This is a genomic window from Allocoprococcus similis (assembly GCF_054660775.1).
Genome location: NZ_BAAHSG010000011.1, coordinates 1 through 57671 on the forward strand (window position 1 = coordinate 1; position 57671 = coordinate 57671).

Genomic DNA, 57671 nt, shown 5'->3' on the forward strand with positions numbered 1-57671 from the left:
TCAAAAACTTTGATTACCCGTTTTGTTTTCACACGGTTTTTTAGAAGATGCGAGTTAGTTACTGCTAACGATAGCGCTACAGGACTATTTGCAAATGAAAAAGAGGGCAGATTTCTATGAGAATATTGATTTATGGTGCAGGTGTGATCGGATCCTTGTATGCGGCTTTATTCGCAGAAGCGGGTTATGATACAAGTATTTATGCCAGAGGTAAAAGACTTGAGTTTTTAAAGAAAAATGGATTGCTTTATAAGAAAAAACAGAACATAAAACGGGCAGAAATCACGATTCTTGGAGAATTGCCAGACAATGATATTTATGATTTTATCTTGCTGACTGTCCGGGAAAACCAGCTGTATGAAGCACTTTCTGAATTAAAAAATAATAAAAGCGATACAATTGTTACAATGGTAAATTCACTGGACAGTTATAAAAAATGGGAAGACATTGTTGGAACAGGAAGAATATTACCGGCTTTTCCGGGAGCAGGCGGAAGTATAAATGATGATGGCATCCTTGATGCATCCCTTACTCCGAGAATTATCCAACCGACAACATTTGCAGAAATATCAGGAAATAAATCCGAAAGAACAAAGCAATTTTCAAAGATATTGAAGTGTGCTCATGTCCCATATCAGGAAGTAAGGGATATGCATATATGGCAGTTGTGTCATCTTGCCATGGTGGTGCCGATTGCAGATGCATATTATGAAGCTGATTGTCCGGAAAGAGCAGGAATGGACTGGAAGATCATGAAGAAAACAGCAAAAAGATTGAAAAGAAATTTTAACTTTTTGCGGAAACAGTCAGGTAGGTTGTCGCCTGGCAAAATGAATATTTTTTGTTTTCTACCATTGTCAATTCTTGCGATTATGCTTGCTATTACATTCGAAAGTAGCTTTGGAGATAAATTTATGTATCAACATGCTATGAAAGCACCAGATGAGATGAGAGAACTGCATAAGCAATTTTATGATTATGTGAAAAGGCGGAAGGCATGAGGATGCATTGTGTTGTAAGAAAACAATAGTGGAAGGCGACAGATAATGAAAGAAAAAGTGAATGTGACAGGCGTACCGGAAACGATGGTACAGACTTTGTATGCAAGAGCAAAAGAAACAAAAAAGCAAAATGCAAAGATCAAAGATGAGATTGCAGTAAAACTAGTGGAAAAGCTTGATTATGACTTTTCCAAGGCGGATAAGGATAATGCCATGACTTATGGTGTGATTGCAAGAACAATTGTATTAGACCGGATGGTTGAGCAATATTTGAAGAAGCATGAAAATACAGTTGTCGTAAATCTTGCATGCGGACTGGATACCAGATGTTATCGGATGGTGGGAAAATATATGCGCTGGTACAATGTGGATTTGCCGGAGACTATGAAGATAAGGCGGCAGTTTCTTACTGAAACAGGTCCGGTGTATCAGATCGCGAAGTCTGCAATGGATGATTCCTACGTGGACGATATCGATTATCATGGTGAAAATGTTCTGGTGATAATTGAAGGACTTACTATGTATTTGTGTGAAAAGGACATCAGAAAGATGTTTTCTATTATTGAAAGATCATTTCAGAAAGTAACTGTAATGGTCGAAACCATGTCACCATTTGTTGTAAGACATGTGAAAGAAAAATCTATAGAGGGCAGCAATGCCAAATTCACATGGGGAGTTAAGAATGGAACAGAACTACAAAAGATTGTACCGAATTTTTCTATCCTGCAAGAAGTCAGTCTGGTTGAAGGAATGAAGGAACTGATGTCGATTTATCTTGTAATTGGGAAGATTCCAGCTGTTCGGAATATCTCGAACAAAATAGTTGTTTTAAAGAAACGCAGCTGATATTAAGGAGATGATACAGATGCAGAAAAGGCATTTTGAAATAAAAACAGACGGATTTTATGGTGCATATTGGAAATGTAAAACCGATGCAGACTGTGCAATGATTGCAATGATAGGAGATGATTCAGAAGATTATCTGGCGCGTACATCCGTGAAATGGTTACATAAACTCGGTGTGAATGTGATGACGATGTCACCGGCAAAAAAGGATTATGGACATCATAATTATCCGCTGGAACGTATAGAGAAAGCAATCAATTGGTTAAAAGTGCATGGTAATCAGAAGATAGGAATTGTCGGGGCATCTACTACAGGAACACTTGCTTTAACTGCCGCTTCTTATTTTAAAAATCTTACATTGACGATCGGTCTGACACCGAGTGACTTTGTCTGGCAGGGATTTATGCAGGGCAAAAAAGATGGCTGTAAGGAATGGCCGATTGAGGGAGAATCTCTTTTTTCTTACAAAGGAGAACCGCTTCCGTATATGCCGTTTTGTTATAAACATCCAGACTACTGGCATGTGATTGATGAAGAAACAAAGCGTACCGGTGATATGCTTAATTCGAGAAAACTGTTTGATGATTCAGAAGCAACTCATCCAATTACAGAAGAAGAAATGATCAAGATTGAAAAAATTCATGGAACATTATTGATAATTGGCGCTGAAGATGATGTGTTGTGGGATACTGCAAAATATATACGCCGTATGGAGCAGCGTATGAAAGAACATCCACATACGTGCAGGTTAGAGTCTGTTATTTACGAGCATGGAACCCATTTCGTTTTTCCGGAGAGTATGTTAAAGACGATGTTGCCAATTGGTTCCGGAATCTTTATGAAACTGGCATTTCAGGCGGCAAGAAAATATCCGAAAGAATGTCAGAGAGCACGTCTGGATATTGACCAGCGGGTGAGAAATGCTGTTGCTGAATGGAAGAGTGCAGAAAGATAGATTAAAATAGAAGGTATAAGTATGGTATTTAAAACAATAGGAAATAAATCAAATCCAGTCATTTTGTTTTTTCATGCAATGGGAGTAATTGGGGAAAGTAGTATGCCGGTTGCAGGGAAAATGGCGGAAAAATATTATTGTATTATGCCTACATCAACCGTGTATTGCACTGGACAGAGATATCACAGCAAAAGAGATGAGATACAGCAAATTGTACGATTTCTGGAAAATCATGGAATCAAAAAGATAGAACTTGTAGTTGCATCTTCGATTGGTGCAGATCTTGCCATGGCATTCCTGACAGAGGTAAAAATACCAGTAAAGCATGTTTTTTTTGATGGCGGGCAGTTTGCACAGATTGGAAAGACAACACGCAGAATCATGGTCCCGTTCTTATATATAGCAATGAAAAGTTTATATTGGTCAAAAGGAAAGACGCTAAAGAAAATCATGTGGTGTGACGATAATAAAATCAAGCCCTATTTTATAGAGGCAGGGAAGAACTTGACATATGGGAATCTGAGAAGACAGATGGCAGATAGCCTGGAAGATAAAATATTTCCAGAACTGTCAGAAGAATTGCAGAAACATACATTCTGGGAATTTGGAAGTAAAGAAGAACATTTTAAATATAGGAATGCATTGATGCAGACCTATATACACGGTAACTTTCCCGTTTTTGAGGGATTTAATCATATGCAATATCAAATCCAAAATCCGGAAGGGTTTGCCAGAATGTTGGAAATGATTATTGAGACTGACCGATTACCGGAATTGGCATTTGCGATGTGATATAAAGGAAAATAGCATTACAAATTGACTATCCGAATCCGAACAAATTTACATCTGCATTTCGTGCAGAGTATGGTGTGCCGCCAATGATATACCTAAAGAAAAAGACATAGGAAAGTCTGAATGAATAAAAACGTTCACAAAATCTTCACAAAAGAATTAGCACTCACCTCTTGACAGTGCTAACAATAAGTGTTATATTACAACTAGAACAAAGGAAGGGGAACAAAAAGAGATGATAAAGATTCCACCGACCGGAGGTTCGGATGACAACAACACTTCAGAGTAAATCCGAATGTGCTAAATAAATTAATAAATGTCTTTTGAAAGGAGATATGATTTATGTTAATGCCTAGTATTTTTGGAGAGAACTTATTGGATGATTTCTTTGGAGAACCATTTGGAGGATATGATTACAGCGAGTCCGGACTTATGACAACCGATGTAAAGGATAGCGATAAAGGCTATGAAGTAACGATGAATATGCCTGGAGTTAAAAAGGAAGATGTAAAAGCAGAACTGAAAGATGGTTATCTGACAGTCAGTGCTGAGACGAACACGAGGAAAGATGAAAAAGATGAAGATGGCAAGTACATCCGCCGTGAACGTTACAGTGGATCCTGCAGCAGAAGCTTTTATGTAGGCGATGGTGTCAAACAGGAAGATATCAAAGCCAAATTTGAAGATGGTACGTTGAAACTGTTCGTACCAAAAGAAGCAGCAAAACCTGCTGTAGAGCAAAAAAAATACATTTCCATTGAGGGATAATGAAGAATGCGGATCATAGATGTCCGCGAACATGGCTGCCAGCCAAGGCAGCCACTTAAAAAGAAAATTCGTAAAGTTCAGATAGATTTTTAAGGAGGAACGACGTATGTTAATGCCTAGTATTTTTAATGATAACTTATTTGATGATTTCTTTGATTTACCATTTTATGATGATAAAACAGATCGTAAGATCCAGAGAAAACTGTATGGACATCATGCAGGCAATCTGATGAAGACAGATATCAAAGAGAAAAAAGATGGATATGAACTGGAGATCGATCTTCCGGGATTTAAGAAAGATGAAGTTACAGCAGAACTGAATGACGGATATCTGACCGTGAGCGCAGCCAAAGGACTTGATCAGGATGAACAGGAGAAAGAAACTGGTAAGTATATCCGCCGTGAACGTTACGCAGGAGCCTGCCAGCGAAGCTACTATGTAGGTGAAGATATCACGGAAGAAGATATCAAGGCTGAGTTCAAGCATGGTATCCTGAAACTCTTTGTCCCGAAGAAAGAAGTAAAACCGGCAGTAGAAGAGAAGAAATATATCAGTATCGAAGGATAATGACAACACGCTAAAAACTTTCAAATACACCATATAACGAGGGCAGCATACAGGAGCAAAATTCTGTATGCTGCCCTTTTTCTACTATAAATGGGATTTTGAGGAAGTCTGGATAGCATAATGAGTTAGAATTTGATTTGAAAGTGTGAAATTCAAAAACAAGTCAACGCTTTTTGTCATATGCATATATCATGTAGTATGCTTCTTCATGTAGGAAAGAAAGAGGAGGCAGTTACGAGTGGAAAAAAGATATGGATACATCAGGGTATCGTCAAGAGATCAGAATCCGGACAGGCAGTATCTTGCACTTGAAAATGCTGAGGTCAACCGGAAAAATATTTTTATCGATAAGATCTCGGGGCATGATTTTTCAAGACCATCTTACAGGAAAATGATCCGAAAACTAAAAAAAGGAGATGTACTGGTCGTGAAAAGCATCGACCGTCTCGGGAGAAATTACGGTGAGATTCTGGAACAATGGAGATACCTGACAAAGGAAATAGGAGTGGATATTGAGGTTCTCGATATGCCACTCCTTAATACTGACCTGCACAGAGAAAACCTGATTGGAGTGTTTATCTCAGATCTGGTGCTTCAGATCCTTGCATATGTTGCTGAGACCGAGCGGGATTTTATCAGACAGAGGCAGGCAGAAGGAATCGCGATCGCAAAGGCAAATGGGATTCGGTTTGGACGCAGGAAGAACGAACTTCCTGAAGAATTTAATCTGTATTTTGAGATGTGGAAAAAGGGAGAAATCTCCATCAGAAAAGCAGCAAAGATTTTGGAAATCAGTCCGGCTACTTTTTATCGCAGATGTAAGGAGTTAGATGAAACAAAGCGTAACAAATAGTATACATAAAGAAACATTTGCGGTATATTAGAATTAGTAGTTTTTACCAAGTTTTTCAGGAGAAAATAGTCGTATTCGTCATGTCGCAAAAAGTCTAAAATGGAATACGATGAAAATGGAAATAACATTAAGTCAACGCTTTGTGATGGAACGGGGAAGGTAGAAAGTTATCGTATTTCAGAATATGACTCCGACAATAATCAGGTTAAAAATACGGTGTATGATGAAAAAGGAAATGTTTTGGAATATAGTATTTATGAAAAAGCTGAAGATGGTAAATTTCCTGATTATACAATATATGATGCACAAGGAAATGTTAAAGAATATGGGAAATATGAAGAGGTAGAAACGGAAAGTGGTGCAACAGGACAACAACTTAGAGTATATGATGCGAATGGAAAGTTAATTGAAAGATAAAGATTTCCAATGAAACAGGAGAAACTAAAACGATGAATAATTATGAAAACCAGATTCCATGGAAAGACTGGAAGATCGTGCGCAGGTTAGGCGGAGGCGGTTTTGGAACCGTCTATGAGATTGAGCGGGATTTCTTTGGAGAAGAAGAACTTGCCGCAATGAAGGTTATCCGGATTCCGAAAGAGGAGTCTGATCTGGATGATGATTACAACAGTGGCATGACGGAAGAAGAGGTTCGGGAAAAATATACCTATATCCAGAACTATTTTTCAAAGGAATATCAGCTGATGCTGGAATTTAAGGGGCACAGCAATATTGTAAATTGTCACGATTTTTCGGTTGTACCAAATCCGGACGGGCCGGGATGTGCACTTTATATCCGGATGGAGCTTCTGAAACCACTGAAAGAAGTCCTGAAAACGGAAACATTTTCAGAGGCAAGAATCGTGCAGCTCGGAATCGATATCTGCCGTGCGTTGGAAATCTGTGAGCGGAGAGATGTTATCCACCGTGATATCAAGCCGGACAACATTATGATGTCGGATTTCGGGAATTTCAAGCTGGGGGATTTTGGAATCGCGCGGACGATGGAGAAGACCATGAGTGCGTCCATGGCTGGAACGGACTGGTATATGGCGCCGGAAGTGGCGAAGAAGATGAAATACGGGAAAAGTGTGGATACCTATTCCCTTGGTCTGGTGCTTTACTGGCTGCTGAACGACGGACGCCTGCCATTTGTGCCGGAAAAGGACCGGATTTCAGCAAAGGATATGCAGGCGGCATACAGACTTAGAATGCAGGGTAAAGAGATTCCGGAGCCGAAGAGAGGAAGCAGGCAGCTCAAAGCGGTTGTGTTAAAGGCACTTTCATTTGAACGGGAGAAGCGTTATCATTCCGGAAAAGAAATGCTAGAGGCACTTTTAGAAATCGAAAAGTTGACAAAGGCGGAAAATGCGCGGGCGCAGAAAGTGCAGACACAGAAAAGACAGACTCAGAATGTACAAGTTCAGAATGGACAGGATCAGAAGACGCAGGGGCAGGAGAGTCTGGCAGGAAGAGCGGCAGCGCAAGGACAGAAGACGCAGGGGCAGGAGAGCCTGGCAGGAAGAGCGGCAGCGCAAGGACAGAAGAAAGCACAGGCGCAGAACATTTCGCAAGAACAGGAAATGCAAAGAGGACCGCAGCCGGAGAATCAGATTACGGCAGAGGAAAATGCATGGAGAATTGCATATGCGGAGAATCTTCTGCGACAGTCGGAATGGTACAGACGTTCAGAATTTTCCATACCGCCTGACAGTGTTCTTGGCATTTACCTGGATACGGATATGATTCATGTGCGGATCTGGCTGGATGGAAAGAGCAGACCGGTTCTTTCCATGCCGGCATATTATATCCTGGATGATCTGGGAGAGGTTCTGGTTGGAAGTCGTGCACTTGTCCATGCGAAAATGAATCAGGCGAAAAATCTGCATTCGGTACTTGCGTTTATGCAGGAGGCGGACAGGCTTGTTGATTCGACATTGGAGCCTTGTGGAATACGATACTGCATTGATCTGATGAAGGAACTGAGAAAAGAGCTTGAAAAAACTGCATTTGCACAGATAAAAGACTGTGTGGTGACAATTTCTGTACCGGAAATCGTGACGCAGAAGAATGTAAGAACTGCGATGGAAAAGGCAGGTTTTCAGGTGATGCGGTGCATGAGTATCGTGGAAGCATGTGCATTTTCAAAAGCGCAATTGATGAACTATGACCAGCAATTTCTGGTGCGGGTGATCGCAAATCATGAGAGGCAGAATCTGAAGATTGAATATTCGGACCATTCGGATAAAATCAAGATGCTTGAAGGGTTGGAATATACTTTGGGAGAGAAGTACCCAAAGATGACTGATAAGGCATGTTATGATCTGAGTGATGAGAAATCCAGGAGAGAGCTTGGGCAGGAATCGTCCGGGTATGAAGAACTTTCTGTTGTGGCAGCGGACGGAGCAGCGGCGCAGGGAGCAACTTTCAGGGGAAAGGCATCAAAGCATATCACGTTACTTGCAATTTCGCCGTGGAAGCTTGGGATTGAAATTGAAACGATCAGAGGCGGACGGGAATGTTTTCCTCTGACTTGGTTTAGCGAGGAGCAGGAGCTGATTCCGATTAAAACGGATGAGATAAATATTTCGCTGGATTCTGGAATCGAGGGAAAAAGACTGAATCTGTATCTGGAAAGTGCCGGTTCCAGAAGAAGAGTCCGGACCTGGAAAATGGAAGAGGCATGTCCTGAACTTCCGAAAGACGTAAGCTGGCTGGTGGCATGGATTGATGTGGGACTGGAAGGCGGAGCAGTCACAATTGTATTGCAGGCAGGAGAGAAGACTGCAGAAATTAATCTGAATCGATATCATGAAGAGAAACTGAATCGTTTCTCTAATATGCCGACTTTTGTGCCGGAATCGATTGTGGAAAATGTGCTTCGTGCCGGAAATGAATTTTGCCGGGGCGCAGAACATCTGGATGATGCAAAGACCGATTTGGCACTCGGAAAGGGAATCCGGATGATCGCCGGACAGACGGAAGAAGTATTTGCGGACTGCCAGAGAGGAAATACGTCGATCCGGGTCAGTACATTGATCGAAAAGATGCTGACTGTGAAGGATAACATAGAGTATGGAATTGCCAGTGCAGAAAGAACGACGAAGCGCATGGAGTATATGAAAGAGAAGTTGCTTTTGATTGATTTTCGGAATGCACTGGAGCGGAGTTTGTATCAGCTGAATGTTGTGCCGGTTGAAGCGAATGGGGCGGTATTTGATCCATATATTCATGAGGCGGTACATATAGAGGAGACTGATCTGGTAGAAGAAAACCGGGTTGTCAGTGTAGTGCAGAAAGGGTATTTCTTTGGAGAAAAGCTGTACCGGCCGGCGAGAGTTGTGGTTTCAAAAGAGCCTGTCTTAAGAGAGGTCTGTGAGGACGAGGGATGGGATAGTTATGATGGGGAGACGATTGGCGGTAGGTGATAAAAAATAAAAGAGTTTCGGACTGATGTATAAGTAATGCAATCAGCAGAAAAATCGGCAGAAAGATTGTTAGAATCGGCAGAAAAGTTAGCTGAGCATTATAAACAAATTTTATCTTTCATAGATGAATAGTTGAAGTACATTGCGGAACTCTTTTTTACATAAAGAAATAGTATATATGTTAAATTTCGATATTTTTCGAGATTGTAGATTCAGTGGAATTGTGCTACCGTATTCTCACGCAACAAAAATCTATTTGTTTGCAACCAAGTATCTATTTTAGCCAAATCTCATTTTCGGAGCCAGTTTCAGGCATGAACCCGATGATGAAGCAGAAACGGAAGATAAGTCGGAAAGAGATTTTCTCTTTTACATGATCGGATGGTATGATAATATAATCATAGGTAATCTCTTTTCGGAATATTTTCAAAGTACGAAAGGAGAATTATATGGGAAGAAAACAATTAGCAGAACTGAATCTATTAGACCGATTTCTATTTAATGAGGCAATGGAAGATCCGGAGAATATGAAGGCGGTGCTGGATATTATTTTTGAGCAGGATATATCTTTAAAATCGGCACCTCAATCGGAAAAAGAGGTACGGACGCTTCCGGATAACCGCCAGATTAGGCTGGATGTGTATGCATGGGATGAAGAGAAAAATGTATATGACACAGAGGCACAGAAAGAGGACACGAAAAATCTTTCGAAACGCAGCCGTTTTTATCAGGCATTGTTGGACTGTAATCTGATGGAGCCGGGAAGCATTGATTTTAATGCGTTAAATAATGTGTTTATTATTACAATTGCACCGTTTGATATATTCGGGAAGGGATTGTATAAGTATACGTTTCGGATGAAATGCGAGGAAGATGAAAGTATCAGATTAGAAGATGGAGCGACGCGTATATTTTTAAATTGTCATGGAACACATCCGGAAAGTGTAAATCCAGAACTGATTGAATTGCTCAAATATATGGAGCATTCGACAAATGAAACTGCCAGAAGGTGTCACAGTGAGAAGATTCAGTTACTTCATCAAAAGGTCTGTCAGATCAGGTCAAGTGAAAGAGTGGAGGCAAAATTCATGAAGGCATGGGAAGAAAAGGAAATGGAGCGGCAGAAGGGGATAAAGCTTGGAGAAGAAAAATTGTCGAAATTGATTGTCAAGCTGACAGAAGCCGGGCGAGAGTCGGATGTGATTAAAGCAGCATCTGATGAGAAGTATAGAGAGCAGTTGTTTGAGGAGTTTGAAATTGAGTAACCAGTAAAAATATGGAGAAAGCGAAAGGAGGATTCCTCATGCCGAAGCGATTTTGTGTTACAGGAACCTGTATTCCGGAAAAAAATTATATGGTAGATATCAGCGAAAGGCTTGAACGGATCGTAAAAGATTATATTGAGCAGGGAAACTATTTTACGATGAATCGTGCACGGCAGTACGGGAAGACGACAACGCTTTATTTACTGGAGCGCTGTTTGCAGAAAGACTATCTGGTGTTAAGTCTTAGCTTTGAGGCGGCGGATGAATATTTTCAGTCTCTTGAAAGTCTGGCAGAAGGACTGGTAATGGATATTGGAGAATGTCTGAGAGCACAGAATGTATCGGAAGAAATCATTGCAATGTGGAACAGTCCATTGTCAGAAAAGTTTCCGATGCGCTCATTTGGAGCGAAGATTACGGCTTTATGTAGCGCATGTCAGAAGAAAGTGATTCTGATGATTGATGAGGTGGATAAGAGCTCAGATAATCAGATTTTCCTGTCTTTCTTAGGACTTTTAAGAGAAAAATATTTAAAATGGCAGCAGGGAAAAGATCAGACATTCCAGTCGGTTATTCTTGCCGGAGTTTATGATATTAAGACGCTGAAATTAAAATTACATCCACAGGAAGAGTCAAAATATAACAGCCCATGGAATATAGCGGTTGATTTTCTGGTAGATATGAGTTTCAGTGCAGAGCAGATAGCAGCGATGTTGGATGAATACGAAGAAGATTATCATACAGGGATGAATGTAAATGATGTTGCAGAATTGCTGTACGATTATACATCTGGATATCCATATCTTGTTTCAAGAATCTGTCAGCTGGTAGATGAAAGAGTGGCAGGAACAGAAGAATATCCGACCGGAGCAGAAGCATGGACAAAAGAAGGAGTTCTGTCAGCTGTTAAATTGCTTTTGAAAGAACCAAATACTTTATTCGATGATATGACAAAGAAACTTTTGGATTACCCGCAGTTAAAGGAGATGCTTCAAAATATTCTTTTCAGTGGGATTGATTTTCCATTTAAAAGAGAAACGCCGATGGTTGATCTGGGGGTGACATTTGGATTTCTGAAGGATAAGAATGGGATTGTTGCAGTAGCAAACCGGATTTTTGAGACACAGTTTTATGATATGTTTTTGGCAGAAATGGCTGTGAATAATAAGCTGTATATGGAGACAGCATCAAATCGTAATCAGTTTATTGTGTCGGGAATGCTTCAGATGGATCTGGTGATGAAGAAATTTTATGAATATTATGAAGAGATATATTCAGATAATGATCAGAAATTTATAGAGGAAAATGGAAGAAAATTATTTCTTTTATATTTAAAACCGATCATCAATGGAACCGGAAATTATTATATTGAAGCAAGAACGAGAGACAGCAGACGTACAGATATTATCATTGACTATAAAGGAAAGCAGTTTATTATTGAGCTTAAAATTTGGCGTGGAAACGAATACCATATGCGAGGGGAAGAGCAGCTGTTTGAATATCTGGAATACTATAAGCAGGACAGAGGATATTTGTTAAGCTTCAATTTTAATAAAAATAAGAAGAGCGGAATCCAGGACTTGGAGTATCATGGGAAAAGGATTTTGGAAGTAATTGTGTAAGATATAAGGATAATAAGAGGAACAGCTTGCTGGCATCGGCAAGACGTATTATAGAAAAAGCCTTGCTTTATGCAAGGCTTTTGAAGTATGAGAAAGATTTTCATTTACCAGATTCCCAGCACATGCTGCAAGGAAAGACTGGCGATCGTAATGCCGATCCAACAGCAGAAACCAAGAGCGAGTGGTTTGCCGCCGGTTTTGATCAGCTTGATGATATTTGTATTCAGACCGACTGCACTCATGGCGAGGACGATGAAGAACTTGCTGAGTGTCTTCAGCGGAGTAAATACATCTGCGGATACGCCGGCTGAAGTTGCGATCGTTGTGATCACGGAAGCGAGAACAAAGTAGAGGATGAACATTGGGAAAATCTTCTTAAATTCCACTTTCTTGCCTTCGGCTTTGGAGCTGCGTGTCCGGATAAATGCGAGAACCAGTGTGATCGGGATGATCGCGAGCGTTCTGGTAAGTTTGACCGTAACTGCCTTATCCAGTGTGGCAGAACCGAGCGCGTAGAGCGAATCCCAGGTGGAAGCCGCTGCGGTTACGGAAGAGGTATCGTTGATCGCAGTTCCGGCAAAGATCCCGAAGGCTTCTCCGCTTTTGGTTGAGAATCCAAGCAGTGCACCAAGTGACGGGAAGAACAGTGCGGCGAGCATGTTGAAAAAGAAGATAACAGAGATTGCCTGTGCAACTTCTTCATCATCCGCATCAATGACCGGTGCTGTTGCGGCAATTGCAGAGCCTCCGCAGATGGAAGATCCGACACCGACCAGTGTGGAAATATTTCCCGGTACATGCATAACTTTATGTAACAGATATGCAATGATCAGGGATGTTGAAATCGTCGTTATGATAATTGGCAGTGACTGTTTTCCGGTTTCCAGAATCACGGAGAGATTCAGTCCGAAACCGAGAAGGATTACTGCGTACTGAAGAACCTTCTTTGACACAAAAGTAATACCGTCCTGAAACATGGATTTGTCTTTTAATAATAAAGTGATGATCATTCCGGCAAGGATACCGAATACCGGTCCGCCGATGATCGGAAATGTCTGTCCGAGAAACCAGCATGGAACGGCGATGACCAGACAAAGTAAGATGCCTTTCCAGCTTTTTGTTACAAAATTCATAGAAATACCCCTTTCAAGTAAAATAAATAAGTTACTCTCATAACAATCCGTCCTATCATAGCATAAAAACAGCAGAATAAAAAGATGAAGGAAAGGAAATTCCAAAAGTAATTTGAGAATAAGGTGGAAATAACGAAAGATTCCAGATATAATAACAATATATGATTTTGGGGACAAGGAGGTAAAGTGTGATAAAACGGGGAATCCGGACATTGCACAAAAGAAAGTGATGCATACACTGAAAAAATTTGTAAAATATTATGCGCCGTACAGGACAGTATTCTTTCTGGATCTGATCTGTGCGGCGATCATCAGTCTGGTGGATCTTGCATTTCCACAGATTTTACGATCACTGACAAAGACTTTATTTATAGAGGATCCGTCACAGATTCTTGGAGCACTTTTGCCGATCGGACTGGCTTTGCTTGTGATGTATATCATACAGACGTTTTGTAAATATTATGTCAGTTATCAGGGCCATATGATGGGGGCACATATGGAACGGGATATGCGCCAGAAGTTATTTGATCATTATGAGAGACTTTCTTTTTCTTATTATGACCAGAATAATTCAGGACAGATGATGAGTAAGCTGGTATCGGATCTGTTTGACATTTCCGAGTTTGCACACCATGGACCGGAGAATTTATTTATATCTGTGATCAAAATTGTCGGATCGTTCATATTTTTGTTTCTTATCAACTGGAGGCTGGCGGTTCCGCTGCTTGTGATGGTTGTATTTATGCTGATCTTTTCTTATAAGCAGAACCGTCAGATGCAGGAGACTTTTATGGACAACCGGAGAAAGATCGGGGATGTCAATTCCAGTCTGCAGGATACGCTTGCGGGAATCCGTGTGGTGCAGTCTTTTGCAAATGAAAAGATTGAACGGGAGAAATTCAAGAAAAGCAATGAAGGATTTCTGGTATCCAAAGATGCAAACTATCATTGTATGGGAAGCTTTATGAGCGGCAATCTTTTCTTCCAGGGAATGATGTATCTGATCACATTAGTGTTCGGTGGATGGCTGATCGCACATGGGAAAATGGAAGCTGCAGATCTTGCCATGTATGCGCTTTACATCGGAATTTTTATCAGCCCGATCCAGATTCTTGTGGAGCTTACCGAGATGATGCAGAAAGGTCTTTCCGGTTTCCGGCGCTTTCTGGATGTTGTGGAGACGGAGCCGGAGATTGTAAATGCACCGGATGCGAAGCCGCTTGAAAATGTAAAGGGTGAAGTGGAATATAAAGATGTTTCTTTCCATTACAGCGACGATGATACGCCGGTACTGGATCGGGTATCCTTTAAGATCCCGGCTGGCAGATCCATTGCCCTTGTGGGACCGTCTGGAAGTGGAAAGACGACGATCTGTTCCCTGCTTCCGAGATTTTATGATGTGACCGGAGGTGTGATCACGATCGACGGGCAGGATGTAAGAAAGCTGACACTGGAAAGTCTGAGAAGCCAGATCGGGCTGGTACAGCAGGATGTCTATCTGTTCTGTGGATCGATCAGGGAAAATATTGCTTATGGAAAACCGGGGGCATCGATGGAAGAAATTATCGATGCGGCGAAGAAGGCAAATATCCATGAATTTATCATGTCCCTGCCGGATGGATATGACAGCTTTGTAGGAGAACGAGGAACCCGTCTGTCGGGTGGACAGAAGCAGAGGATTTCGATTGCAAGAGTATTTCTTAAGAACCCACCGATCCTCATTCTGGACGAGGCGACCAGTGCGCTTGACAATGAGAGTGAGCGCTGGATCCAGCAGAGCCTGGAAGAGCTTGCGAAGAACCGGACCACGATCACGATCGCTCACCGGCTTTCTACGATCCGCAATGCAGATGAGATTCTTGTGGTTGCAAATAATGGAATCGCTGAACGGGGAAATCATGATGAATTGCTTGAGCAGGGTGGAATTTATGCACATTATTATGAGATGTCATGATAGTAAGTGAGAAAATCAAAATAAGTAAACAAAAAAGCTTCTTTTCAGAAAAACAGGAGGGCCGTTTCTGAAAAAGAAGCTTTTCATTTATAAAAAGCCAAAGCTTTTTATATCGTAAAATTGCAAGCAGTGTGTGTTGGTCTATATTTGCAAAACATTACACAGCTTAATCACACATATGGCAGGCTGCGCATGCAGAAGGTGTCGTTGCGCATCCGCCGAGGGCTGTCTCGCGAAGCTCTGCCGGAAGACGCTTTCCTACAGTGTACACAGCTTCCAGCATTTCATCGAATGGAATCAGCTGGCGTACTCCGGAAAGGGCGATCTCTGCAGCGATCGTTGCATTTGCCACACCGGCAGCATTACGGTTCTGACAAGGATATTCGACCAGTCCGCCGACCGGGTCGCAGACCAGACCGAGCATGTTCATAAGAACAGTGGATGCTGCGGCAAGGGACTGTTCCGGGGATCCGCCCATCAGTTCAACGGTTGCGGATGCCGCCATTGCAGATGCGATTCCGACTTCTGCCTGACATCCGCCGACTGCTCCGGCGACAGTTGCATTGCGCATAGCAAGATAGCCGATCGCGCTGGCATTATAAAGTCCCTGCTTGATCTGTTCATCGGAAAGATCATAGGTTTCCTGGAGGGCAAGCAGAAGTCCCGGAACGATACCGGCAGATCCGGCAGTCGGGGAGGCTACGATCACACCCATGGAAGCATTGGTTTCCAGAGTTGCCATCGCGTAAATGACAGCTCTTTCCAGAAGATCCCCGCAAAGACTTTTTCCGGCATCTTTGTGATCTGAGATTTTTTTTGCTTCGCCACCGATCAGTCCACCCATGGATTTGACCGGGGTATGGATCGGAGTAGAAGCGGCTGATTTCATGATCTCAAGAACACGGTCCATTTTGCGGTCTGTCTCTTCCGGATCCTGTTCTCCTTCTGTGAGCTCTCTCTGAAGCATTACAGCAGAAATTGAAAGGTTCTGTTCCTGACAGACTTTTAATAATTCTTTTGCATTTCTAAAATCCATAATCTGTATTCTCCTTCCAATTACATCTGAACAACCATAACGTTGTATACATTTTTGTTTCTTCTAATTGTATCTGCGATATCTTCCGGTACCAGATCATCGGATTCTACGATGGTATAAGCGGTATTTCCTTTGGATTCGCGAAACAGACGCATGAATGCGATATTGATTCCAAGTTCGCTGAGGCATTTGGTAATGTAAGCAACAACGCCCGGTGCATCTTTCTGGACAACGACGATCGAGCTGTATTCTCCGGTAAAATCAACCTCTACACCGTTGATCCGGCACAGGCGGGCTTTTCCGCCGCCGAGAGATTCTCCGCGGATCGTCATCTCCTGCCCTTTTTCATTTACCATCAGGATATCAACGGTATTCGGGTGCACGTCGGTTTCTACGTTGTTCGGAATGAAAGAATATTCGATTCCGTTGTCTGTTGCGATCTGGAAGGAATCGCGGATGCGCACGTCATCGGTGGCAAACCCCATAATACCGCCGAGAAGAGCACGGTCCGTACCATGACCATGATAGGTTTTGGCAAAAGATCCATAAAGGGTAAATTCTACTTTTTTAAGAGAACCGGTGAGAAGCTTTCTTGCAAGCAGAGCGATTCTGGCAGCTCCTGCAGTATGGGAGCTGGATGGTCCGATCATATTCGGTCCCATGACATCAAAAACACTGATAAAGGACATAGTAAACCTCCTGTAAAATAATAGTTTCACGTACGTAAAAAGGATTGACGTCTTATTAGTTATATTGTACCATCAACTTATGAGTGAAACAAATTCATAGATTTTATGAAGATGTTGAAAATTTTTCATAATGGAGTTAGAAGATGGAATTACGTCAATTACAGACTTTTATACAGATCGCGCAGATGCAGAGCTTTTCCAGAACGGCAGAGATGCTGGGGTATTCGCAGTCGGCAGTGACGGTTCAGATCCGCCAGCTGGAAAACGAACTTGGGAAAAGGCTGTTCGACAGGACAGGAAAGAAAGTGGTGCTTACTCCGCAGGGGGAAGAATTTCTGGAGCATGCTAACCGGATCCTTTATGATGTTCATCAGGCAAAAGCATCCATGAATGATACGGATGAATTGAAAAATCCACTTCACATCGGGACGATCGAGTCTCTGTGTACGGTGAAATTTCCAAAGATCATAAGGAAATTCAGGGAACAGTATCCCAGGGTTTCTATCCGGATCACGGTAGATTCTCCGGAAAAGCTGATCCAGATGATGGAACATAATGAACTGGATCTGATTTATATTCTGGATACACCAAGATGGGACAGCAACTGGATCAAGGTGATGGAGAAGGCAGAACCGGTTATGTTTGTGACATCGGTCAGTCATCGATTGGCAAAAGAAAGAAATTTATTGCTTGATGATCTGCTGAAAGAGCCTTTTTATCTTACAGAGCGCAATGCCAATTACAGGCAGGCACTTGATGGTCAGCTGGCGTTAAGAAGAAAAGAGCTTTCTCCGATGCTGGAGATCAGTGATACTGCATTTATCAAAAAAATGCTGATGCGTGGGGGAGGCGTTTCATTCCTGCCGCGTTTTGCAGTGGAAGATGATATTGAGAAAAAGAAACTCACACTTTTGGATGTGAAAGATATAGAAATTACGATGTATCGTCAGATTTTCTATCATAAAAACAAGTTCAAAACAAAAGAGATGGAGAAATTTACAGAGTTTGCTCTGGAGGACAACTAAGAGAAAATACAGCTATGGATAAGAAAAAATATACTGGGAGAATCCGGAACAAGACAATACTGGTATTTATTGTTATGTTTATCGGGATAAATTGTGCGGTGCATTTGCAGATAATGAACCGCATAAATGAAGAAAAATTAAAAGCGACGTATACAGCGGAGGCTACAGTCCGGAGAATAGAGGCGCAGATTAATAAATATCTGTCAAAATCCGATCTGCTGAAACAGATCATTGAGTCCGGAAGTACGATATCCGATGAACATTTTACGGAGCTTTCCGGGTTTATGATGGCCGATGATGATGTGATCGATGTGATCGAACTGGCAAAAGGCGGCACCGTATCGTCTGTGTATCCGCTGAGTGGGAATGAAGAAGCAATGGGACTGGACATGCTTACTGACCCGGATCGGAAGACAAGTGCAACAATCGCAAAAAACAGTGGAGAATATACGATCGCAGGTCCGTTTCAGCTGGTGCAGGGCGGAGATGGCGCATTATTATTCGATCCGGTCTATGTGAAAGGAGAAAACGGGCAGGAAGAATTCTGGGGATTTACGATTCTGGTTATTGACTGGGAGAAATTTATAGATGAGGTTAAGCTGGAAAAGCTGGAGGAAGCATCTTATCATTATCAGGTATGGAAAAAGAATCCTGTCACAGGTAAAAAGCTCACGATTGCGCAATGCGAGGAACCGGTGATGGATAATGCCCTGGAAGTCGTATGTGAGGTTCCGAATGATACCTGGTATTTTGAAATATGCCCGAAAGAAGGATGGTATTCCAAATCACAGCTTTGGCTGAACAGTCTGTTAGGTGCACTCCTTGCGGTCCTGATCGCGATGCTGTACTGGCAACGTGGAATGCGGAGTTATAAGGAGGCGCGTTACGCAGAAGAAATCAAAAAGTCGGCAGAGGAAGCGAAGGCGGCGAACACTGCGAAGACAGGATTCCTTTCCCGGATGAGCCACGATATAAGGACACCGTTAAATGGAATTATCGGTTTACTTAAGATTGACGCGAAGCATCCGGACGACAGAGAACAGGTAGATAAAAACCGGGAGAAAATGCTGGTAGCAGCCAATCATCTTCTGGCACTGATCAATGATGTGCTGCAGATGAGCAAACTGGAAAGTGGAGAGATGGTTCTGGCACATGAGGTGGTAAATTTAAATGAGTTATCGCGGGATATTCTGACGATCATGGAGCAACGTGCAGCAGAAGCAGGTGTTAACATAGAGTATGACAGAACATCGGATAAGGTAGAGTTCCCGTATGTGTATGCGAGTGCATTACATGTCCGTCAGCTTTTCCTGAATGTGTATGGGAACTGTGTGAAATATAATCAGGTTGGTGGAAAAGTAAAGATCCGTCTGGAAAATTTAGGGTTGAAGGATGGAATTGTCACCTATCGATGGATCATTTCAGATACGGGAAGAGGGATGAGCCAGGAATTCCTGAAGCATATCTTTGAACCGTTTGCGCAGGAGCATACGGACGCAAGAAGTGTTTATAACGGGACCGGACTTGGAATGGCAATTGTCAATACACTTGTCCATAAAATGAATGGTACAATCGAAGTGAGCAGTACAGAGGGAAAGGGCAGTACATTTATCATCACGCTTCCTTTCGAGGTGGCACAGGAAAAGAAAAAGGTGGAGAGCCTTCCGGAAGAGGAGACTCCGAGTATCTCTGGACTCAGTCTTCTGCTTGCGGAAGACAATGAGCTGAATGCGGAGATTGCAGAGGTATTGCTGAAGGATGAAGGCGCTCATATTACTCTGGTGAAGGATGGACAGCAGGCGGTCGATGCATTTGTCGGAAGTGAACCGGGAACTTTTGATGCGATCCTGATGGATATCATGATGCCAAACATGGATGGAATCACTGCAACGAAAAGGATCCGCACGATGAACCGGCAGGATGCAAAAGATATTCCGATCATTGCAATGACGGCGAATGCATTTGAAGAGGATGCCAGAAGATGTATGGAAGCAGGAATGAATGCACATCTGCCGAAGCCATTTCAGATGAACAAAGTAATTGAGACAATTGCGGAATTTTGCAAAAATAAATAAAAAAAAATCAGTTGACAAATGGAAAATATCAGCATATACTGTAACCAATTAAAGCAATAAACCGATGAACAAGAGGAGTAAGTAAAGATATTTATTTCCAGAGAGCTGCCGATGGTGGAAAGGCAGTAGTAAGAGTTTTTACCGAATGGACTTGTGAGGGCAGCTTGAAACTGCAGAGTAGGAGTAGACGCTGACGGGATGCTCGCCCGTTACCAAGGAGATGTGTATGTCAGTACGCAGTTGAGAGGTCGGCGCAGACCGACAATAAGGGTGGTACCGCAGAAGTAGAATTTCAAGAGCTTTTGTCCCTGTATAAGTGAAAAACTTATACGAGGACAAAGGCTCTTTTTGCGTGCTACAAAGAGGGCGTGCACGTCCGAAAAAGAATCATTTTGTGCTCGCACAAAGAATGATTCTTTACAGGACGTATAAGCAGTCTTCACACGACCGAGATGCAGCGTAGCGTAATCGAGGTGTGTAAAGACGCACGCCCGGTGTAAATCATTCAAAAACAGGATTACTCAACATAAAAACAACAACGAAAATTCAGGAGGAAAGAATCATGTACCCAGATTGTGATGAAATTTTAAAAATGGCACCGGATTATGACATCATTCCGGTTTGCCGTGAGATTTACGCAGACGTTATTACACCGATCACACTTCTACGGAAGCTCGCAACAGTCAGCAAACGCTATTATCTGCTGGAGAGTGTAGAGGGAGGCGAAAAGTGGGGACGTTATTCTTTCTTTGGGTTTGATCCGGTGATGCGTGTAAAATGCAGTTGTGGAAAAGTAACGATAGAAAAGGACGGCGAAGAAACGGAAAAGGTGACAGACAAACCGCTTGAAGTGTTGCGGGAGATCTTGAAAGATTATAAAGCGCCGCGGCTTGCCGGACTTCCGCCATTTGCCGGAGGATTTGTCGGATATTTTGCTTATGCGATGATCGGATATGCAGAGCCGAAGCTGAAGATCAAAAAAGGAACCTTCAATGATTACGATATGATGCTTTTCGATAAAGTGATTGCCTATGACCACCTGAAACAGAAGATCAGCATTATCGTCAACATGAAAACAGATAAGGTGATGGAGAATTACGGGAAGGCAACCGCACAGATCCAGGATCTGGCAAACCTGATCCGAAGCCAGCAGACAGCAGACATTCCGGTATCCAGAAGCAAGATTGATTTTACCTGCAACGTCAGTAAAGAAGAGTATTGCAGGCTGGTTGAAAAGACAAAAGAGTATATCGTGGACGGAGACATTTTCCAGGCAGTCATTTCCAGACAGTTTTCCAGTCCGTATGAGGGAAGTCTGATCAATCCTTACCGGGTGCTCAGAACCACGAACCCATCTCCGTACATGGTTTACATGAAGATTGATGACGAAGAGATCATGAGTACCTCGCCGGAGACGCTTGTCCGGCTGGAAAATGGCAGGCTTACCACATTCCCGGTAGCAGGATCCAGACCAAGAGGACTGACAGAAGAAGAGGATCAGAAACTGGAAGCAGATCTTCTTTCCGATGAAAAAGAGCTTTCCGAGCATAACATGCTGGTAGATCTTGGAAGAAATGATCTGGGGCGGATTTCCAAATTCGATTCGGTGGAAGTTACGAAATATATGATGATCCACAAGTATTCAAAGATCATGCACATCTGCTCACAGGTGGAAGGAGATATCCGGGATGACTGTGATGCACTCAGCGCGATCGAGTCTGTACTTCCGGCAGGAACTCTTTCCGGTGCGCCAAAGATCCGTGCATGCGAGATCATCGAGGAGCTGGAAAGCGAAGAGAGAGGTGTCTACGGAGGCGCACTCGGATATCTGGATTTCACCGGCAATATGGATACCTGTATTGCGATCCGGATGGCAGTCAAGAAAGACGGAAGAGTCTATGTACAGGCGGGCGGCGGAATTGTAGCCGACAGTATTCCGGAAAATGAATACCAGGAATCAGCAAACAAAGCAGCAGCTGTGATGAATGCGATCAAGGCAGCAAAGGAGGTACTGGAATAATGATTCTTTTAATTGATAATTACGACAGCTTTTCCTACAATCTGGTGCAGATGGCAGGAAGTATCAACCCGGATATTAAGGTCATCCGAAATGATGAGCTTACGGTAGAAGAAATTGAGAATCTGCATCCGGATAAGATCATCTTATCTCCGGGACCGGGATATCCAAAGGATGCCGGTGTGTGTGAAGAAGTAGTACAGAAGCTGCAGGGCAAGTTTCCGATCATGGGAGTCTGCCTTGGGCATCAGGCGATCTGCGAAGCCTACGGTGGTGAGATCATCCATGCAAAGGAACTGATGCATGGTAAAAAAAGCAACGTAAAAATTGACACAGCAAGTCCGATCTTTCATGGAATGCCGGAAGAAATCGATGCGGCAAGATACCATTCTCTGGCGGCGGATACCGAAAAGATACCGAGAACTTTAAAAGTGATAGCTACTGCAGATGACGGAGAAGTGATGGCAGTCCAGCACAAAGAGTATCCGGTGTACGGATTACAGTTTCATCCGGAATCGATTCTGACACCGAAGGGAAGGAAGATTCTGGAGAATTTCCTGGGGCTGTAGAGAGGAAAGGTGTTGCCTGGATCATATGGTATCGAACAGAAAGAAGAAGTAAGGATTTCAGGTACACGTGAAAATTTAACAAAATACATTTTACATAAAATAGCAGAGACAACAAGGCAGACAAGATGGAGGACAAAAATTATGATCAGAGAAGCAATTGCAAAGTTAACAAGAAAAGAAGATCTTACATACGAAGAGGCAAGAGGTGTCATGGAAGAAATGATGGATGGTACTGCAACTCAGGCGCAGATGGGAGGTCTTTTGATGGCACTTTCCATGCAGGGTGAGACCATTGATGAGATCACCGCATTTGCAGAAGTGATGCGTGAAAAGGGTGTGAAGATCAAACCGGAGAGGGAAGTCATTGATATCGTCGGAACGGGCGGAGACCAGGTGGGAACCTTCAACATTTCCACAACCTCTGCATTTGTAGTGGCAGCAGGCGGCGTGCCGGTTGCAAAGCATGGAAACCGCAGCGTGTCTAGCCGGAGCGGAGCGGCTGATGTTCTTGAAAAGCTTGGTGTGGAAGTTGCACTTACTGCGGAGCAGAATGAAAAAGTATTAAACGAGACTGGTATCTGCTTCATGTTTGCACCGGTTTACCACTCATCGATGAAATATGCGGCACCGGTCAGAAAGGAGCTGGGAGTGAGAACGGTATTCAATATTCTCGGACCTCTTTCCAATCCGGCAGCGGCAACCATGCAGCTTCTCGGTGTATATGATAAAGAGCTTGCAGGAACGATGGCAGAGGTACTTTCCAACCTGGGTGTGACCAGGGGCGTTGCCGTATGTGGCGAGGACGGGCTGGATGAAATTACACTCACCGGAGAAACGGATGTACACGAAATTCGTTTTGGAGAAATTACTTCTTATACGATCACACCGGAACAGTTCGGGCTGTCCAGATGCCCGCTTGCTGATCTGATCGGGGGAACACCGGAAGAAAATGCACAGATCACGATGGATATTTTGACCGGAAAAGAGACTGGGGCAAAGAGAGATGTGGTTCTGATGAATGCAGGTATGGCACTTTACCTTGGAATTGACGGAATCTCGCTTGCCGAAGGCGTGGAAAAAGCAAAAGAACTGATCGAGAGCGGAGCAGCACTTAAGAAGTACGAAGAGTTCCGTGAGGCAACAAAAGCAGTCGCAGCAAAATAGGAGAGGGCAATGATTTTAGAAAAGATTGCAGCAGATACGAAGCTGCGTGTGGAAAAAGCAAAAAGAAAGGTTCCGTATTCGGAAATCTGCAGAAGGGCAATGGCGATGGATGCCAATACCGGATTCCCATTTGAAAAGGCACTTGCAGAGCCGGGGATCCATTATATCTGTGAGGTGAAAAAAGCGTCCCCGTCAAAGGGTGTGATCGCGCAGGATTTCCCGTATCTGGAGATTGCGAGGGAGTATGAAAAAGCAGGGGCAGCCGCGATTTCCTGTCTGACAGAGCCAAAATATTTTCAGGGGAAGGATGCTTACCTGAAAGAGATTACGGAAAATGTATCGATCCCGGTGCTCAGAAAGGATTTTACCATTGATGAGTATATGATCTATGAGGCAAAGACACTGGGGGCTTCGGTGGTGCTTCTGATCTGTGCACTTCTGGATACCGAGACACTGAAAAGATACATAAAAGTTGCGGACCGGCTTGGCCTTTCCGCATTGGTGGAAGTCCATGATGAAGAAGAAATGCAGTCAGCGATTGAAGCGGGAGCAAGGGTAATCGGTGTAAATAACCGGAATCTGAAGGATTTCACCGTGGATATCGGTAACAGCATCCGGCTTCGCGGTCTGGCACCGAAAAATGTTCTTTTTGTGGCAGAAAGTGGGATAAAGACAGCGGAAGATATTGAAAAACTGCGCGAGGCGAAAGTGAACGGGGTATTGATCGGTGAGACACTGATGAGAAGCCCGGATAAGAAAGCGGCGCTTGAAAAACTGAATGGTGGAAGCTTATAAATGGGAAAAACTAAAATTAAAATATGTGGTCTGAAAAGACCGGAAGACATCGGGATCGTGAATCGCCTGAAGCCGGATTTTGTCGGGTTTGTATTTGCGGAAAGCAAGAGAAAAATTGACAAAAAACAGGCGGGAAAACTACGTGAAGCACTGGATCCGGATATTCCGGCAGTTGGAGTTTTTGTAAATGAACCGATTCAAAATGTCACAGAACTTTGCCGGGAAGGGATCATTCAGCTGGTGCAGCTTCACGGGAATGAGGATGACTGTTATATAGAAGAGATCAGGAAGAACCTGCCGGATACTCCGCTTATCAAGGCGGTGCGGGTGCAGTCAAAAGAGCAGATTCTGGAGGCAGAAAAGCTGGATGTGGATTATCTGCTTCTGGATACTTATGTAAAAGGGCAATATGGTGGCAGCGGAACCGGTTTTGACAAAGCACTGATCCCAAAGCTTACAAAGCCATATTTTCTTGCAGGTGGTCTGGATGCAGAAAATGTAAACGAAAATATTTCCAGATGCAATCCGTTTGCGGTGGATGTGAGCAGCGCAGTCGAAACGGATGGCGTGAAGGATGAAACAAAAATAGAGGAATTCATAGAAAGGGTACGAAATCATGAGTAAAGGAAGATATGGAGAATACGGCGGACAGTATGTGCCGGAAACACTGATGAATGCGGTGCATGAGGTAGAAGAAGCCTACGAGAAATATAAAAATGATCCGGAATTTAACCGGGAACTGGATGATCTGTTAAAGAACTATGCAGGTCGCCCGTCACTTTTATATGAGGCAAAGAAGATGACCAGAGATCTTGACGGAGCAAAGATTTATCTGAAACGTGAAGATCTCAATCATACCGGTGCACATAAGATCAACAACGTTTTAGGACAGGTGCTTCTTGCAAAGAAAATGGGAAAAACCCGTGTTATTGCAGAGACCGGAGCCGGACAGCACGGCGTGGCAACAGCGACAGCAGCAGCACTGATGGATATGGAATGTGAAATCTTTATGGGAAAAGAGGATACGGACCGTCAGGCACTGAATGTCTATCGTATGGAGCTTCTTGGAGCGAAGGTGCATGCTGTTACAAGCGGAACCATGACGCTCAAAGATGCGGTCAACGAAACTATGAGGGAATGGGCAAACCGTATGGATGATACTCTTTATGTATTAGGTTCTGTTATGGGACCACATCCATTTCCAATGATCGTCCGTGATTTCCAGAAGGTCATCGGAGAAGAGATCAAAGCGCAGATGCTGGAAAAAGAAGGACGTCTTCCGGATGCAGTGATTGCTTGTGTCGGAGGCGGAAGCAATGCGATGGGAACATTTTACGAATTTATTCCGGATAAGGAAGTCCGGCTCATCGGATGTGAGGCAGCAGGACTTGGTGTGGATACTGAGAAAAATGCGGCAACGATCGCAAATGGTACAACTGGAATTTTCCATGGTATGAAATCTCTGTTCTGCCAGAACAAAGACGGACAGATCGCACCGGTTTACTCGATTTCAGCAGGACTGGATTATCCGGGAATCGGACCGGAGCATGCAATGCTTGCAGATGAAGGAAGAGCGGAGTATGTGCCGATCACCGACGAGGAAGCGGTAAATGCATTTGAATATCTGTCAAGAACAGAGGGAATCATCCCGGCAGTAGAAAGTGCACATGCGATCGCCTATGCAATGAAGCTGGCACCGACTATGGACAAGGACAAGATCATCGTTGTAACCGTATCCGGACGTGGAGATAAAGACGTAGCGGCAATTGCTAGATACAGAGGAGTGGAAATCTATGAATAAGATAAGCGAAGCATTTGAAAATAAAAAAGCATTTATCCCATTTATCACAGGAGGGGATCCGTCCCTGGATGTGACGAAAAAACTGATCCTTGCAATGCAGGAGGCAGGAGCAGACCTGATCGAGGTCGGAATCCCATTTTCTGATCCGATCGCAGAAGGACCGGTGATCCAGGAGGCTGATGAACGGGCACTTTCAGCGGGCTGTACATTGGACAAATTATTTGATGCGATAAAAGAAGTAAAGGATGAGATTCATATTCCGATGGTATTTATGACTTATGTCAATCCAATCTACACCTACGGAAAAGAAAAATTCATGCAGCGCAGTGTGGAATGTGGCATGGCAGGTGTGATCGTACCGGATGTTCCTTTTGAAGAAAAGGGAGAGCTTTCCGGTGTATGTAAGGAATATGGGATCGAACTGGTATCGTTGATCGCACCGACTTCCCATGAAAGAATCAAAATGATTGCAAAAGAAGCGGAAGGATTTCTCTATTGCGTGTCTTCACTTGGTGTTACCGGAGTCAGAAAGCAGATTACAACCAATATCGGTGAGATGATCGAGAAGGTAAGAGAAGTGACAGATATCCCTTGCGCGGTAGGTTTTGGAATTGCCGAGCCGGAGCAGGCAAAGGAGATGGCATCCCTTTCCGATGGTGCGATCGTGGGATCGGCAATCGTGAAGATCGTTGCAAAGTATGGTGAGGATTGTGTGCCGTATGTGGCTGAGTATGTGAAGAAAATGAAAGCGGCTGTAGAAGAAGCCGGAAAATAAAGAGATATGGGAAATGGCTGTCCGGGTGGCAGCCATTTTGTGTGCATATGGAAAAATACTGATTTTGGCTTGGATGTATTATGAAAATTTATCTGAAGAGCAGGAAGAGAATAATATCTTCTATGTCATCTTGCGAAGTCCCCAAAAAGGATTTATACTAAAAATTAGCAGAAAATCATAAGAGGAAAGAAGGAAATAAAAGATGGAAAATTTCACATTTTATGCACCGACTTATTTTGCTTTTGGTAAGGATACTGAAAATGATACCGGAAAGTATGTAAAACGTTTTGGCGGCAACCGTGTACTGCTCCATTATGGCGGAGGTTCTGTCATTCGTTCCGGACTTTTGGACCGTGTTAAAAAATCTCTGGACGGGGAAGGAATTTCTTATGTAGAATTAGGAGGCGTAAAGCCAAATCCGAGAAGTGGTCTTGTATATGAAGGAATTGATCTGTGCCGGAAAGAAAAAGTAGACTTTGTACTTGCAGTCGGAGGCGGAAGTACCATTGATTCCGCAAAGGCGATTGCGGCAGGTGCAGTATACGATGGAGATTTCTGGGATTATTATGAAGGAAAGCTTGTCGAAGAAGCACTTCCGATCGGAACAGTTATTACGATTTCAGCTGCAGGAAGTGAAGGATCACCGGACTCTGTTATTACAAAAGAAGAAGGAATGTTCAAAAGAGGGGCAACCGGAGAAGCATTCCGTCCGAAATTCACGATCATGAACCCGGCACTTACACAGACACTTCCGGCATATCAGACAGCTTGCGGAATTACGGATATTATGGCACATCTGTATGAGCGTTATCTGACCAATACCGAAGAAGTAGAGGTGACAGACCGTATGATCGAAGGACTTCTTCTGACGATGATCCATGAAGGACCGAGAGTCATTGCAGATCCGGATAATTATCAGGCAAGAGCAAATATCATGTGGGCAGGTATGATGGCGCACAACAATTCCTGCGGAGTAGGACGTACACAGGACTGGACAAGCCATAATATTGAGCACGAATTATCTGCATTATATGACTGCGCACACGGTGCAGGGCTTGCGGTTGTTATGCCGGCTGTATTTACTTATACACTGGAACACAATGTGATGCGTTTTGCACAGGCTGCAGTCCGTGTCTGGGGCTGTCAGATGGATTTTGCAGATCCAAAGAGAACGGCACTGGAAGGAATTGAGGCACTTCGAAACTTTTTAATTTCGATTGGAATGCCAAAGAATTTTGCAGAGCTTGGAGCCAAAGAAGAAGATATTGAAAAGCTGGCACATACCTGTTGTTATGGGGATGTAAATACTGGTACAGTGGAAGGATTTGCAACTCTTGATCAGAAAGATGTGGAAAATATTTATAAACTGATGGTATTTTAGAAAAAAGAATATCGGAAAACAGGAGATTTGGAAAAGGGAGTGTGTGACTTAAACTCAAGTCATACACTCCCTCTTTTAAAAACGTCAATTTCCTGACAGCCTCTGCATATACTTCAAAGTAGTGATATTTTGCATAAGGCTATGCAGTTTCATAAATTGGTTCGAAATCATCTGCGCCGTGTCCACAGAGCGGGCAGGTGAATTCTTCCGGAAAATTGCTTCCTTCATATACATAATTGCAGATCTTACAGCGCCATCCGATAATCTTCTTATCCTCTTTTTTCTGTTCCGGTTTTGGCTTTATATGTGCCTGATAATCTGCGTAAGTCAGAGGCGGATTGTCACTTAAAAGTTTCGCATCGGTTACTTCAGCAATAAAAAGGGTATGTGTTCCAAGATCCTGTCTGGAAACTACTCTTGCGCTGAGGACAGAACATGCCTGCCATCCGAGGTAAGGAACTGCATTTTCATCTGCCGGTGCAGTAATATTTGCGAATTTATCAACATCTCTGCCGGACTGGAAACCGAAATGCCGGATCGTTTCAAAAGAGCAGGTCTGGTCAAGCAGGCTTAACGTAAAAATGCCGCTCTCTTTGATCAGATCACAGGTATAGTTGCTATTCAGCACAGAGATTGCGATCCGTACCGGATTATTCGCAACCTGGATGCAGGTGTTGGTAATACATCCGTTTACTACATTCCCAGAGCGTGTTGCAAGCATAAATACTCCATAAGATAAATTGTAAAGTGCTTTTTTATCCATATGACATTCCTCCTGACTTTTAAAACTCAATAATAAGAATAATTACTATAATTAAAATATACATGATAAAAGAAAAATTGTCAATTACAAAATCAGGATTTCCGGAAAATCAGAATCACAAAAAATGTGATGATTTCTGATCCTAAGAAGGAAAGCCAGATTCCATTCAGCCCCAGGATCTGTGAGAACAGGATCGCACAGAAAGCAATTGCGATAATGCCGCGCATGACAGAACCAAGGACGGCAGGACGTGCCCGGTCGATTGCGGAAAAATAGGCAACCAGCACAATATTGATACCGGCAACTAAAAAGCCCAGGAAATAAAGCCTGAGACCGGTATGGGCGTAAGCAAGCAGCTGGAGATTATGTTCGCTGTTAAAGATTCCGACGAAGGTATCCGTAAATCCGTAGATCAGTGCAACGATCACAAGCTCGATCAGAAGTGCTGCAGCAAGAGACCAGTTGAGAAATTTACGGACGAGATGATGTTCGCCCTTTCCGTAACTCTGGCTGATCAGCGGCTGTGCACCCTGGGCGAGACCGTTTAGGATCGCCATTGCGACCAGTGAAATATTTGCAACTACGCCGTAGGCTGCGATCCCGATATTTCCGGCGAAACGCAGGATCAGCATGTTAAATATAATCGTAATGACAGCGGAAGAAATTTCAGCAAAAAATGCAGAAACACCAAGCTGGCAGCACCCGATGATCCGGTGAAGGGAAGGGATGCGCCAGTGGAATTTTACATGGTTATTCTTTCCCAGATAGTGGGTCGTACATACCAGCATAGTCACCACTGGCGAAAGTGCAGTTGCAAGTGCAGCACCGGTAAATCCAAGATCTAACGGGAACATGAAAATATAGTCGAACAGAATGTTGAAAAAACTTCCGGAGATCGATCCGATCATAGCAATTGAGGTAGCGTGATCGTTTCTTGCAAATGCTGTGAAGGTATAATTTGCCATAAAAAACGGGGTGAAGAGCAGGACGATACGCATATAGCTGCGTCCAAGCCGGATCAGTCCTGCGTCCGCGCCCAAAAGTGCCAGTGCCTTATGCGGAATAAAAATACCTGTCAGCATAAAAGGAATGCTGCATACCAGACACCAGAAGATGGACTGGGTAAAATAATAATCGGCCGGTGCGCCTTTTGCGGTACTGATATTGTATCTGGTGGCGGAGCCAATCCCGATCATAGATCCGATCGCGAAGACCAGTCCGAATACCGGAAGGATCAGATTCAGGACAGCAAGTCCGTCTGCGCCACATTTGTAAGAGATAAAAAAGGTATCTGCCAGAATGTAGACGGAGACACCGATCATTCCGGAAATACTTTGTGAAATGTATTTAAAAAATTTACGAAACATGTTTTTGAATTCCTCGTCTTTCTTAAAGCCAGATTAAATGAAATAACCATCTGTACCAGCCATGGTAATAAGCCGATTCTGATATCTCCATATAAGAATAGCATAAACATACGGGTTTGTCGAAAAAATAATCTTGCAATTACTGCGTTAAGGTGCTATAGTAAATTTTGTAAAACCAAATAATGCTTCAGGGCGGGGCGAAATTCCCCACCGGCGGTAAAGCCCGCGAGCCGTAAGGCATGAACTGGTGAGATTCCAGTGCCGACAGTAAAGTCTGGATGGAAGAAGTTGAATCGTTGCTGATAAAAGCGGATTCTATCATATATGCAGGAATAAAAAGTAAAACGCTCTGGAATGAGAATCATTCCAGAGTTTTTATTTTCGGAAAATAAAATGCCGGGTCCGGATTCGATAAGAAAATGGTATTTCTGAGAAGTATGACAGAGTGTACAGCGATATAACTGAGAAAGAAAGCCCTGACAGGTAAGAGAATCTGTCAGGGCTTTTCCTATATGCAAAAGCACATTTTTTTGAAAAGAGACGTATCCGGTAACATACCTGAAATGTTTAGCAGAGTACATTTCCCGGGGCTTTTCCGGGAGAGATGAGAAAGGAGAAAAAATGACAGATGAATTTTACATGCGCCGTGCAATTGAACTGGCAAAAAAAGGACGTGGATGGACAAATCCAAACCCGATGGTTGGTGCCGTGATCGTAAAGAATGGAACCATTATCGGGGAAGGGTATCACGAAAAATGTGGTGAGCTTCATGCAGAACGGAACGCAATCGCATCCCTGACAGAAAGCGCCGAGGGAGCAACAATTTATGTGACGCTGGAGCCGTGCTGCCATTATGGGAAGACCCCACCGTGTACGGAAGCGATTCTGGAACAGAAGATCGCACGGGTTGTGATCGGATCGAGAGATCCGAATCCGAAAGTGTCCGGAAAAGGAGCAAAGATTTTGCGCGAGGCAGGCGTCCAGGTGGAAGAGGATTTCCTGCGCGAAGAATGTGATGCATTAAATCCGGTCTTTTTCCACTATATTACAACAGGGCTGCCATATGTGGTGATGAAATATGCAATGACGGCAGACGGAAAGATTGCGACAAAAACAGGAGCATCAAAATGGATATCCGGTGAGGAAGCAAGAAGTCTGGTACATGAGATGCGCCATGACTACATGGGGATCATGGCAGGAATCGGAACGGTTCTGGCAGACGATCCGATGCTGAATGTGCGCCTGGAGGGAAAGAAAAGTCCGGTCCGAATTATCTGTGACAGTATGCTCAGGATCCCGCTGGACAGTCAGATCTGCCAGACAGCAGGGAGATACCGGACGATCGTTGCATATGCCGGTGAAAAGGGGAATGCGATTTATTTAGAAGAGAAAAAACGCAGTCTGGAAAAGCTTGGAGTCGTGCTTCTCAGAGTTCCTTCGGAAAAGGGGGAGATCAATCTGCAGCTTCTGATGAGAAAGCTTGGAGAGCTTGGAATTGACAGTGTACTTATTGAAGGCGGTGGAACTCTAAATGAGGATGCCCTGCAATCCGGTATCGTAAATGAGGTGAAAGCCTTTATCGCACCGAAAATTTTTGGCGGAAGAGGCGGCAAGACTCCGGTGGAAGGCTTTGGAGTTGAGAAAGTAGACGATGCCATAAAGCTACAGCTTATGAGAATCTCGCAGGTTGGAGAAGACATTCTGGCAGAGTATAAGGTTTTGGAGGAAATTTAAATGTTTACAGGAATTGTAGAAGAAACCGGATCCATCCGGTCACTCCAACTTTCTGGATCATCCGGGAAGATTGCGATCCGGGCAAAAAAAGTACTCGGTGGAACCAGGATCGGAGACAGTATTGCGGTAAATGGTGTCTGCCTGACGGTGGTTTCCCTGGAAAAGGATGGATTTACCGCAGATGTGATGGCGGAGACGGTGCGAAGAACCAACCTCGGTGACACAAAGATCGGTGAAAAAGTGAATCTGGAACGCGCGATGGCGGCAGATGGCAGATTCGGTGGACATATCGTTGCAGGGCATATTGATGGGACCGGAATGATTGAGGAACTCAGAAAGGAAGAAAATGCAGTATGGGTAAAAATCCGGACAACGCCGGAGATTCTGGAACTGATCGTAGAAAAAGGTTCAATCTGTATTGACGGGATCAGTCTGACCGTGGCAGAAGTAAGTGAAAAAAGCTTTCAGGTATCAGTCATTCCTCATACCGGAGAGGAAACCACACTGCTGAAGAAAAAAGCTGGGGACAGGGTGAATCTGGAAAATGATATTGTAGGGAAGTATATTAAAAAGTTTCTTACACCATCGGAACAGGCAGGAAAATGTAGCGGACTTACCATGGAATTATTAGAGGAGTATGGAATTTGATGCGAAGAAATTTCTGGATTGGAATGGAGAGCACACAGAAGAACAGGATAAAAATGAGTTATGATCGTACAGGAGGAAGTAACAAATGGAGAAACAGTATCAATACAATAGCGTAGAAGAGGCACTTGAAGAATTGCGCCAGGGAAGGATCGTTCTGGTAACGGATGATCCGGACCGGGAAAATGAAGGGGATATGATCTGCGCGGCGGAATTTGCAACTCAGGAGAATATCAATTTTATGGCATGCCATGCGAAAGGGCTGATCTGCACACCGATGAGTGCAGCGCTAGCCGGACAGCTTGGGCTTCCACAGATGGTCTCCGAAAATACAGATAACCATTCGACTGCATTTACGGTATCCGTCGACCATGTGGATACGACAACGGGAATTTCAGCAGAAGAGCGCGGATATACCATGCGCAGCCTGACAGAAGAAGGAACGAAACCGAAGGATCTTCGAAGACCGGGGCATGTATTTCCGTTGGTGGCAAGACATGGAGGTGTGCTGGTAAGAAATGGTCATACCGAGGCAACGGTTGATCTGATGCGTCTTGCCGGATTGAAAGAATGTGGAATCTGCTGTGAGATCATGGAAGAGGACGGAACGATGATGCGGACAGAGAATCTCTGGAAGCTGGCGAAGAAGTATGACCTGAAATTTATTACGATCAAAGATCTGCAGGATTACTGCAGGATCCATGAAAAACATGTCGTGCGGGAAGCATGTGCAAAGATGCCGACCCAGTATGGAGAATTTCAGATCTATGGGTATGTGAATGACATTACCGGTGAACATCATGTGGCACTGGTGAAAGGTGAGATTGGTGATGGGGAAGACGTTCTGTGCCGTGTACATTCCGAGTGCCTGACCGGCGATACTTTCGGATCTCTCCGCTGCGATTGTGGAAAGCAGCTGCAGTCGGCGATGCAGCAGATTGAGAGAGAAGGAAGAGGAGTTCTTCTGTATATGCGACAGGAGGGAAGAGGAATCGGTCTGATCAACAAGCTGAAAGCGTATGAACTTCAGGAACAGGGATACGATACCGTGGAAGCCAACATCCGTCTGGGATTTGCACCGGATCTCAGGGAATACTGGGTAGGGGCTCAGATTTTATCGGATCTGGGAGTAAAATCACTCCGGCTTCTTACTAATAATCCGGAGAAGGTATATGGACTTTCCGGTTTCGGGCTTGCAATCCATGAGAGAGTACCGATTGAAATAGCACCGCAGAAATTTGATGCATTTTATATGAAGACGAAGCAGGAAAAGATGGGACATATCTTTAAAGAAATCAAATTTCAGTAAAAAGAGAATAAACAGTATTTATATAGAAGAAACACTTTAATTACAGGAGGAAAAAAACATGAGACAGATCAACGTATTAGAAGGAAAAGTAGTAGCACCAGAAGGAATGAAAGTAGGAATTGTTGCTTCAAGATTTAATGAGATTATTGTCAATAAACTACTTGGTGGTGCGGTAGACGGGCTGGTACGCCATGGCGTGGAGGATGAAAACATAACGGCTGCATGGGTACCTGGAGCATTTGAGATTCCGACAGCAGCTTCTAAAATGGCAGCGTCCGGAAAGTATGATGCAGTGATCTGCGTCGGAGCAGTGATCCGTGGAGACACAACTCACTATGATTATGTCTGCAATGAGGTGTCAAAAGGAATTGCACAGGTAGGTCTTGCGACAGGCGTTCCGGTATTATTTGGTGTGATCACGACTGAAAATATCGAACAGGCAATTTCAAGAGCCGGAAGTAAAGGTGGAAATAAGGGATATGATTGTGCACTTTCTGCAATCGAAATGGTAAATCTTCTGAGACAGATGTAATTTCTGATTGTCGGTTACAGAAAGAATCCCGTTTTCCGGCAGAAAAAAGGGCAGAGGACGGGATTTACTGGACATTTATGCAGGAAAAAGGTATCATATCTGGTAGGAGAAATCTGTAAAAGAAATAGTAAAGTTTCATTTCAGAGATAATGAAGGAGGAAATGAATTATGTATACAGCATCATCTGAGAGATATGATACCATGGTATATAACCGTTGTGGGAAAAGTGGGCTTTTGCTGCCGGCAGTTTCTTTAGGACTCTGGCATAATTTTGGAACCAATGCGGATCCGGAGAATATGAAGGCAATGTTGAGGACAGCATTTGATTTGGGAATCACCCATTTTGATCTTGCGAATAACTATGGACCGGAATACGGAAGTGCTGAGACGAATTTTGGAAAGATTTTAAAGGAAGATTTTGCACCATACAGGGACGAGATGATCATCAGTACCAAGGCAGGCTATGATATGTGGCCGGGACCTTACGGGAACTGGGGAAGCAGGAAGTATCTGATCGCAAGCCTTGATCAGAGCCTGAAGAGAATGGGACTGGATTATGTAGATATCTTCTATCATCACAGAATGGATCCGAATACTCCACTGGAAGAAACGATGGGTGCACTGGATTCCATCGTAAAGAGTGGAAAGGCACTTTATGTCGGAATTTCTAATTATGATGGTCCGACAATGGTACGTGCAGCGGAGATTCTGGAAGATCTGAAATGTCCGTTTGTCATTAACCAGAACCGGTATTCCATTTTTGACCGGACGATTGAACAGAACGGCCTGAAAAAGACGGCGAACCAGATGGGCAAAGGAATCATTGCATTTAGTCCGCTGGCACAGGGGCTTCTGACAGACAAGTATCTGCACGGAATTCCATCAGACAGCAGGATCGCTACCGATGGAAGATTCCTGCATGCCGATGCGCTGACGGCAGAAAAGCTGGCACAGATTGAGGCACTGAACAAACTGGCAGATGAGAGAGGACAGTCTCTTGCACAGATGGCACTGAGCTGGATCCTGAAAGATGAGGATGTGACCAGTGTGCTGATCGGAGCGTCCAGACCAGAGCAGATTATCCAGAATGTGGAAATCGTACATAATATGAAGTTCACCCGGGAAGAGCTGACAAAGATCGATCAGATCAGCAGGGGCAATCTGTAAGTGAGACCTACGCGAAGAAATTATGCGCAAAGTTGCGCAAAGGAAATATTGAATAAATGATTGACAGGAAGCAGCCATTGTGCTATTATAGTTCATGGTTGCTTCAGCAATCAACAATTTCATATAGGGGATTGGTCAAATGGTATGACAGGAGTCTCCAAAACTCTTAGCGGCAGTTCGATTCTGTCATCCCCTGTAATTTGAAGGACTCAGTTTGGGTCCTTTTTTCGTATCTAATGGACCAAGTGCAGCTTGTTGTTGATCTATTTTAGATTTCTGCAATTTCTAATCAACGTTATTTGTTGAAATCTTTGACCTGGTTTAGATTTCTATAGATTTCAATCAACTATATTGGTTGGAATCATTGACTCATTTTAGAGTTCTACAGATTTTAATCAATAATATAGGTTGGAATCCTTGATCTATTTTAAATATCCGCAGATTCTAATCAACATTCTAAGCAAAATACATTGATCTAATTTTGATATCCGCAGATTCTAATCAACATTCTAAGCAAAATACATTGATCTAATTTTGATATCCGCAGATTCCAATCAACATTATAAGCAAAATATATTGATCTAATTTGGGTTTCCACAATTCTCAATCAACCTAAGATCCAGGAGAAAGGGATTCATTTTAACTTCCGCAAGTTCAAATCAATTCTTCACTTCCCAAAACAAAATAATCATCCCTCCAGATATATATAATCGACATAGTTACTATACAGAGTGCATAAAAACAAAAGAAAATAATTGTGAAAAAACGCCAAAAATTTAATCGTACAAAAGCATAAAATCCGTCAAAAAGGAATCTCAAATGCTACAAACTAAAAAAAGTGTCAAAAAATGGAAGTGAAAACAGCTAAAGAAAGCAAAAGAAAAACCGATAGAAATGGTGAAAATAGATAAAAAAATTGGTTTTTTTACTGTACAATCTACAAAAGCTGAAAATATTGACAAAGAAAAAGTGTGAGCGTAATATAAGCATGACTTTTAGAGGACACTCTAAAAATCACTATAAATAAGAATAAAAAGAAAGGGAGGGAGCGATACGGAACATTTAACAGAGACTCTGTTAGAAGAGCTGAACTGTGAGACCGTTTTTACCATTCCGCTGTTCGGTGGGATACCGGTAAAAGAGTCGGTTGTAGTTACCTGGATCATCATGGCGGTTATTGTAGGACTTTGTATCATATTTGTCCGGAACTTAAGTGTCGAAAATCCGGGGAAGGTTCAGCTTTTATTGGAATCCGCAATAGGAAAAGGACTGGACTTCTTTGAAGACATCATGGGAAAAGAAAACAGGAAATATATTCCGTATCTGATTACAGTGCTTATCTATATTGGGATAGCCAATATCATTGGTCTGTTCGGATTTAAGTCACCGACAAAAGACCTCAATGTAACAGCAGCACTTGCGATCATGAGTATGTGCCTGATTGAATTTTCCGGAATCCGGAAGAATGGATTTAAACACTGGGCGGCGCATTTTGCAAAGCCGGTACCATTCGTAGCACCAATTATGGTTCTGGAGATTGTGATCAGACCATTATCACTTTGCATGCGTCTGTTCGGTAATGTATTGGGAGCGTTTGTTATCATGGAGCTTTTAAAAGCAGTGGCTCCGGTTCTTATCCCGATACCATTTAGTTTTTACTTTGATATTTTCGATGGATTCCTGCAGGCATATGTATTCGTATTCCTGACAGCACTTTTCATGAATGAGGAGCAGGAATAACCCAAAAATAACAGAAAAAACAAAAATCTATAAGAAAAAAGGAGATCAAGATTATGTTAGTAGCAATTGGAGCAGCAGTAGCAGTTTTAACAGGTTTAGGAGCAGGACTTGGAATCAGCCTTGCAACAGGTAAAGCAGTAGATGCAATCGCAAGACAGCCAGAAGCAGAAAGCAAGATCAGCAAGAACCTGATCCTTGGTTGTGCACTTGCAGAGGCAACAGCTATTTATGGTTTCATTATCGGACTTCTTATCATCTTAATGCTGAAATAAGAAAAGTAAAATAAAGAAAGGCAGGTGGGACAGGTGATACAGTTTAATGTAAGCCTTCTCTTTACGATCATCAACCTGATTGTCTTTTATCTTTTGCTGAAAAAATTCTTATTCAAGCCGGTAATGGGAATAATGGAAAAACGTGAAAAACTGATCGCTGACGGACTGAAGAATGCCAGTGATAGTCAGGAAGAAGCTGCCAGACTGAAAGCGGAATACGAAAAGGCTCTGGAAGGAGCAAAGGCAGAATCCATTCAGATCGTGGAAAAAGCTAAGAAAACTGCAGCCGGAGAATCAGAGCGTATCCTTCAGGAAGCCAATACGGAAGCCGTAGGAATCCTGAAAGATGCCAGAGAGACGATTGAAAATGAACGCAAACAGACCATGAATGATCTGCAAAGTGAGATCGCAGGACTGGCAATGCAGGCAGCACGTAAGATTGTGGATGACACAAAAGGAAATCAGGATATATATGATCAGTTTCTGAAAGGTGCAGGTGATGCTCATGTCAATGAAGAGGTTAAATAAAGAGTATTGCTGTAGCCCTTCGGCAAAACAGTATGCACGTGTTTTATATGAACTTGAGATTCCAAAAGAAGCAGTAAAACAGACAGAAAAGCTTTTTGAAGAAGTACCGGTTCTTGAAGAAACATTTGCAAGTCCGGTGGTACCGATGCAGGAGAAATTAAGTTCGATAGACAGGATTTTTCCGCAGGAGATAAGAAATTTTCTCAAAGTTGTATGCCGTAATCAGCGAATGAGCGAAATCGCCCAGATCCTTTTTGCGTATGACAAATATAGCAAGAAGCAGGAAGGGATCCAGATGGCAACGCTTACCTGCGTGGAAGCACCAGATGAAAAGCGGCTTGAGAAAATCAGAGAATTTCTTTGCGAGAAGTACCATAAGACAGATGTGAAGATCGAGATAGTCAAAGATCCGGCATTACTTGGCGGATTTATCTTAAAGACCGGTGATGATGAATATGACTGGAGTCTGAAAGGAAGATTATCGAGATTGGAGCAAAAATTGACCTGGAGGTGAACAAGGTGAGTTCAATAAGTTCAGAAGAAATTATTTCTATTCTGAAAAATGAAATAGAGAATTTTGATCAGATCAGTAAAGACAGCGAGGTTGGAACGGTTGTCTCTGTCGGTGACGGAATTGCAAATATCTATGGAATAGAACATGCAATGTACGGAGAAATCGTGACATTTGAAAATGGACTGAAAGGTATGGTTCAGGATATTCAGAAAGACACCATCGGCTGTATTTTGTTCGGATCAGATGTTGATATTAAAGAAGGTACGAAAGTAATGCGTACCAAAAAGAAAGCCGGAGTACCGGTTGGCGATAAATTTATCGGACGTGTCGTAAATGCACTTGGAGCTCCGATTGATGGAGCCGGAGAAATCGAAGCAGAAGATTACAGACCGATTGAAAATGAAGCACCTGGAATTGTAGACCGTAAATCCGTCAGCGTTCCAATGGAAACAGGAATCCTTTCTATCGATTCTATGTTCCCGATTGGACGTGGACAGAGAGAGTTGATCATCGGAGACCGTCAGACAGGAAAGACTTCCATTGCTACAGACACGATTTTGAATCAGAAGGGCAAGGATGTCATCTGTATCTATGTAGCGATCGGTCAGAAAGCATCAACGATCGCAAAGGTTGTCAATACCTTTAAAAACGGCGGCGCAATGGATTACACCATCGTAGTAGCATCAACAGCAAGTGACTGTGCACCGCTTCAGTATATTGCACCTTATGCAGGAACCGCTATTGCAGAACATTTCATGCACAAAGGAAAAGATGTCCTGATCGTTTACGATGATCTTTCAAAGCACGCAGTTGCATACCGTGCGCTGTCCCTGCTTCTTGGACGTTCACCGGGACGTGAAGCTTATCCCGGAGATGTTTTCTATCTTCATTCAAGACTGCTTGAGAGATCAAGCCGTTTAAGTGATGAAATGGGAGGCGGTTCGATCACAGCACTTCCGATCATCGAGACACAGGCAGGAGATGTATCTGCATACATTCCGACCAACGTCATTTCCATTACAGACGGACAGATCTTCCTGGAAAGTGATCTGTTCTTCTCAGGAATGAGACCGGCGGTTAACGTAGGTCTTTCCGTATCCCGTGTTGGTGGTGCAGCACAGACAAAGGCAATGAAGAAGGCAGCCGGAAGTATCCGTATCGATCTTGCACAGTATCGTGAGATGGAAGTCTTTACACAGTTCAGTTCCGATCTGGATGCAGCAACAAAGGAACAGCTGGAATATGGATCCGGTCTGATGGAACTTCTGAAACAGCCACTTGGACATCCAATGTCCATGCATGAGATGGTCATTACCTTATGTGCAGCAAGAAATAAAGTACTGCTCGGTATTGATACAAAAGAAGTCAAGAAATTCCAGATGGATATGCTGAATTATTTTGCAACAGTTCATCCGGAAATCAGTGAAGAGATTGAGCAGACAAAGGCTCTGTCCGATGAACTGGCTGCAAAGATCGTGGAAGTAGCGAAGGAATTCAAAGACAGCAGGTGTTAATATGGCAAATATCAGAGAAATACAGACTCGGATCAACAGTGTAAAAGATACAATGAAGATCACAAACGCCATGTATATGATCTCATCTACCAAGATGAGACAGGCGAAGAAAAAGCTGGCAGAGTCAGAACCGTATTTTTACGGACTGCAGGGAGAGATTTCCAGAATCCTGCGTCATATACCGGAAATCGAACATCTCTATTTTGATAAGAGAGAAGAGATTCCGAAAGAGAAACGAAAAATAGGTTCAATCGTTATTACTGCAGATAAAGGACTTGCTGGAGCGTATAATCATAATATTGTAAAAGTAGAGGATGAGCTGCTGAAAGAGCCCGGGGAACATAAATTATTCGTGGTCGGTGAACTTGGAAGACATTATTATGCGAATAAAGGTGTGAAAATTGATACGAATTTTCTCTATACAGTTCAGAAACCTACAATGCATAGAGCGAGAGATATTGCAGAAGAGATCTTTTCACAGTTCCGCGAGGGTGAGCTGGATGAGGTATATATCGTTTATACCCGAATGGAAAATTCCATGCTGACAATGGTTGAGAAGATGAAGATCCTTCCACTTGAAAGATCTTCTTTCAATGAGATGAAGATGCCGATCAATATCCATCGTGAAGCGATCGCACTTTATCCATCAGCTGAAGCAGTTCTGGACAGTATCGTACCGAACTATGTGGTTGGTATGATCTATGGATGTCTGGTAGAGGCATATGCAAGTGAACATAATGCGCGAATGACAGCAATGCAATCAGCAACAGACAGCGCGCAGGAAATCATTAAAGATCTTTCTATTATATATAACAGGGCAAGGCAGGCTGCGATCACACAGGAAATTACTGAGGTTTGTGCAGGTGCCAAAGCCCAGAAACGGAAAAGGAAGTGAAAACAGGTATGAATAAAGGACGTATTGTACAGGTCATGGGACCAGTTGTTGACGTTGTATTTGAGGACGGAAATCTGCCGCGTATCAAAGATGCCCTGCAGGTGGAGAACAACGGAAAAACCTGTATTATGGAAGTTGCGCAGCATCTGGGAAATGATGAGGTTCGTTGTCTGATGCTGGCAGCAAGTGAAGGCCTTTGCAAGGACATGGAAGTAACCGCTACCGGTTCTGGAATTAAAGTACCGGTTGGAGAGCAGACACTTGGACGTCTGTTCAACGTACTTGGAGAGACCATCGATAATGGTGAAGAAATAAAAGAAGATACCGAACACTGGGTGATCCACAGAGATCCGCCGTCATTTGAAGACCAGAGTCCGGTTGTAGAAATCCTGGAAACAGGGATCAAGGTTATCGACCTGCTTGCACCTTATGCAAAGGGTGGTAAGATCGGTCTGTTCGGTGGTGCCGGTGTAGGTAAGACTGTACTGATCCAGGAACTGATCCGTAACGTAGCCACAGAGCACGGCGGATATTCCATCTTTACCGGTGTTGGAGAACGTTCCCGTGAAGGTAATGACCTCTGGACAGAAATGAAAGCATCCGGAGTTCTGGATAAGACAGCCTTAGTGTTTGGTCAGATGAATGAACCACCTGGAGCACGTATGCGTGTCGCTGAGACAGGACTTACGATGGCTGAATATTTCCGTGATAAAGAACATCAGAATGTGCTTCTTTTCATTGATAATATTTTCCGTTTTACACAGGCAGGTTCCGAAGTATCCGCACTTCTTGGACGTATGCCATCAGCCGTAGGTTATCAGCCGACACTGGCAACTGAAATGGGTGAACTGCAGGAGAGGATCGCATCTACAAAGAATGGTTCTGTCACATCCGTACAGGCTGTTTATGTACCTGCCGATGACCTTACAGACCCGGCTCCGGCAACTACATTTGCTCATCTGGATGCAACAACCGTACTCTCCCGTAAGGTTGTTGAACAGGGAATTTACCCGGCAGTTGATCCACTGGAATCTAACTCCCGTATTCTGGAGGCGGATATTGTCGGAGAAGAGCATTATGAAGTTGCAAACCGTGTAACAGAGGTTCTGCAGAAATACAAAGAGCTGCAGGATATCATCGCAATTCTTGGTATGGAAGAGCTTTCCGATGAAGACAAGGCAACGGTTATGAGAGCAAGAAAGATTCAGAAATTCCTCTCCCAGCCATTCTTCGTTGCAGAGACATTTACCGGAGTTCCGGGAAAATATGTACCTCTGAAAGAGACGATCCGTGGATTTAAAATGATCCTCGACGGAGAAATGGATGAGTATCCGGAGAATGCATTCTTCAATGTAGGAACGATTGATGAAGTCATCGAGAAGGCAAAGGCTGAAAAAGCAGAATAGAGGTGCCGGATATGGATACATTTGGACTTAAAATCATTTCCAGTGACCGGGTATTCTATGAAGGACGCTGCAGAAAGATGATCGTGCCGGTACCGGACGGCGGTGGAATGGAGATCCTTCCTCATCATGAAAATATGGTGATCGCTGTTGCAATCGGTGATACAAAACTTCAGTTTGAAGAAGGCGAATGGGTAGATGTCGCTGTGGGAACCGGTTTTCTTGAGATTGTTAACAACCGTGTGACCATGCTGGTGCAGACAGCGGAAAAACCGGAAGACATTGATGCAAGACATGCCCAGGAGCAGAAGGAGTATGCAGAAGAAAGGCTTCGCCAGAAACAGAGTATACAGGAATATTACCGGACACAGGCTTCGCTTTCGAGGGCGATGAACCGGTTGAAGGTGTCAAAGCGAAAAGAATGGTAAACAGGAAACAAATTTATGTGGAAGCGCGTAATCTGATAAGGGTTGCGCGCTTTTTAGCATCATGTATCCGGAAATGTAAGTTGTGTAGACAAATTTTTAAAAAGAGAATGCTTCCATTCAGGTTGTGCAAACCATTTCGATGAACCTCTGAAAGCGAAAATTGTGTCAGCAGAGGCTTCCACAATTTTTGAGTTTCATCTCCATTGCACAACAAGTTGAATGGAAGCATTCTCTTTTTAAAAATTTGTCACTCAAAGGTGCTGGCGGAAGGATGAAGCAAAGAAGTTTATTAGTTGGTTTGGAAGGATAAATTTATTTGGGGAGAAATGGATGCGGTGAGGACGTGAATTTATTGGAGAGGGCTGTAAGATTGTCAGGTCGGAAGGGGAATAAGTTTGTTGGATAGGATTAGGATGATGGTGGGATGAGTTTGAGAGTACAAAAAAGCGAATTTGTCCAGATGGAATTTTTGACAAAATTTATTGGGAAAAATGGTACAATCTTTTACAAAATAAAAGTTCCGATACAGGGTAGTTTGTGGTAGAATATATAACAGTGTGCGTGTACTGAGAAACAGGATTTTGAGGTGTTCAAATAGAGTGTATTTCATCATAGAAGGAGCAAAAACGTGGAAAAAGAGGAGCTTACGCAATTATTTAATTTCTTTCGGGAGATTGACAAGGAAAAATTTATTGGGAGGCAGACATATCTGACGGATGGGGTGCGTAAGGAGAATGACGCGGAGCATGCGTGGCATATGGCGATCATGACGGTTCTGCTTGCGGGATATTCCAATGAGAAGATTGATGTTCTTAAGACAGTAACGATGCTTTTGATCCATGATATTGTAGAAATTGATGCAGGGGATACCTATGCCTATGATGAGGATGCGAAGAAGACGCAGAAGGAACGGGAAGTGAAGGCTGCGGACCGGATTTTCGGACTTCTTCCGGTAAAGCAGGGAAAGGAATTTCGGACGCTCTGGGAGGAATTTGAGGCACAGGAGACTGCTGAGTCGAGGTTTGCCCGGACGATGGACAATATCCAGCCGATCATGTTAAATGCGGCTACAGACGGCAAAGCATGGGAGGAACATGATGTTCATATTGAACAGATCCTGAACCGTAACCAGAATACGGCAAAGGGCTCAGAAGCAATCTGGGAGTATGCAAAGGAAGAATTTTTAAGACCGAATCTGGAAAATGGCAAGATAAAAAAATAACATAAAAAAAACAAAAATCCCCCTTTTCATTTTCATGAATATGGGGTATCATATACTACAGAGCGCAAAATATAGTGGAGAAACTTAAAAGTGACACTATATTTTGTAGAGCGATGGAACAAAGTTAGGAGAAAGTTGGGATGGGTTTGGAAGTAAAAACGAGAGTAATCAAAAGAAACGGTGAGGAAGTAGACTTCCGGCTGGAGAAGATTGTGAATGCGATCAAAAAAGCGAATGAAGAGGTTGAGAACATCCACAAGATGAATGACTTTCAGATCATTGCAATTGCGGAGAAGATTGCACAGCAGGCAGAGGAATTTACGCATGCAGTGAATGTGGAGGACATCCAGGATATGGTTGAGACCGGCATTATGGAGATGCGTGGTTATGAGGTTGCCCAGAAGTATGTCCGCTATCGCTATAAGAGAGAATTAACCAGAAAGTCGAATACAACGGATAACGGAATCCTTGCATTGATCGATCATATGAACGAGGAAGTAAAGCAGGAGAACTCCAATAAGAATCCTGTGATCAATTCTACACAGAGAGATTACATGGCAGGAGAGGTCAGCAAGGACCTTACCAGGAGAGTCCTTCTTCCGGAAGAAATCGTCCGTGCACACGAAGAAGGAATCATTCATTTTCATGATATGGACTATTTTGCACAGAAAGAGCACAACTGTGATCTGATCAACCTGGAGGATATGCTCCAGAACGGAACTGTCATCAGTGAGACGATGATCGAGAAACCACATAGTTTCTTTACCGCGTGTAATGTGACCACACAGATCGTTGCACAGGTTGCAAGTAACCAGTATGGCGGACAGTCATTTACTCTGTCACATCTTGCACCATTCGTAGATGTAAGCCGTCAGAAGCTCCGCAAGAGTGTCATTGAAGAAAGAATGGAATCCGGAGAGGTTCTGGATGATGCGATCATCGACAAGATCACAGAGAGAAGGCTTCGTACCGAAGTACAGAGCGGAATCCAGACAATCCAGTATCAGCTGATCACACTGATGACCTGTAATGGACAGGCACCTTTCGTAACTGTTTTCATGTATCTGGATGAGGTCCCGGAAGGAAGAACCAGGGATGACCTTGCGATGATCATCGAAGAAGTGATGAAGCAGCGTATGCAGGGTGTTAAGAATGAAAAGGGAGTATGGATCACACCGGCGTTTCCGAAGCTGATCTATGTACTGGATGAAGATAATATTACCGAAGATTCCAAATACTGGTATCTGACTGAGCTGGCTGCAAAATGTACCGCAAAGCGTATGGTGCCGGATTATATTTCTGCAAAGATCATGAAAGAACTGAAAGATGGAGATGTTTATCCGTGCATGGGATGCCGCTCATTCCTTACCGTAGAAGATTCCCAGAGAAATGCAGACGGAAGCCATAAGTTCTACGGACGTTTCAACCAGGGGGTTGTGACGATCAACCTGGTGGATGTGGCATGTTCATCAGAAGGCAATATGGAACGTTTCTGGGAGATTCTGGACGAGAGACTGGAGCTTTGTCACAGAGCACTCAGATGCAGACACGAACGCCTTCTCGGAACCGTTTCAGATGTTGCACCGATCCTGTGGCAGAACGGGGCGCTTGCCCGTCTGAAAAAGGGAGAGACCATCGACAAGCTGTTATTTGATGGATATTCAACCATTTCCCTTGGCTATGCGGGACTTTATGAGATGTGTATGCGGATGCTTGGCAAATCCCATACAGATCCGGAAGCAAAGCCATTTGCACTGTCAGTTATGCAGCGTCTGAACGATAAATGTAAAGAATGGAAAGAGGCAGAAAATATCAGCTATTCCGTATACGGAACACCGATGGAATCTACCACATACAAGTTCGCAAAATGTCTGCAGAAGCGTTTCGGAATCATTCCGGGCGTTACAGATAAGAACTATATTACGAACAGCTATCATGTACATGTTACCGAAGAGATCGATGCATTCAGTAAGCTGAAATTTGAATCGGAATTTCAGAAGCTTTCACCGGGCGGGGCGATCAGCTATATCGAAGTGCCGAATATGCAGACCAATATTCCGGCAGTGCTTTCCGTATTACAGTACATTTATGAGAATATCATGTATGCAGAGTTGAATACCAAGAGTGATTTCTGCGAAGTCTGCGGTTATGACGGAGAGATCAAGATCATCGAGGACGAGACCGGAAAGCTGGTATGGGAATGCCCGAACTGTGGCAACCGTGACCAGGACAAGCTTTTTGTGGCGAGAAGAACCTGCGGATATATCGGAACCCAGTTCTGGAATCAGGGAAGAACCCAGGAGATTAAGGACAGGGTGTTGCATCTGTAAGGATGGAAATATTTTTGAAAAAAAGTGAGAAGATATAATAAAGGACACGGCTTTCGTTCAAAGAAGCCGTGTCTTTTATTTAGGACAAGTTATTTAAAGTTAAGTGGATAAACGTCTTTGATCAAACCATCCTGGTCATAAGAAAAATATATCTTTTGGACTATTTCTTTCTTATCGACCGAAAAAGTCACAAGAACAGTTTCGGAATCATCTGTTTTGGAGTCAAGCGAAATATCTTTTACAGCTATTTTGGTATTATTAACAGCTGCCTCTGACAGATAGGTCTGACCATAGGTTGAAACAAAATATTCTAATCGACTGCTTTCAAAATATTTTCCTACAAGCTTGTTCCAGTTCTCAAGAATTTTCTCAGAATTGGCGAAAGCATCATCAGAATTTGCATCATTATTTTCACCGATTACGGTAGAAGCATCCGGAGAGTATAATTCTTCATTTGGCGCGGTAAACATTGCATTGATTACTGCTTCGGCTTCCGGATTTACGGCTGATTCAGATGCCTTTTTGCCTGAGCAGCCAGTAAGCAGAATAAACAAAAGTAACAGAATAAAATAAATTTTTGGTGTTGCTTTTTTCGTCATGAGAATCCCTCCTTTGCTTGTGGGGGCAGTTAAAATAGTTTTCCTACCATTGGCTTGATCTGCCTTTTACATTTTGGGTGTTTATAAGTATAGTATAATGGATCTGGCTGTAAAACGCTAATATTATTTTTGCAAGAAAACAGCTGCCTGGGAGACCGTATGTGGTCAGATCGTAGCAGCACTGATTACAGCGTTTGGAGGAGTCCAAAGACCGCCGGAGTGGTTGGAGTCGTGCTTTACCGGAGGACAATAATAGTTGATTTTCGGGCGTGATTTGCTATAATTGTAAGAAGAGTAAGAATGGACAGCAGAGTAGTCCTGCCATGATGAGAAAAAGGAAAGTATGAAGATATGAATTACGGAACAATCAAAAATTACGATATCGCAAATGGAACCGGCGTCAGGGTCAGCCTTTTTGTGTCCGGATGCCGACATCACTGCAAAGGATGCTTCAATTCCGAAACCTGGGATTTCAATTACGGCAATCCATACACCAAAGAAGTTGAAGCACAGATCCTCGAAGCACTCAAACCGGCATATATCCAGGGATTTTCCCTCCTCGGCGGCGAACCCTTCGAGCCAGAGAACCAGAAAGAACTCGCAGGACTCCTGCAAAAGATCAAAGAAAGCTACCCGGAGAAAAATGTCTGGTGCTACACCGGATACCTCTATGATGTAGATCTCATCCCCGGCGGAAAAGTCTACACCGAATACACGGATCAGATGCTCGATTGCATCGACACCCTCGTGGACGGCGAATTCATCGAAGCCGAAAAAGATCTCACCCTGGAATTCCGCGGAAGCCGCAACCAGAGAATCCTGCATCTTAATGAAATCCGTCAAAATGCGAAAAAATGCGAAAAACTAAAATAATTCATTGACAAAAAAAGACCACTGTGCTATAAATAACAAGTGGTCTTTTTTAGATCATAAAATCAAATAGGGGATTGGTCAAATGGTATGACAGGAGTCTCCAAAACTCTTAGCGGCAGTTCGATTCTGTCATCCCCTGTAAAGCCCTCTCGGAAGCAGTTCCGGGAGGTTTTTTTATACGCTAATAAGTGTTTCTTGAATAAAAGTTTCTTGAATAAAATACAAAAAAGAATGACAGTATCATTTTCTAATGCTATGATATATAGAAATGTAAAGTATGAGTGAGGTGTGGAAAATGAAAATTGAATTAAAAAAATGGAGTATTGAAGATAAAGAATCCCTTATAAGAATATGTAATACTATAGATAGAAACTATTTATCAGATAGATTACCAAATCCATATACAAATGAATCAGCGGAATGGTGGTTAAATGTGGTAAAAGAAAATGAGGGAAAAACGGGTATATTTCGAGAAATTATTGTTGATGGCAAAATAATAGGAACAATATCAGTTGAACAAAAAGAAGATGTCTATCGAAAAGATGCTGAAATAGGATATTATTTATTACCAGAAGAATACTCAAAAGGAATCATGACAGAAGCAGTAAGACAAATCTGTGAAACAGCTTTTGAAAAATTAGACATCATCCGAATCACAGGGCTGGTATACGAACCTAATATTGCCTCCAGAAAAGTACTGGAAAAGAACAACTTTATACTTGAAGGCACAATGAAAAAAGCAGTCATCAAAAATAATAATATTTATGATCTTTGCATTTACGGAAAAAATAAGATAACAAGTTGAAACAATAAGTAGATCTGCAACCAATAAATGTAAGCGGCAACGAAGCAAAATAATTCCCCTCAGATTCAATTTTTGTGCAATGGAGATGAAACGCAGGAATCGTGGAAGCTTCTGCTGAACACGATTCCCGCTCTAAGCGGTTCATCGGAATGGTTTGCACAAAGAATCTGAGGGGAATTATTTTGCTTCGTTGCCGTCACAACCTATAAATTTGCATACTTAAAAATATCTTTAGAAATTAAAATCCAACTCATACACCTTAACCGGCCGTCCCTTCGCATTGGTCGTCTGCGTATATGCGAGCCTCGCAACTCCACCATTTTCCAAATTTTGAATGATCCGGTTCGCATTTCTCACTGTACTTCCCATCCTCTCGGCAAGCTCATGCGTTGTAATCTTATTTGATCCGGCAGCATGCGTACTGGCAAGGACTTTCTTGATCGTAACCGGTGAAAGATTACACTGCTTTGCAATCTTTCCAAGATTCTGCACATACTGATTCTGGATTACTCTCCGGTCGGATGAACCAAGAGGTCCGATCATATCCCCGTTTTCATTCTGGATAAAACTTTTTCCAAACTGAACAGCCTCTTTGCGGGCATTTACGGAATTACGGATCGCATTGTCAAAATTTGCCCCGATTCCGTATCCTACAGCACATTCAAAATGCAGTTTGTCGGTGAGAAATTCATTCAGTTCGCAGACCTTGTTATTGTGCGTAATATGTTGCAGCATTTCCACAGTGGTCAAGGCACTGCAGTGATTATCCACTTCCTGAGGGATACAATTCATCAGATTCTTTTTAAAGAAATCTTCCATACAAACATAGATCTGCTGGATATTTTCCGGTGTGTTATCTGTCGAACTACGGGGAGATATATTGATGATAACCGGAAGGTTGGAACGCATGTGCTCCAGCTCGATCGTGGACAGAAGTTCATTTGCAAGATCCCGGATATGGCTGACACTTGGCAGAGGATAGATTGTCGGGATCCCGTGCGCACGAAGCTCCGGCAGGATATTACTGTACTGACAGAGAACCATATCCATTTCATTGTTGTTCCACATACGGATCAGCTCTGAAAGGACATGATTTTCAATCGTACTGATACTGGTGCGGGTCAGTGCCTTGGTCCAGTTGTTAATATGCGGTGGAACTGTATCAATGTCCAGCTCCTTAAGGAAAGCGGTTGCAGTACAGCCGCCGTCGATCGGAATCAGGAAATCCAGAATAATCCGGTCCATATCCAGATCCCGGTTGGAAATCAGCAGATTCAAAAGAGCACGGTACAGACCGGCTGTATCAATTTCAAAGGATACAATCGGACGGTTATAAGCGTGCGCAGTTGACTCAATGGCAGCTTTTGCGATCTTACCACTGATAAGAAATCCGTCAGTGTCCCCGGCGTAAGAATCGTAAACTTCTGATATTGTGTCAAATTTGTTGTAGGAAACCACCTGGATGTCGCAGTTTAGTTTTAGTTCTGAGACGATCTGCGAGACAGGTTCCTTTAAGTACTGGCTGGTAATAGCCACAATTTTTCTTCTCATTTTCATTCACCTCTCAAAAAGTATCATATAAAATTATCTTCCATAAATCAACCATAATATTCTGAAAATTAAAAAAATAACGATTAAATAGGTAAAAACAACGAAAATCAAGAATATTCTGTAATATTATTGACTAAAATTTTAGAAGTTGGTATTATGTAATCATGATAACTATTCTGTAAATGTTCCAAAAACAAATAAAAATATTCTGTAAATATTCTAAAAGTAGAACAGTATTTTTAATGTAAATGGCAGGAACAAAGTTAAAGGAGGGCTTAGTATGAATTACTATGAAAGAGCATTGGAATTAAAGGATGAAACAATTGCAAACCGCAGACACATCCACAAAAATGCTGAAACTGGTCTGGATCTTCCAAAGACCAAAGCTTATGTTATGGAAAAGCTGACAGAATACGGACTTGAGCCGAAGGATTGTGGCTACGGGGTAACAGCTACACTCGGCAAAGGGGGAAAGGTTCTTCTTCTGAGAGCAGATATGGATGCACTTCCGATGCCGGAAGAAAGCGGAGAAGAATTTGCATGTCCTACAGGAAAAGAAGCACATGCATGCGGACATGATTTCCATGCCGCAATGCTTCTTACAGCAGCAAAGATGCTGAAAGAAAAAGAAGATACACTGGAAGGAACTATCAAATTCATGTTCCAGCCGGCAGAAGAAACTTTTGAAGGAAGCAAGAATATGATCGAGAATGGTATTCTTGAGAATCCTCCGGTTGATGCAGCACTTGCATACCATGTATCACCGGGAAAAATGCCGATCGGACTTTTTATGTACAACGATAAGGATACGATGATGTATTCTGTAGATGGATTTAAGATCACTATCCATGGAAAAGGATCCCATGGTGCTTATCCACATGTAGGAGTTGACCCGATCAACATCGGAGTTCATATCCATCTTGCATTGCAGGAACTGATCGCGAGAGAAAGTGATCCGACCCATTCCTGCGTACTTACAATCGGACAGTTTGCAGGCGGAACTGCAGCAAACATCATTCCTGAGACGGCTGTTCTCCAGGGAACGATCCGCACCAACAAGCCGGAAGCAAGAGAACTTCTGGTTCGCAGAATGAAAGAAGTCGCTGAAAAGACAGCAGCTGTATATAACGGAACCGTTGATATTGAGATGATCTCAGAAGTTCCTCCGCTGATCTGCAATCCGAAGCTTACCGATGAAGTGGTTGGATATATGCAGGAGCTTGGAATTCCGGGACTTACACCATATCCGGGAATTTCTGCAAGTGCTTCTGAAGATTTCGCAGTGATCGCTGAAAAGGTTCCAAGTACATTTATGTATCTGTCAGCAGGATATCTGGATGAAAGAGGACAGTATCCGGCACATCATCCGAAAGCACAGTTTAATGAGGATGTTTGCCCGATCGGAGCAGCTTGTCTTGCACATTGCGCTTCACAGTGGCTTAAAAATAACAAATAGAGAGTAAAGGTTTCTTTAGGAACAGGAGGAAAAGAATATGAGTAAAGAACAGCAGGCTCAGGCACAGCCACAGGTTGCGATTCCGCTTCCGAAGGCAAAGAAAAACTTGGTTCAGATCGGATGTATCTGCATGATGCTTTCCGTAGCAATGTATGGACTGGTATTTGCAACGTTAACAGCACCTATCCTTAAAAACGTTGATGCGATGGGATATGTAGGACTCTTCTCTATCGTAGGTGCGATCGGTGTATCGATTATGACTCCGATCGGAGGAAAATTAGGCGACCTTATTGGTAGAAGAAACATTGTAGTGATTCCTGGAATTATCTGTGCAATTGCAGGTTTTGGATTTGCATTTGTCAGATCTCTGATTCCACTGATGATCCTCAGACTGGTTGTCAGCCTTGCGCAGGGCGCATTTACAGCAGCTCCTTATATTATTGCAGGACTTATCAATGAAAGAAAAGATGTACCAAAAGCTATGGGTATGCTCGCAACAGCAATCGCTGTAGGTGGATTTGGCGGAAGTATCATCGCTGGTATCTTAACAGATATGGGAATGCTTACAGTTGCAATCATTATGCCGGCAATTCCGCTGATCATTGGTATTGTCCTGATCGGAATGAATATGCCGAATCAGAAAAGAGAAGGAAAAGTTACGATTGATGTTCCAGGTATGATCGCACTGATTATTGCACTTTGCGGTATCCTTCTTGCACTGAACTTTGGATCATCTGTAGGATGGACAAGCCCGGCAATCATCGCTGGATTCGTAATCGGTATCATCGCTCTTATTGCACTTGTTAAGATTGAAAACAAAGCAAGCGAACCGCTGATCCCGATGAAATTATTTAAGAACAAGAATTACACAATTCTTCTTATTGTTGGATTTATCTGCTATTTCTATCAGAACGCTATGAACGTATATGCACCGATTGGCGCAATGCAGGTAATGGGAGCACCTACAAGTGCCGCAGGAGCTCTTCAGATGCCACGTACAATTATTACTATTATTCTTCCGACCATCGCAGGTGCCTGGGTTGGAAAGAAAGCAGCCAATGCATGGAAAGCTATGGTAATTGCTACAGGTTTGGTAGCTATTCCGATGGCAGTGATGGGAGCAATGACAAATTCAGGTGCTTCAATCATGATTTACTTCGTAGCTTTGGCGATTACAGGTATTGCAGAAAGTTTTCGTGCCGTATCTATTACACCTACAGCACAGGGCATGTTAGCTCCGGAAGATATGGGAGTTGGAACCTCACTTGTAAACTTTGCAAACTCTCTTGCAGGAACAATTGCAGCAGCAGTATTTGCAGTAGCATATAACGCAAGTACGGCAGCAGATCCTACAAACGTAGCTTTGATTCAAAGTGGTGTTAAATCAGTATTCTGGACAGCAGCAGTTGTATTAATAATCGGACTTCTCCTGGTACTCTTCATCGTAAAACCACAGATGAGCAAGAAGGCAGAAGGAAGCAAATAGAATATTGAAATCTATGTGAACATGTGAATAAGAAGCCGGGGCGGATGTGAAGAAGCATCTGTCCCGGCTTCTTATTTACGTGAGCAACGAGTCAAAGTCCGTGCCGAGACCTTGGCGACTGCCGTGATAATTTGAGAAACTCGCGGAGCGTGTTTCTCATAGTTGAGAGAAGTTTTTTATAGATCTGCCGGTCACAGGTACTGTGAACAGTAACACGAGAAGGGAAATGACATATGTTTCAGGTAAATGCAGATTGCATTTCAGAAAATCAAGAGTATAATAAGAAATAGTGAAAAGAAGAAAGGCAGACAGATATCTGTCTTTTTATAATTATAGAGACAATTTTCAAGATATAAGAAATAATATGATTTACCGGAGGAAAAGGATGATTGGAAAATATCTGGATGAAGTACGAAAAAAAGCACCATTGATACACAATATCACCAACTATGTGACGATCAATGATGTGGCGAATATAGTTCTTGCCTGCGGTGGAAGTCCGATCATGTCGGATGAGCCGACAGATATTGAAGAGATTACATCCATCTGTCAGGGTCTGAATATCAACATGGGAATGTTAAATCCGCGCAAGATTGAAAGTATGCAAAAAGCCGGGAAAAAATCCAATGAGCTATATCATAAAGTGTTGTTAGATCCGGTCGGAGCAGGATCGAGTTCGTTCCGAACAGAGGCGGCACTGAATCTGATCCGGGAAGTTCAGTTTGATGTGATTCGGGGAAATATTTCCGAGATTAAGACACTGGCAGCAGGTCATGGGACGACGAGCGGTGTGGATGCGGATGTGGCAGATACACTGACCGAGCAGAATCTTGGGAAAATGATTCCGTTTATCAAGGATTTTTCCAGACGGACGGGGGCTGTGATCGCAGTGACCGGCGGAATTGATCTGGTAAGTGATGGTGAGAAATGTTTTGTGATCCGGAACGGACGCCCGGAGATGGGGAGGATCACCGGAACAGGATGTCAGCTTTCCGGGATGATGACGGCATTTCTTGCGGCGAATCCGGAGAACAATCTGGAAGCGGCGGCTGCGGCAGTCTGTGCCATGGGAGTTGCCGGTGAAACTGGCTGGAAATATATGCAGCCGGGAGATGGAAACGCAACATATCGTAATCGGATCATCGATGCGATTTATAATATGGAAGGAAAAGAATTGGAAGAAGGTGCAAAATATGAGATTAGATAAGAAAGATATGGTTTTGTATGCGGTAACAGACCGTCACTGGCTGAATGGAGAAAGTCTTTACAGCCAGGTAGAAAAAGCGCTGAAAGGCGGGGCTACATTTATCCAGCTCAGGGAAAAAAATCTGGGTGAGGAAGAGTTTCTGGCAGAAGCAAAAGAGATTGCCAGGCTCTGTAAATCCTATCATGTACCATTTGTGATCAATGACAATGTTGAGATTGCAAAGAAGGTAGATGCCGATGGTGTGCATGTGGGGCAGAGCGATATGGAAGCTCTTGATGTGCGGAAAACACTGGGCGAAGATAAGATCATCGGTGTTACGGCAAAGACGGTGGAGCAGGCGCTAAAGGCGCAGGCACACGGAGCTGATTATCTGGGAGTCGGCGCAGTCTTTGGCACGACATCAAAGGCAGATGCAACAAAGCTGGATCATAAGGTTTTAAAGGAAATCTGCGAGACGGTGGACATTCCGGTTGTGGCAATTGGGGGAATCACGGGAGAGAATGTGACAGAGCTTGCCGGAAACGGAATCTGCGGAGTTGCCGTGATCAGTGCAGTTTTTGGACAGCCGGATATTGAGCAGGCTACAAAAGAATTAAAAGAGAAAGTAGAGGGTATGTTGAAATGATTTTGTTTACAAGTGATTACACAGAAGGGGCACATCCGAGAATTATCGAGAAGCTTGCCGAGACCAATATGGAGCAGACAGTAGGATATGGGGAAGATCCTTACTGCGAAGAAGCGAGAGAAGCAATTAAGAAGGTGTGTGAAGCACCGGAGGCAGATGTTCATTTTCTGGTGGGAGGAACCCAGACGAATTTTACAGTAATTTCTTCTATTTTGCGTCCATTTCAGGGGGTGCTCTGCGCAGACAGCGGGCATATCAATGTCCATGAAACCGGGGCTGTAGAAGCGACCGGACACAAAGTTCTGGCACTTCCTTCAAAAGATGGAAAGATTACCGGACAGCAGATTAAGGAATATTACGATCTGCACTGGAGCGATGAGTCTCATGAACATATTGTACAGCCAAAGTTGGTCTACATTTCCCATCCGACAGAGGTTGGAACACTGTATACAAAAGCAGAGCTTGAAAATATTTCTGCTGTTTGTAAGGAATGTGGATTTTATCTTTTTCTGGATGGAGCGAGAATGGGATATGGACTGATGGCACCGGGAACCGATGTGACACTTCCGGACATTGCGAAGTACTGCGATGTATTTTACATTGGGGGAACAAAAGTTGGAGCACTGTTTGGAGAAGCTGTAGTGATTACAAATTCGTGTCTTAAGCAAGATTTTCGTTACTGTATCAAACAGAAAGGTGGAATGCTTGCAAAAGGGCGCCTCCTCGGTGTTCAGTTCCTGGAACTGTTTAAAGACGGACTTTATTTTGAAATTTCCAAACATGCGATCGATATGGCAATGCTGTTAAAAGAAGGACTGAAAGAAAAAGGATATGAATTCTTCATGGACAGCGATACCAACCAGCAGTTTATTATTGTGAAAGATACGAAATTGCAGGAAATCCGTCAAAAATACGGTGTAACATATCAACAGAGATACGATGAAACCCACAGTGTTATCCGATTATGCACTTCATGGGCAACAAAAGAGGAAAATGTGAAGGCATTCCTGCAAGATATGTAATTGCTGTTTGATGCGTTATAAATCACAAGAAAAGCTATATAAAGAATAGATATTGTGAAAGAAGAGGACTTTTTTACCTGGAAAGGGGTAGAAGAGTCCTTTTTCGTATAATAAGAAATCCCGGAGGAACTTCCTGTTATATAAAAGGCACTACATGTCTGAGATGTACACTCGCGTGAAGAAAAATGATTAGGCATATAATTATTTGTTTGTAAAAAATATTATAAAAATATAAATTATTGAGAATAAATATTGACTTATATAGAAAATACAACTAGAATAACGATTAGACATCTAATAAATAGACATCTAATTAAATTGCAATAGGAGGTGAAATGGTGAAGTCGGGAAAATTTAAATGTGAAGATTTCTCGAGAGAGAACATGCCGGTACAGCTTTTGCTTGCACAGGTGGGGCATATGTATAAATGGTATGTAGGAAACCTGATGAAAGATACGCAGATGAAGCCGGGACAGGCAGGAATTCTGGTAATTTTGCAGATGATGGGACCTATGTCCCAGAGAGAGCTTGCAGACCGGGTGCATATTACGCCACCATCTGTGAATGTAGCTGTCCAGAAGCTGGAGAAGCTCGGATATGTGCGCAAAGAGCAGGACGAGAAAGACCAGCGTATGACGAAGATTCATCTTACAGATAGTGGAGAGAAAACGATTGAAAACATGCATGATATTATTCAAAGGACGGAAGATACTCTTCTTAAGAATATGAGCACAGAAGAAAAAATACTGTGCCGAAGACTTCTATTGCAGATGAGTGACAATCTTTTTCAAGAAAAGGCTTTCAGAGAAATGCCTTGTAAAAGTCCATTTGAACAATAAAAATAATTACTAAGAAAGGAAATAATTGCTATATGAGAAAGTTATTTAAGCATCTGAAGCCATATGCAGCAACTATAGCAGTGATCGTTATGGTTCTGATCGTTCAGGCATACTGCGATCTGTCATTGCCTTCTTATACTTCAGACATCGTCAATGTCGGAATCCAGCAGGGAGGAATCGACGAGGATATTCCGGATGCAATTGCAGAAAAAGAGATGGATAAGTTGCTTCTCTTTGTATCAGAAAAAGATCAGCAGACGGTGCTGGATGCCTATGAGAAGAAAGAATCCGGCACTGGTTATGATTATGATGGCGCTGTATACATTTTGAAAG

Annotated in this window: 53 protein-coding genes, 2 tRNA genes, 1 riboswitch and 1 other annotated feature (1 of these 57 running past the window's edge); of the genes, 48 read left to right on the forward strand and 7 right to left on the reverse strand. The window is 43.1% G+C overall.

The features are described 5' to 3' along the window. The first annotated feature begins 116 nt into the window (after positions 1-116). The 11 genes from ACYQ5K_RS06150 (at position 117) to ACYQ5K_RS06200 (ending at position 12098) form a co-directional block, all read left to right on the forward strand. Complete coding sequence (locus ACYQ5K_RS06150) at positions 117-1001, forward strand: ketopantoate reductase family protein (RefSeq protein WP_459777371.1); 885 nt, start codon at positions 117-119, stop codon at positions 999-1001. A gap of 45 nt (positions 1002-1046) precedes the next feature. Next, positions 1047-1847 (forward strand): class I SAM-dependent methyltransferase, encoded by an 801-nt coding sequence (locus tag ACYQ5K_RS06155; protein ID WP_459777372.1) that lies wholly within the window; start codon positions 1047-1049, stop codon positions 1845-1847. 19 nt (positions 1848-1866) lie between these two features. After that, on the forward strand, positions 1867-2802 hold the full coding sequence (locus ACYQ5K_RS06160; protein WP_459777373.1) for an acyl-CoA thioester hydrolase/BAAT C-terminal domain-containing protein: 936 nt from the start codon (positions 1867-1869) through the stop codon (positions 2800-2802). Between the two features lie 21 nt (positions 2803-2823). Then, the gene (locus ACYQ5K_RS06165) at positions 2824-3594 is read left to right on the forward strand and encodes a hypothetical protein (protein ID WP_459777374.1); all 771 of its coding nucleotides are present in this window, start codon (positions 2824-2826) and stop codon (positions 3592-3594) included. Between the two features lie 342 nt (positions 3595-3936). Further along, the gene (locus ACYQ5K_RS06170) at positions 3937-4362 is read left to right on the forward strand and encodes an Hsp20/alpha crystallin family protein (RefSeq protein WP_459777375.1); all 426 of its coding nucleotides are present in this window, start codon (positions 3937-3939) and stop codon (positions 4360-4362) included. 106 nt (positions 4363-4468) lie between these two features. Further along, the gene (locus ACYQ5K_RS06175; RefSeq protein ID WP_459777376.1) at positions 4469-4930 is read left to right on the forward strand and encodes an Hsp20/alpha crystallin family protein; all 462 of its coding nucleotides are present in this window, start codon (positions 4469-4471) and stop codon (positions 4928-4930) included. A gap of 238 nt (positions 4931-5168) precedes the next feature. Continuing rightward, the gene (locus tag ACYQ5K_RS06180; RefSeq protein WP_173689333.1) at positions 5169-5783 is read left to right on the forward strand and encodes a recombinase family protein; all 615 of its coding nucleotides are present in this window, start codon (positions 5169-5171) and stop codon (positions 5781-5783) included. 99 nt (positions 5784-5882) lie between these two features. Beyond that, positions 5883-6200: a hypothetical protein gene (locus ACYQ5K_RS06185; RefSeq protein WP_459777377.1), complete on the forward strand. Its 318-nt coding sequence runs from the start codon at positions 5883-5885 to the stop codon at positions 6198-6200. 32 nt (positions 6201-6232) lie between these two features. Beyond that, positions 6233-9211: a nucleotide exchange factor GrpE gene (grpE, locus tag ACYQ5K_RS06190; RefSeq protein WP_173689335.1), complete on the forward strand. Its 2979-nt coding sequence runs from the start codon at positions 6233-6235 to the stop codon at positions 9209-9211. Positions 9212-9660: 449 nt separating this feature from the next. Continuing rightward, the gene (locus tag ACYQ5K_RS06195; RefSeq protein WP_173689336.1) at positions 9661-10476 is read left to right on the forward strand and encodes an Rpn family recombination-promoting nuclease/putative transposase; all 816 of its coding nucleotides are present in this window, start codon (positions 9661-9663) and stop codon (positions 10474-10476) included. Positions 10477-10514: 38 nt separating this feature from the next. Continuing rightward, entirely contained in the window at positions 10515-12098 is a 1584-nt protein-coding gene (locus ACYQ5K_RS06200) for a P-loop NTPase family protein (RefSeq protein ID WP_173689337.1), read from the forward strand. 104 nt (positions 12099-12202) lie between these two features. Here ACYQ5K_RS06200 and ACYQ5K_RS06205 read toward each other — a convergent pair whose 3' ends face one another. Then, positions 12203-13231 (reverse strand): YeiH family protein, encoded by a 1029-nt coding sequence (locus ACYQ5K_RS06205; protein WP_173689338.1) that lies wholly within the window; start codon positions 13229-13231, stop codon positions 12203-12205. A 229-nt stretch (positions 13232-13460) separates the two neighbouring features. On the opposite strand from ACYQ5K_RS06205, the gene ACYQ5K_RS06210 reads away from it, so the two are divergent. Beyond that, complete coding sequence (locus ACYQ5K_RS06210; RefSeq protein WP_173689339.1) at positions 13461-15185, forward strand: ABC transporter ATP-binding protein; 1725 nt, start codon at positions 13461-13463, stop codon at positions 15183-15185. A 166-nt stretch (positions 15186-15351) separates the two neighbouring features. On the opposite strand, the gene sdaAA is transcribed toward ACYQ5K_RS06210, so the two are convergent. Further along, positions 15352-16221, reverse strand: a complete 870-nt coding sequence (gene sdaAA / locus ACYQ5K_RS06215) for an L-serine ammonia-lyase, iron-sulfur-dependent, subunit alpha (RefSeq protein ID WP_173689340.1) — start codon at positions 16219-16221, stop codon at positions 15352-15354. 20 nt (positions 16222-16241) lie between these two features. Then, positions 16242-16910 (reverse strand): L-serine ammonia-lyase, iron-sulfur-dependent subunit beta, encoded by a 669-nt coding sequence (sdaAB, locus tag ACYQ5K_RS06220; RefSeq protein WP_173689341.1) that lies wholly within the window; start codon positions 16908-16910, stop codon positions 16242-16244. 143 nt (positions 16911-17053) lie between these two features. On the opposite strand from sdaAB, the gene ACYQ5K_RS06225 reads away from it, so the two are divergent. The 10 genes from ACYQ5K_RS06225 (at position 17054) to ACYQ5K_RS06270 (ending at position 28512) form a co-directional block, all read left to right on the forward strand. After that, on the forward strand, positions 17054-17935 hold the full coding sequence (locus ACYQ5K_RS06225; RefSeq protein ID WP_173689342.1) for a LysR family transcriptional regulator: 882 nt from the start codon (positions 17054-17056) through the stop codon (positions 17933-17935). A gap of 14 nt (positions 17936-17949) precedes the next feature. Beyond that, entirely contained in the window at positions 17950-20010 is a 2061-nt protein-coding gene (locus ACYQ5K_RS06230; protein ID WP_173689343.1) for an ATP-binding protein, read from the forward strand. Positions 20011-20065: 55 nt separating this feature from the next. Beyond that, positions 20066-20323, forward strand: a binding site (T-box leader). Positions 20324-20569: 246 nt separating this feature from the next. Beyond that, positions 20570-22030 carry an anthranilate synthase component I gene (gene trpE / locus ACYQ5K_RS06235; RefSeq protein ID WP_459777404.1) on the forward strand — a complete coding sequence of 487 codons (1461 nt, stop codon included), beginning with the start codon at positions 20570-20572 and terminating at the stop codon, positions 22028-22030. Continuing rightward, a complete protein-coding gene (locus ACYQ5K_RS06240) occupies positions 22030-22596 on the forward strand; it encodes an anthranilate synthase component II (protein WP_173689344.1) in 567 nt (188 codons plus the stop codon). The genes trpE and ACYQ5K_RS06240 overlap by 1 nt, the downstream gene beginning before the upstream one ends. A 141-nt stretch (positions 22597-22737) precedes the next feature. Then, positions 22738-23760 (forward strand): anthranilate phosphoribosyltransferase, encoded by a 1023-nt coding sequence (trpD, locus tag ACYQ5K_RS06245; protein ID WP_173689345.1) that lies wholly within the window; start codon positions 22738-22740, stop codon positions 23758-23760. Positions 23761-23769: 9 nt separating this feature from the next. Continuing rightward, positions 23770-24555 carry an indole-3-glycerol phosphate synthase TrpC gene (trpC, locus tag ACYQ5K_RS06250; protein WP_173689346.1) on the forward strand — a complete coding sequence of 262 codons (786 nt, stop codon included), beginning with the start codon at positions 23770-23772 and terminating at the stop codon, positions 24553-24555. Next, a complete protein-coding gene (locus tag ACYQ5K_RS06255) occupies positions 24556-25179 on the forward strand; it encodes a phosphoribosylanthranilate isomerase (protein WP_173689347.1) in 624 nt (207 codons plus the stop codon). It begins immediately after the preceding gene. Further along, positions 25172-26356: a tryptophan synthase subunit beta gene (trpB, locus tag ACYQ5K_RS06260; RefSeq protein ID WP_459777378.1), complete on the forward strand. Its 1185-nt coding sequence runs from the start codon at positions 25172-25174 to the stop codon at positions 26354-26356. The genes ACYQ5K_RS06255 and trpB overlap by 8 nt, the downstream gene beginning before the upstream one ends. Continuing rightward, positions 26349-27131 (forward strand): tryptophan synthase subunit alpha, encoded by a 783-nt coding sequence (trpA, locus tag ACYQ5K_RS06265; protein ID WP_195231404.1) that lies wholly within the window; start codon positions 26349-26351, stop codon positions 27129-27131. The genes trpB and trpA overlap by 8 nt, the downstream gene beginning before the upstream one ends. A gap of 202 nt (positions 27132-27333) precedes the next feature. After that, positions 27334-28512 carry an iron-containing alcohol dehydrogenase gene (locus ACYQ5K_RS06270; RefSeq protein ID WP_195231402.1) on the forward strand — a complete coding sequence of 393 codons (1179 nt, stop codon included), beginning with the start codon at positions 27334-27336 and terminating at the stop codon, positions 28510-28512. 139 nt (positions 28513-28651) lie between these two features. On the opposite strand, the gene ACYQ5K_RS06275 is transcribed toward ACYQ5K_RS06270, so the two are convergent. Together ACYQ5K_RS06275 and ACYQ5K_RS06280 are read right to left on the reverse strand one after the other, a co-directional pair. Beyond that, entirely contained in the window at positions 28652-29275 is a 624-nt protein-coding gene (locus ACYQ5K_RS06275; protein ID WP_195231400.1) for a flavin reductase, read from the reverse strand. A 92-nt stretch (positions 29276-29367) separates the two neighbouring features. After that, positions 29368-30642 carry an MATE family efflux transporter gene (locus tag ACYQ5K_RS06280; RefSeq protein ID WP_195231398.1) on the reverse strand — a complete coding sequence of 425 codons (1275 nt, stop codon included), beginning with the start codon at positions 30640-30642 and terminating at the stop codon, positions 29368-29370. Positions 30643-30821: 179 nt separating this feature from the next. Then, a riboswitch (FMN riboswitch) is annotated at positions 30822-30936 on the forward strand. A gap of 327 nt (positions 30937-31263) precedes the next feature. On the opposite strand from ACYQ5K_RS06280, the gene ribD reads away from it, so the two are divergent. The 16 genes from ribD (at position 31264) to nrdD (ending at position 46875) form a co-directional block, all read left to right on the forward strand. Then, positions 31264-32376, forward strand: a complete 1113-nt coding sequence (gene ribD, locus ACYQ5K_RS06285; RefSeq protein ID WP_459777379.1) for a bifunctional diaminohydroxyphosphoribosylaminopyrimidine deaminase/5-amino-6-(5-phosphoribosylamino)uracil reductase RibD — start codon at positions 31264-31266, stop codon at positions 32374-32376. Beyond that, positions 32377-33024, forward strand: coding sequence for a riboflavin synthase (ribE, locus tag ACYQ5K_RS06290; protein WP_195231396.1), 648 nt, complete (start codon positions 32377-32379; stop codon positions 33022-33024). It begins immediately after the preceding gene. Between the two features lie 85 nt (positions 33025-33109). After that, on the forward strand, positions 33110-34330 hold the full coding sequence (locus ACYQ5K_RS06295) for a bifunctional 3,4-dihydroxy-2-butanone-4-phosphate synthase/GTP cyclohydrolase II (RefSeq protein ID WP_459777380.1): 1221 nt from the start codon (positions 33110-33112) through the stop codon (positions 34328-34330). A 58-nt stretch (positions 34331-34388) separates the two neighbouring features. Beyond that, positions 34389-34862 carry a 6,7-dimethyl-8-ribityllumazine synthase gene (gene ribH / locus ACYQ5K_RS06300; RefSeq protein WP_008374369.1) on the forward strand — a complete coding sequence of 158 codons (474 nt, stop codon included), beginning with the start codon at positions 34389-34391 and terminating at the stop codon, positions 34860-34862. 168 nt (positions 34863-35030) lie between these two features. Next, positions 35031-36029: an L-glyceraldehyde 3-phosphate reductase gene (gene mgrA, locus ACYQ5K_RS06305; RefSeq protein WP_179963165.1), complete on the forward strand. Its 999-nt coding sequence runs from the start codon at positions 35031-35033 to the stop codon at positions 36027-36029. A gap of 125 nt (positions 36030-36154) precedes the next feature. Beyond that, positions 36155-36225: transfer RNA gene (locus tag ACYQ5K_RS06310), tRNA-Trp, on the forward strand. 878 nt (positions 36226-37103) lie between these two features. Then, positions 37104-37769, forward strand: a complete 666-nt coding sequence (locus ACYQ5K_RS06315) for a F0F1 ATP synthase subunit A (protein ID WP_179963166.1) — start codon at positions 37104-37106, stop codon at positions 37767-37769. Between the two features lie 53 nt (positions 37770-37822). Then, on the forward strand, positions 37823-38041 hold the full coding sequence (atpE, locus tag ACYQ5K_RS06320; protein ID WP_008374373.1) for an ATP synthase F0 subunit C: 219 nt from the start codon (positions 37823-37825) through the stop codon (positions 38039-38041). A gap of 33 nt (positions 38042-38074) precedes the next feature. Beyond that, positions 38075-38569, forward strand: a complete 495-nt coding sequence (gene atpF / locus ACYQ5K_RS06325) for a F0F1 ATP synthase subunit B (RefSeq protein WP_178025460.1) — start codon at positions 38075-38077, stop codon at positions 38567-38569. Beyond that, positions 38553-39083: an ATP synthase F1 subunit delta gene (gene atpH / locus ACYQ5K_RS06330; RefSeq protein WP_330586113.1), complete on the forward strand. Its 531-nt coding sequence runs from the start codon at positions 38553-38555 to the stop codon at positions 39081-39083. The genes atpF and atpH overlap by 17 nt, the downstream gene beginning before the upstream one ends. Before the next feature lie 5 nt (positions 39084-39088). Then, positions 39089-40597, forward strand: a complete 1509-nt coding sequence (atpA, locus tag ACYQ5K_RS06335; protein ID WP_173689451.1) for a F0F1 ATP synthase subunit alpha — start codon at positions 39089-39091, stop codon at positions 40595-40597. A gap of 1 nt (position 40598) precedes the next feature. Next, on the forward strand, positions 40599-41492 hold the full coding sequence (atpG, locus tag ACYQ5K_RS06340; protein WP_459777381.1) for an ATP synthase F1 subunit gamma: 894 nt from the start codon (positions 40599-40601) through the stop codon (positions 41490-41492). 8 nt (positions 41493-41500) lie between these two features. Continuing rightward, positions 41501-42898: a F0F1 ATP synthase subunit beta gene (gene atpD, locus ACYQ5K_RS06345; RefSeq protein ID WP_117556895.1), complete on the forward strand. Its 1398-nt coding sequence runs from the start codon at positions 41501-41503 to the stop codon at positions 42896-42898. A gap of 11 nt (positions 42899-42909) precedes the next feature. Beyond that, complete coding sequence (atpC, locus tag ACYQ5K_RS06350; RefSeq protein WP_173689453.1) at positions 42910-43323, forward strand: ATP synthase F1 subunit epsilon; 414 nt, start codon at positions 42910-42912, stop codon at positions 43321-43323. Between the two features lie 628 nt (positions 43324-43951). Then, positions 43952-44545 carry an HD domain-containing protein gene (locus tag ACYQ5K_RS06355; RefSeq protein ID WP_173689454.1) on the forward strand — a complete coding sequence of 198 codons (594 nt, stop codon included), beginning with the start codon at positions 43952-43954 and terminating at the stop codon, positions 44543-44545. Between the two features lie 140 nt (positions 44546-44685). Beyond that, a complete protein-coding gene (nrdD, locus tag ACYQ5K_RS06360) occupies positions 44686-46875 on the forward strand; it encodes an anaerobic ribonucleoside-triphosphate reductase (RefSeq protein ID WP_173689455.1) in 2190 nt (729 codons plus the stop codon). 89 nt (positions 46876-46964) lie between these two features. On the opposite strand, the gene ACYQ5K_RS06365 is transcribed toward nrdD, so the two are convergent. Then, a complete protein-coding gene (locus tag ACYQ5K_RS06365) occupies positions 46965-47474 on the reverse strand; it encodes a hypothetical protein (RefSeq protein ID WP_173689456.1) in 510 nt (169 codons plus the stop codon). Between the two features lie 351 nt (positions 47475-47825). Here ACYQ5K_RS06365 and nrdG point away from each other — a divergent pair, with 351 nt between their 5' ends. The 3 genes from nrdG (at position 47826) to ACYQ5K_RS06380 (ending at position 49152) form a co-directional block, all read left to right on the forward strand. Further along, positions 47826-48347, forward strand: coding sequence for an anaerobic ribonucleoside-triphosphate reductase activating protein (gene nrdG / locus ACYQ5K_RS06370; RefSeq protein WP_173689457.1), 522 nt, complete (start codon positions 47826-47828; stop codon positions 48345-48347). 68 nt (positions 48348-48415) lie between these two features. Further along, positions 48416-48486 (forward strand) — tRNA-Trp (locus tag ACYQ5K_RS06375). Between the two features lie 156 nt (positions 48487-48642). Then, positions 48643-49152 carry a GNAT family N-acetyltransferase gene (locus ACYQ5K_RS06380; RefSeq protein ID WP_195231383.1) on the forward strand — a complete coding sequence of 170 codons (510 nt, stop codon included), beginning with the start codon at positions 48643-48645 and terminating at the stop codon, positions 49150-49152. 231 nt (positions 49153-49383) lie between these two features. On the opposite strand, the gene ACYQ5K_RS06385 is transcribed toward ACYQ5K_RS06380, so the two are convergent. Next, positions 49384-50703: a hypothetical protein gene (locus ACYQ5K_RS06385; protein WP_178025616.1), complete on the reverse strand. Its 1320-nt coding sequence runs from the start codon at positions 50701-50703 to the stop codon at positions 49384-49386. A gap of 280 nt (positions 50704-50983) precedes the next feature. Here ACYQ5K_RS06385 and ACYQ5K_RS06390 point away from each other — a divergent pair, with 280 nt between their 5' ends. The 7 genes from ACYQ5K_RS06390 to ACYQ5K_RS06420 all read left to right on the forward strand — a co-directional run. After that, positions 50984-52159 (forward strand): M20 family metallopeptidase, encoded by a 1176-nt coding sequence (locus ACYQ5K_RS06390; RefSeq protein WP_173689460.1) that lies wholly within the window; start codon positions 50984-50986, stop codon positions 52157-52159. A gap of 37 nt (positions 52160-52196) precedes the next feature. Beyond that, on the forward strand, positions 52197-53645 hold the full coding sequence (locus tag ACYQ5K_RS06395; RefSeq protein ID WP_459777382.1) for an MFS transporter: 1449 nt from the start codon (positions 52197-52199) through the stop codon (positions 53643-53645). A gap of 385 nt (positions 53646-54030) precedes the next feature. Further along, entirely contained in the window at positions 54031-54852 is an 822-nt protein-coding gene (gene thiM, locus ACYQ5K_RS06400) for a hydroxyethylthiazole kinase (protein WP_173689461.1), read from the forward strand. Further along, complete coding sequence (gene thiE / locus ACYQ5K_RS06405) at positions 54839-55477, forward strand: thiamine phosphate synthase (protein ID WP_055156460.1); 639 nt, start codon at positions 54839-54841, stop codon at positions 55475-55477. The genes thiM and thiE overlap by 14 nt, the downstream gene beginning before the upstream one ends. Further along, positions 55474-56499, forward strand: a complete 1026-nt coding sequence (locus tag ACYQ5K_RS06410; protein WP_173689462.1) for a threonine aldolase family protein — start codon at positions 55474-55476, stop codon at positions 56497-56499. Before thiE ends, ACYQ5K_RS06410 begins: the two co-directional genes overlap by 4 nt. Before the next feature lie 335 nt (positions 56500-56834). Further along, positions 56835-57338: a MarR family winged helix-turn-helix transcriptional regulator gene (locus ACYQ5K_RS06415; protein WP_173689463.1), complete on the forward strand. Its 504-nt coding sequence runs from the start codon at positions 56835-56837 to the stop codon at positions 57336-57338. Positions 57339-57370: 32 nt separating this feature from the next. Continuing rightward, positions 57371-57671 carry the 5' end (the start) of an ABC transporter ATP-binding protein gene (locus tag ACYQ5K_RS06420; protein WP_459777383.1) on the forward strand. Its footprint extends 2093 nt past the window's final position, so only the first 301 of its 2394 coding nucleotides appear in the window; its start codon is at positions 57371-57373; its stop codon lies off the right edge, out of view.

Bases quoted from the DNA above. Each gene is read 5' to 3' on its own strand.
- ACYQ5K_RS06150 (WP_459777371.1), top strand. From the start codon at position 117: ATGAGAATATTGATTTATGGTGCAGGTGTGATCGGATCCTTGTATGCG.
- ACYQ5K_RS06155 (WP_459777372.1), top strand. From the start codon at position 1,047: ATGAAAGAAAAAGTGAATGTGACAGGCGTACCGGAAACGATGGTACAG.
- ACYQ5K_RS06160 (WP_459777373.1), top strand. From the start codon at position 1,867: ATGCAGAAAAGGCATTTTGAAATAAAAACAGACGGATTTTATGGTGCA.
- ACYQ5K_RS06165 (WP_459777374.1), top strand. From the start codon at position 2,824: ATGGTATTTAAAACAATAGGAAATAAATCAAATCCAGTCATTTTGTTT.
- ACYQ5K_RS06170 (WP_459777375.1), top strand. From the start codon at position 3,937: ATGTTAATGCCTAGTATTTTTGGAGAGAACTTATTGGATGATTTCTTT.
- ACYQ5K_RS06175 (WP_459777376.1), top strand. From the start codon at position 4,469: ATGTTAATGCCTAGTATTTTTAATGATAACTTATTTGATGATTTCTTT.
- ACYQ5K_RS06185 (WP_459777377.1), top strand. From the start codon at position 5,883: ATGGAATACGATGAAAATGGAAATAACATTAAGTCAACGCTTTGTGAT.
- grpE (WP_173689335.1), top strand. From the start codon at position 6,233: ATGAATAATTATGAAAACCAGATTCCATGGAAAGACTGGAAGATCGTG.
- ACYQ5K_RS06195 (WP_173689336.1), top strand. From the start codon at position 9,661: ATGGGAAGAAAACAATTAGCAGAACTGAATCTATTAGACCGATTTCTA.
- ACYQ5K_RS06200 (WP_173689337.1), top strand. From the start codon at position 10,515: ATGCCGAAGCGATTTTGTGTTACAGGAACCTGTATTCCGGAAAAAAAT.
- ACYQ5K_RS06205 (WP_173689338.1), bottom strand. From the start codon at position 13,231: ATGAATTTTGTAACAAAAAGCTGGAAAGGCATCTTACTTTGTCTGGTC.
- ACYQ5K_RS06210 (WP_173689339.1), top strand. From the start codon at position 13,461: ATGCATACACTGAAAAAATTTGTAAAATATTATGCGCCGTACAGGACA.
- sdaAA (WP_173689340.1), bottom strand. From the start codon at position 16,221: ATGGATTTTAGAAATGCAAAAGAATTATTAAAAGTCTGTCAGGAACAG.
- sdaAB (WP_173689341.1), bottom strand. From the start codon at position 16,910: ATGTCCTTTATCAGTGTTTTTGATGTCATGGGACCGAATATGATCGGA.
- ACYQ5K_RS06225 (WP_173689342.1), top strand. From the start codon at position 17,054: ATGGAATTACGTCAATTACAGACTTTTATACAGATCGCGCAGATGCAG.
- ACYQ5K_RS06230 (WP_173689343.1), top strand. From the start codon at position 17,950: ATGGATAAGAAAAAATATACTGGGAGAATCCGGAACAAGACAATACTG.
- ACYQ5K_RS06240 (WP_173689344.1), top strand. From the start codon at position 22,030: ATGATTCTTTTAATTGATAATTACGACAGCTTTTCCTACAATCTGGTG.
- trpD (WP_173689345.1), top strand. From the start codon at position 22,738: ATGATCAGAGAAGCAATTGCAAAGTTAACAAGAAAAGAAGATCTTACA.
- trpC (WP_173689346.1), top strand. From the start codon at position 23,770: ATGATTTTAGAAAAGATTGCAGCAGATACGAAGCTGCGTGTGGAAAAA.
- ACYQ5K_RS06255 (WP_173689347.1), top strand. From the start codon at position 24,556: ATGGGAAAAACTAAAATTAAAATATGTGGTCTGAAAAGACCGGAAGAC.
- trpB (WP_459777378.1), top strand. From the start codon at position 25,172: ATGAGTAAAGGAAGATATGGAGAATACGGCGGACAGTATGTGCCGGAA.
- trpA (WP_195231404.1), top strand. From the start codon at position 26,349: ATGAATAAGATAAGCGAAGCATTTGAAAATAAAAAAGCATTTATCCCA.
- ACYQ5K_RS06270 (WP_195231402.1), top strand. From the start codon at position 27,334: ATGGAAAATTTCACATTTTATGCACCGACTTATTTTGCTTTTGGTAAG.
- ACYQ5K_RS06275 (WP_195231400.1), bottom strand. From the start codon at position 29,275: ATGGATAAAAAAGCACTTTACAATTTATCTTATGGAGTATTTATGCTT.
- ACYQ5K_RS06280 (WP_195231398.1), bottom strand. From the start codon at position 30,642: ATGTTTCGTAAATTTTTTAAATACATTTCACAAAGTATTTCCGGAATG.
- ribD (WP_459777379.1), top strand. From the start codon at position 31,264: ATGACAGATGAATTTTACATGCGCCGTGCAATTGAACTGGCAAAAAAA.
- ribE (WP_195231396.1), top strand. From the start codon at position 32,377: ATGTTTACAGGAATTGTAGAAGAAACCGGATCCATCCGGTCACTCCAA.
- ACYQ5K_RS06295 (WP_459777380.1), top strand. From the start codon at position 33,110: ATGGAGAAACAGTATCAATACAATAGCGTAGAAGAGGCACTTGAAGAA.
- ribH (WP_008374369.1), top strand. From the start codon at position 34,389: ATGAGACAGATCAACGTATTAGAAGGAAAAGTAGTAGCACCAGAAGGA.
- mgrA (WP_179963165.1), top strand. From the start codon at position 35,031: ATGTATACAGCATCATCTGAGAGATATGATACCATGGTATATAACCGT.
- atpE (WP_008374373.1), top strand. From the start codon at position 37,823: ATGTTAGTAGCAATTGGAGCAGCAGTAGCAGTTTTAACAGGTTTAGGA.
- atpH (WP_330586113.1), top strand. From the start codon at position 38,553: ATGAAGAGGTTAAATAAAGAGTATTGCTGTAGCCCTTCGGCAAAACAG.
- atpG (WP_459777381.1), top strand. From the start codon at position 40,599: ATGGCAAATATCAGAGAAATACAGACTCGGATCAACAGTGTAAAAGAT.
- atpD (WP_117556895.1), top strand. From the start codon at position 41,501: ATGAATAAAGGACGTATTGTACAGGTCATGGGACCAGTTGTTGACGTT.
- atpC (WP_173689453.1), top strand. From the start codon at position 42,910: ATGGATACATTTGGACTTAAAATCATTTCCAGTGACCGGGTATTCTAT.
- nrdD (WP_173689455.1), top strand. From the start codon at position 44,686: ATGGGTTTGGAAGTAAAAACGAGAGTAATCAAAAGAAACGGTGAGGAA.
- ACYQ5K_RS06365 (WP_173689456.1), bottom strand. From the start codon at position 47,474: ATGACGAAAAAAGCAACACCAAAAATTTATTTTATTCTGTTACTTTTG.
- nrdG (WP_173689457.1), top strand. From the start codon at position 47,826: ATGAATTACGGAACAATCAAAAATTACGATATCGCAAATGGAACCGGC.
- ACYQ5K_RS06380 (WP_195231383.1), top strand. From the start codon at position 48,643: ATGAAAATTGAATTAAAAAAATGGAGTATTGAAGATAAAGAATCCCTT.
- ACYQ5K_RS06385 (WP_178025616.1), bottom strand. From the start codon at position 50,703: ATGAGAAGAAAAATTGTGGCTATTACCAGCCAGTACTTAAAGGAACCT.
- ACYQ5K_RS06390 (WP_173689460.1), top strand. From the start codon at position 50,984: ATGAATTACTATGAAAGAGCATTGGAATTAAAGGATGAAACAATTGCA.
- ACYQ5K_RS06395 (WP_459777382.1), top strand. From the start codon at position 52,197: ATGAGTAAAGAACAGCAGGCTCAGGCACAGCCACAGGTTGCGATTCCG.
- thiM (WP_173689461.1), top strand. From the start codon at position 54,031: ATGATTGGAAAATATCTGGATGAAGTACGAAAAAAAGCACCATTGATA.
- thiE (WP_055156460.1), top strand. From the start codon at position 54,839: ATGAGATTAGATAAGAAAGATATGGTTTTGTATGCGGTAACAGACCGT.
- ACYQ5K_RS06410 (WP_173689462.1), top strand. From the start codon at position 55,474: ATGATTTTGTTTACAAGTGATTACACAGAAGGGGCACATCCGAGAATT.
- ACYQ5K_RS06415 (WP_173689463.1), top strand. From the start codon at position 56,835: ATGGTGAAGTCGGGAAAATTTAAATGTGAAGATTTCTCGAGAGAGAAC.